The sequence below is a fragment of the Agromyces solani genome, assembly GCF_058349925.1.
Genome location: NZ_JBYRER010000004.1, coordinates 113,494 through 170,230 on the forward strand (window position 1 = coordinate 113,494; position 56,737 = coordinate 170,230).

At 71.3% G+C, this 56,737-nt stretch carries 54 protein-coding genes and 2 tRNA genes (2 of these 56 running past the window's edge); 39 read left to right on the top strand and 17 right to left on the bottom strand.

Annotation, left to right across the window (positions count from 1 at the left end; genetic code table 11):
* From leuS to holA, 5 genes are all read left to right on the top strand, one after another.
* A protein-coding gene (leuS, locus tag AC3RJ7_RS17200) for a leucine--tRNA ligase (protein WP_491457082.1) crosses the window boundary here: on the top strand, positions 1-2,470 show its 3' portion. Its footprint begins 104 nt before the window's first position; the window shows 2,470 of its 2,574 coding nt (coding positions 105-2,574); its start codon lies beyond the left edge, outside the window; it ends in the stop codon at positions 2,468-2,470.
* Positions 2,471-2,699: 229 nt separating this feature from the next.
* The gene (locus AC3RJ7_RS17205) at positions 2,700-3,560 is read left to right on the top strand and encodes a DUF3626 domain-containing protein (RefSeq protein ID WP_491457083.1); all 861 of its coding nucleotides are present in this window, start codon (positions 2,700-2,702) and stop codon (positions 3,558-3,560) included.
* Positions 3,561-3,675: 115 nt separating this feature from the next.
* Positions 3,676-4,365: a ComEA family DNA-binding protein gene (locus AC3RJ7_RS17210; RefSeq protein ID WP_491457084.1), complete on the top strand. Its 690-nt coding sequence runs from the start codon at positions 3,676-3,678 to the stop codon at positions 4,363-4,365.
* Between the two features lies 1 nt (position 4,366).
* The gene (locus tag AC3RJ7_RS17215; RefSeq protein WP_491457085.1) at positions 4,367-6,721 is read left to right on the top strand and encodes a ComEC/Rec2 family competence protein; all 2,355 of its coding nucleotides are present in this window, start codon (positions 4,367-4,369) and stop codon (positions 6,719-6,721) included.
* A 26-nt stretch (positions 6,722-6,747) separates the two neighbouring features.
* Positions 6,748-7,770, top strand: coding sequence for a DNA polymerase III subunit delta (gene holA / locus AC3RJ7_RS17220; RefSeq protein WP_491457086.1), 1,023 nt, complete (start codon positions 6,748-6,750; stop codon positions 7,768-7,770).
* Between the two features lie 73 nt (positions 7,771-7,843).
* Here the strand turns inward: holA and rpsT are convergent, their stop codons facing one another.
* The 5 genes from rpsT to AC3RJ7_RS17245 form a co-directional block, all read right to left on the bottom strand.
* On the bottom strand, positions 7,844-8,104 hold the full coding sequence (gene rpsT / locus AC3RJ7_RS17225) for a 30S ribosomal protein S20 (RefSeq protein ID WP_491457087.1): 261 nt from the start codon (positions 8,102-8,104) through the stop codon (positions 7,844-7,846).
* 190 nt (positions 8,105-8,294) lie between these two features.
* A complete protein-coding gene (gene guaD, locus AC3RJ7_RS17230; RefSeq protein ID WP_491457088.1) occupies positions 8,295-9,650 on the bottom strand; it encodes a guanine deaminase in 1,356 nt (451 codons plus the stop codon).
* A gap of 135 nt (positions 9,651-9,785) precedes the next feature.
* Positions 9,786-10,616: an alpha/beta fold hydrolase gene (locus AC3RJ7_RS17235; protein ID WP_491457089.1), complete on the bottom strand. Its 831-nt coding sequence runs from the start codon at positions 10,614-10,616 to the stop codon at positions 9,786-9,788.
* A gap of 2 nt (positions 10,617-10,618) precedes the next feature.
* Positions 10,619-11,239 (bottom strand): response regulator, encoded by a 621-nt coding sequence (locus AC3RJ7_RS17240; RefSeq protein ID WP_491457090.1) that lies wholly within the window; start codon positions 11,237-11,239, stop codon positions 10,619-10,621.
* Positions 11,236-12,489, bottom strand: coding sequence for a sensor histidine kinase (locus AC3RJ7_RS17245; protein WP_491457091.1), 1,254 nt, complete (start codon positions 12,487-12,489; stop codon positions 11,236-11,238). Before AC3RJ7_RS17245 ends, AC3RJ7_RS17240 begins: the two co-directional genes overlap by 4 nt.
* A gap of 77 nt (positions 12,490-12,566) precedes the next feature.
* Between AC3RJ7_RS17245 and lepA the strand changes: the two genes are divergently transcribed.
* From lepA to hemW, 3 genes are read left to right on the top strand one after another with little or no spacing between them, the layout of a single operon-like run.
* Entirely contained in the window at positions 12,567-14,426 is a 1,860-nt protein-coding gene (gene lepA / locus AC3RJ7_RS17250; RefSeq protein WP_491457092.1) for a translation elongation factor 4, read from the top strand.
* Positions 14,427-14,459: 33 nt separating this feature from the next.
* Positions 14,460-15,110 carry a DUF1990 domain-containing protein gene (locus AC3RJ7_RS17255; RefSeq protein WP_491457093.1) on the top strand — a complete coding sequence of 217 codons (651 nt, stop codon included), beginning with the start codon at positions 14,460-14,462 and terminating at the stop codon, positions 15,108-15,110.
* Positions 15,111-15,112: 2 nt separating this feature from the next.
* Positions 15,113-16,345, top strand: a complete 1,233-nt coding sequence (gene hemW, locus AC3RJ7_RS17260; RefSeq protein WP_491457094.1) for a radical SAM family heme chaperone HemW — start codon at positions 15,113-15,115, stop codon at positions 16,343-16,345.
* 9 nt (positions 16,346-16,354) lie between these two features.
* On the opposite strand, the gene AC3RJ7_RS17265 is transcribed toward hemW, so the two are convergent.
* Positions 16,355-16,735, bottom strand: coding sequence for a DUF4870 domain-containing protein (locus tag AC3RJ7_RS17265; protein ID WP_491457095.1), 381 nt, complete (start codon positions 16,733-16,735; stop codon positions 16,355-16,357).
* Positions 16,736-16,845: 110 nt separating this feature from the next.
* Positions 16,846-17,250: a DUF4870 domain-containing protein gene (locus AC3RJ7_RS17270; RefSeq protein ID WP_491457096.1), complete on the bottom strand. Its 405-nt coding sequence runs from the start codon at positions 17,248-17,250 to the stop codon at positions 16,846-16,848.
* A 182-nt stretch (positions 17,251-17,432) separates the two neighbouring features.
* On the opposite strand from AC3RJ7_RS17270, the gene hrcA reads away from it, so the two are divergent.
* From hrcA to leuA, 13 genes are all read left to right on the top strand, one after another.
* Positions 17,433-18,455, top strand: coding sequence for a heat-inducible transcriptional repressor HrcA (hrcA, locus tag AC3RJ7_RS17275; RefSeq protein WP_491457097.1), 1,023 nt, complete (start codon positions 17,433-17,435; stop codon positions 18,453-18,455).
* A 48-nt stretch (positions 18,456-18,503) separates the two neighbouring features.
* On the top strand, positions 18,504-19,604 hold the full coding sequence (dnaJ, locus tag AC3RJ7_RS17280) for a molecular chaperone DnaJ (RefSeq protein ID WP_491457324.1): 1,101 nt from the start codon (positions 18,504-18,506) through the stop codon (positions 19,602-19,604).
* Between the two features lie 12 nt (positions 19,605-19,616).
* Positions 19,617-20,351, top strand: a complete 735-nt coding sequence (locus AC3RJ7_RS17285; protein ID WP_491457098.1) for a 16S rRNA (uracil(1498)-N(3))-methyltransferase — start codon at positions 19,617-19,619, stop codon at positions 20,349-20,351.
* Between the two features lie 24 nt (positions 20,352-20,375).
* Positions 20,376-20,738, top strand: coding sequence for an HIT domain-containing protein (locus AC3RJ7_RS17290; protein WP_491457099.1), 363 nt, complete (start codon positions 20,376-20,378; stop codon positions 20,736-20,738).
* Positions 20,739-20,820: 82 nt separating this feature from the next.
* Entirely contained in the window at positions 20,821-21,840 is a 1,020-nt protein-coding gene (locus tag AC3RJ7_RS17295; protein ID WP_491457325.1) for a PhoH family protein, read from the top strand.
* A complete protein-coding gene (ybeY, locus tag AC3RJ7_RS17300; protein WP_491427668.1) occupies positions 21,837-22,298 on the top strand; it encodes an rRNA maturation RNase YbeY in 462 nt (153 codons plus the stop codon). Before AC3RJ7_RS17295 ends, ybeY begins: the two co-directional genes overlap by 4 nt.
* Before the next feature lie 2 nt (positions 22,299-22,300).
* Positions 22,301-23,617, top strand: coding sequence for a hemolysin family protein (locus AC3RJ7_RS17305; RefSeq protein ID WP_491457100.1), 1,317 nt, complete (start codon positions 22,301-22,303; stop codon positions 23,615-23,617).
* The gene (gene era / locus AC3RJ7_RS17310) at positions 23,610-24,503 is read left to right on the top strand and encodes a GTPase Era (protein ID WP_491457101.1); all 894 of its coding nucleotides are present in this window, start codon (positions 23,610-23,612) and stop codon (positions 24,501-24,503) included. Before AC3RJ7_RS17305 ends, era begins: the two co-directional genes overlap by 8 nt.
* Positions 24,504-24,641: 138 nt before the next feature.
* A complete protein-coding gene (locus tag AC3RJ7_RS17315; RefSeq protein WP_491457102.1) occupies positions 24,642-25,835 on the top strand; it encodes a sensor histidine kinase in 1,194 nt (397 codons plus the stop codon).
* Positions 25,832-26,506 carry a response regulator gene (locus AC3RJ7_RS17320; RefSeq protein ID WP_491457103.1) on the top strand — a complete coding sequence of 225 codons (675 nt, stop codon included), beginning with the start codon at positions 25,832-25,834 and terminating at the stop codon, positions 26,504-26,506. The genes AC3RJ7_RS17315 and AC3RJ7_RS17320 overlap by 4 nt, the downstream gene beginning before the upstream one ends.
* Positions 26,507-26,588: 82 nt before the next feature.
* Positions 26,589-27,350 (top strand): ABC transporter ATP-binding protein, encoded by a 762-nt coding sequence (locus AC3RJ7_RS17325; RefSeq protein ID WP_491457104.1) that lies wholly within the window; start codon positions 26,589-26,591, stop codon positions 27,348-27,350.
* Positions 27,350-28,747, top strand: coding sequence for an FtsX-like permease family protein (locus AC3RJ7_RS17330; protein WP_491457105.1), 1,398 nt, complete (start codon positions 27,350-27,352; stop codon positions 28,745-28,747). Before AC3RJ7_RS17325 ends, AC3RJ7_RS17330 begins: the two co-directional genes overlap by 1 nt.
* A 234-nt stretch (positions 28,748-28,981) precedes the next feature.
* Positions 28,982-30,754, top strand: a complete 1,773-nt coding sequence (leuA, locus tag AC3RJ7_RS17335; protein WP_491457106.1) for a 2-isopropylmalate synthase — start codon at positions 28,982-28,984, stop codon at positions 30,752-30,754.
* A gap of 84 nt (positions 30,755-30,838) precedes the next feature.
* Here leuA and AC3RJ7_RS17340 read toward each other — a convergent pair whose 3' ends face one another.
* Entirely contained in the window at positions 30,839-31,525 is a 687-nt protein-coding gene (locus AC3RJ7_RS17340; RefSeq protein WP_491457107.1) for a trimeric intracellular cation channel family protein, read from the bottom strand.
* A gap of 52 nt (positions 31,526-31,577) precedes the next feature.
* Here AC3RJ7_RS17340 and recO point away from each other — a divergent pair, with 52 nt between their 5' ends.
* Entirely contained in the window at positions 31,578-32,399 is an 822-nt protein-coding gene (recO, locus tag AC3RJ7_RS17345) for a DNA repair protein RecO (RefSeq protein WP_491457108.1), read from the top strand.
* The gene (locus AC3RJ7_RS17350) at positions 32,396-33,205 is read left to right on the top strand and encodes an isoprenyl transferase (RefSeq protein ID WP_491457109.1); all 810 of its coding nucleotides are present in this window, start codon (positions 32,396-32,398) and stop codon (positions 33,203-33,205) included. The genes recO and AC3RJ7_RS17350 overlap by 4 nt, the downstream gene beginning before the upstream one ends.
* 114 nt (positions 33,206-33,319) lie before the next feature.
* On the opposite strand, the gene AC3RJ7_RS17355 is transcribed toward AC3RJ7_RS17350, so the two are convergent.
* From AC3RJ7_RS17355 to AC3RJ7_RS17380, 6 genes are read right to left on the bottom strand one after another with little or no spacing between them, the layout of a single operon-like run.
* The gene (locus AC3RJ7_RS17355) at positions 33,320-35,038 is read right to left on the bottom strand and encodes an ABC1 kinase family protein (RefSeq protein ID WP_491457110.1); all 1,719 of its coding nucleotides are present in this window, start codon (positions 35,036-35,038) and stop codon (positions 33,320-33,322) included.
* 51 nt (positions 35,039-35,089) lie between these two features.
* Entirely contained in the window at positions 35,090-35,671 is a 582-nt protein-coding gene (locus AC3RJ7_RS17360; protein ID WP_491457111.1) for a PadR family transcriptional regulator, read from the bottom strand.
* A 43-nt stretch (positions 35,672-35,714) separates the two neighbouring features.
* Positions 35,715-36,263: a P-loop NTPase family protein gene (locus tag AC3RJ7_RS17365; RefSeq protein WP_491457112.1), complete on the bottom strand. Its 549-nt coding sequence runs from the start codon at positions 36,261-36,263 to the stop codon at positions 35,715-35,717.
* A 29-nt stretch (positions 36,264-36,292) separates the two neighbouring features.
* Positions 36,293-36,466, bottom strand: coding sequence for a hypothetical protein (locus AC3RJ7_RS17370; RefSeq protein ID WP_491457113.1), 174 nt, complete (start codon positions 36,464-36,466; stop codon positions 36,293-36,295).
* Positions 36,463-37,128: a DsbA family oxidoreductase gene (locus tag AC3RJ7_RS17375; RefSeq protein WP_491457114.1), complete on the bottom strand. Its 666-nt coding sequence runs from the start codon at positions 37,126-37,128 to the stop codon at positions 36,463-36,465. Before AC3RJ7_RS17375 ends, AC3RJ7_RS17370 begins: the two co-directional genes overlap by 4 nt.
* Before the next feature lie 57 nt (positions 37,129-37,185).
* Positions 37,186-37,662: an aminoacyl-tRNA deacylase gene (locus tag AC3RJ7_RS17380; protein WP_491457115.1), complete on the bottom strand. Its 477-nt coding sequence runs from the start codon at positions 37,660-37,662 to the stop codon at positions 37,186-37,188.
* A gap of 93 nt (positions 37,663-37,755) precedes the next feature.
* On the opposite strand from AC3RJ7_RS17380, the gene dusB reads away from it, so the two are divergent.
* The 12 genes from dusB (at position 37,756) to AC3RJ7_RS17440 (ending at position 50,987) form a co-directional block, all read left to right on the top strand.
* Positions 37,756-38,925 (top strand): tRNA dihydrouridine synthase DusB, encoded by a 1,170-nt coding sequence (dusB, locus tag AC3RJ7_RS17385; RefSeq protein WP_491457116.1) that lies wholly within the window; start codon positions 37,756-37,758, stop codon positions 38,923-38,925.
* 1 nt (position 38,926) lies between these two features.
* Positions 38,927-40,183 (top strand): deoxyguanosinetriphosphate triphosphohydrolase, encoded by a 1,257-nt coding sequence (locus tag AC3RJ7_RS17390; protein WP_491457117.1) that lies wholly within the window; start codon positions 38,927-38,929, stop codon positions 40,181-40,183.
* A 58-nt stretch (positions 40,184-40,241) separates the two neighbouring features.
* Positions 40,242-42,104 carry a DNA primase gene (gene dnaG / locus AC3RJ7_RS17395; protein ID WP_491457118.1) on the top strand — a complete coding sequence of 621 codons (1,863 nt, stop codon included), beginning with the start codon at positions 40,242-40,244 and terminating at the stop codon, positions 42,102-42,104.
* 188 nt (positions 42,105-42,292) lie between these two features.
* Positions 42,293-43,921, top strand: coding sequence for an ABC transporter substrate-binding protein (locus tag AC3RJ7_RS17400; RefSeq protein WP_491457119.1), 1,629 nt, complete (start codon positions 42,293-42,295; stop codon positions 43,919-43,921).
* Positions 43,922-44,021: 100 nt separating this feature from the next.
* Positions 44,022-45,113, top strand: coding sequence for an ABC transporter permease (locus AC3RJ7_RS17405; RefSeq protein WP_491457120.1), 1,092 nt, complete (start codon positions 44,022-44,024; stop codon positions 45,111-45,113).
* Between the two features lie 2 nt (positions 45,114-45,115).
* On the top strand, positions 45,116-46,204 hold the full coding sequence (locus AC3RJ7_RS17410) for an ABC transporter permease (protein ID WP_491457121.1): 1,089 nt from the start codon (positions 45,116-45,118) through the stop codon (positions 46,202-46,204).
* Positions 46,201-47,895 (top strand): ABC transporter ATP-binding protein, encoded by a 1,695-nt coding sequence (locus AC3RJ7_RS17415; RefSeq protein WP_491457122.1) that lies wholly within the window; start codon positions 46,201-46,203, stop codon positions 47,893-47,895. Before AC3RJ7_RS17410 ends, AC3RJ7_RS17415 begins: the two co-directional genes overlap by 4 nt.
* Entirely contained in the window at positions 47,895-48,749 is an 855-nt protein-coding gene (locus AC3RJ7_RS17420) for an ATP-binding cassette domain-containing protein (RefSeq protein WP_491457123.1), read from the top strand. Before AC3RJ7_RS17415 ends, AC3RJ7_RS17420 begins: the two co-directional genes overlap by 1 nt.
* Entirely contained in the window at positions 48,746-49,699 is a 954-nt protein-coding gene (locus AC3RJ7_RS17425) for an NAD(P)-dependent oxidoreductase (RefSeq protein ID WP_491457124.1), read from the top strand. The genes AC3RJ7_RS17420 and AC3RJ7_RS17425 overlap by 4 nt, the downstream gene beginning before the upstream one ends.
* An 88-nt stretch (positions 49,700-49,787) precedes the next feature.
* Positions 49,788-49,860, top strand: a tRNA-Asn gene (locus AC3RJ7_RS17430).
* A gap of 141 nt (positions 49,861-50,001) precedes the next feature.
* Positions 50,002-50,685: an AzlC family ABC transporter permease gene (locus tag AC3RJ7_RS17435; RefSeq protein ID WP_491457326.1), complete on the top strand. Its 684-nt coding sequence runs from the start codon at positions 50,002-50,004 to the stop codon at positions 50,683-50,685.
* The gene (locus AC3RJ7_RS17440) at positions 50,682-50,987 is read left to right on the top strand and encodes an AzlD domain-containing protein (RefSeq protein WP_231431127.1); all 306 of its coding nucleotides are present in this window, start codon (positions 50,682-50,684) and stop codon (positions 50,985-50,987) included. The genes AC3RJ7_RS17435 and AC3RJ7_RS17440 overlap by 4 nt, the downstream gene beginning before the upstream one ends.
* 67 nt (positions 50,988-51,054) lie before the next feature.
* On the opposite strand, the gene def is transcribed toward AC3RJ7_RS17440, so the two are convergent.
* Positions 51,055-51,621: a peptide deformylase gene (gene def / locus AC3RJ7_RS17445; RefSeq protein WP_491457125.1), complete on the bottom strand. Its 567-nt coding sequence runs from the start codon at positions 51,619-51,621 to the stop codon at positions 51,055-51,057.
* Positions 51,622-51,661: 40 nt separating this feature from the next.
* Here def and AC3RJ7_RS17450 point away from each other — a divergent pair, with 40 nt between their 5' ends.
* The 3 genes from AC3RJ7_RS17450 (at position 51,662) to AC3RJ7_RS17460 (ending at position 54,074) form a co-directional block, all read left to right on the top strand.
* Positions 51,662-52,579, top strand: a complete 918-nt coding sequence (locus AC3RJ7_RS17450) for a DMT family transporter (protein WP_491457126.1) — start codon at positions 51,662-51,664, stop codon at positions 52,577-52,579.
* A gap of 155 nt (positions 52,580-52,734) precedes the next feature.
* Positions 52,735-53,982 (top strand): glycosyltransferase, encoded by a 1,248-nt coding sequence (locus AC3RJ7_RS17455; RefSeq protein WP_491457127.1) that lies wholly within the window; start codon positions 52,735-52,737, stop codon positions 53,980-53,982.
* A gap of 18 nt (positions 53,983-54,000) precedes the next feature.
* A tRNA-Ile gene (locus AC3RJ7_RS17460) sits at positions 54,001-54,074 on the top strand.
* Between the two features lie 200 nt (positions 54,075-54,274).
* Here the strand turns inward: AC3RJ7_RS17460 and AC3RJ7_RS17465 are convergent.
* Together AC3RJ7_RS17465 and AC3RJ7_RS17470 are read right to left on the bottom strand one after the other, a co-directional pair.
* The gene (locus AC3RJ7_RS17465) at positions 54,275-55,708 is read right to left on the bottom strand and encodes an MFS transporter (protein ID WP_491457128.1); all 1,434 of its coding nucleotides are present in this window, start codon (positions 55,706-55,708) and stop codon (positions 54,275-54,277) included.
* Between the two features lie 81 nt (positions 55,709-55,789).
* The gene (locus tag AC3RJ7_RS17470; protein WP_491457129.1) at positions 55,790-56,350 is read right to left on the bottom strand and encodes a TetR/AcrR family transcriptional regulator; all 561 of its coding nucleotides are present in this window, start codon (positions 56,348-56,350) and stop codon (positions 55,790-55,792) included.
* A 145-nt stretch (positions 56,351-56,495) separates the two neighbouring features.
* Here AC3RJ7_RS17470 and AC3RJ7_RS17475 point away from each other — a divergent pair, with 145 nt between their 5' ends.
* Positions 56,496-56,737 carry the start of a molybdopterin-dependent oxidoreductase gene (locus AC3RJ7_RS17475; RefSeq protein WP_491457130.1) on the top strand. The gene runs 349 nt beyond the window's last position, so 242 of the gene's 591 nt are visible here — the first part of the coding sequence; the start codon lies at positions 56,496-56,498; its stop codon lies off the right edge, out of view.

Here is a 56,737-nt window from a genome sequence, read left to right on the forward strand (position 1 = left end):
CGCCGGGGCCGACGGCGACACGCGGCCGCGCAAGTACGTGCTCGACATGTTCCCGTACCCCTCGGGCGACCTGCACATGGGCCACGCCGAGGCGTTCGGCTTCGGCGACATCGCCGCGCGGTACTGGCGCCACCAGGGCTTCGACGTGCTGCACCCGATCGGGTGGGACTCGTTCGGCCTTCCCGCCGAGAACGCCGCGATCAAGCGCGGCGCCGACCCGCGCGAGTGGACCTACGCGAACATCGCGCAGCAGAAGGCCTCGTTCCGCCAGTACGCGCCGAGCTTCGACTGGTCGCGCGAGCTCCACACGAGCGACCCCGAGTACTACAAGTGGAACCAGTGGCTGTTCCTGAAGCTCTACGAGAAGGGCATCGCCTACCGCAAGGCGGGTCAGGTCAACTGGTGCCCGAACGACCAGACCGTGCTCGCGAACGAGCAGGTCGTCGACGGCCACTGCGAGCGCTGCGGCGCGGTCGTCACGAAGAAGGCCCTGACCCAGTGGTACTTCCGGGTCACCGACTACGCCGACCGCCTGCTCGACGACCTCAACCAGCTCGAGGGCACCTGGCCGTCGAAGGTCGTCTCGATGCAGCGCAACTGGATCGGCCGCTCGGCCGGCGCCGACGTCGAGTTCGAGATCGAGGGCCGTGAGGGCCGCATCCCGGTGTTCACGACCCGTCCCGACACCCTCTACGGCGCGACCTTCATGGTCGTGGCGGTCGACTCCGAGCTCGCGGCCGAGCTCGCCGGCGGCGCCTCGGCCGAGGTGCAGCAGCGCTTCGGCGACTACCTCGACTCGGTGCGCGCCGAGAGCGACATCGAGCGCCTCGCGACCGACCGCCCGAAGACCGGCGTGTTCCTCGAGCGCTACGCGATCAACCCGCTGAACGGCGAGCGCCTGCCGATCTGGGCGAGCGACTACGTGCTCGCCGACTACGGCCACGGCGCGATCATGGCCGTGCCCGCGCACGACCAGCGCGACCTCGACTTCGCGCGTGCGTTCGAGCTGCCGGTGCGCGTCGTGGTCGACACGAACGCCCCGGTCACGGGCGTCATCCCCGTCATCCCGCTCGACGAGCACGGCGACCCGATGCTCCCCGAGGACCTGCCGCCGCTCGATCCTGCCGGCACGGGCGTCGCCCTCACGGGGGAGGGCCGGCTCATCAACTCCGGCCCGCTCGACGGGCTCTCGAAGTCGAACGCGATCCGTCGCGCGATCGAGATCCTCGACGAGCGCGGCACGGGCCGCGCCGCGAAGAACTTCCGCCTTCGCGACTGGCTGATCTCGCGCCAGCGGTTCTGGGGCACGCCGATCCCGATCATCCACTGCGCCGAGTGCGGCGAGGTGCCCGTGCCCGAGTCGGAGCTGCCGGTGCGCCTGCCCGAGGCGGCCGGCCTCGACCTGAAGCCGAAGGGCTCGAGCCCGCTCGGCGCGGCGGAGGACTGGGTGAACGTCGCCTGCCCGAACTGCGGGGGCGCGGCCAAGCGCGACTCCGACACGATGGACACCTTCGTCGACAGCTCGTGGTACTACCTGCGCTACCTCAACGCGAACGACGACACCCAGGCGTTCGACCCGGCGCAGGCCGAGAAGTGGGCGCCGGTCGACCAGTACGTCGGCGGCGTCGAGCACGCGATCCTGCACCTGCTGTACTCGCGTTTCATCACGAAGGTGCTGTTCGACCTCGGGTACCTGAGCTTCACCGAGCCGTTCACGTCGCTGCTCAACCAGGGCATGGTGCTCATGGACGGCTCGAAGATGTCGAAGTCGAAGGGCAACCTGGTCGAGTTCGCCTCCGAGCTCGCGGCGCACGGCACCGACGCGCTGCGGGTCACGCTCGCGTTCGCCGGCCCGCCCGAGGACGACATCGACTGGGCGGATGTCTCGCCGGTGGGTTCCGCGAAGTTCCTGGCGCGCGCGTGGCGCATCGCCGGCGAGGTGACCTCGGCGCCGAGCGTCGACTGGTCGACGGGCGACCGGGCCCTGCGCCGGATCACGCACCGACTGCTCGCGGATGCGCCGGGGCTGGCCGAGTCGTACAAGTTCAACGTCATCGTGGCGCGACTCATGGAGCTCGTGAACGCAACGCGCAAGGCGATCGACTCGGGTCCCGGAGCCGGTGACGCCGCCGTGCGCGAGGCCGCCGAGGTCACCGCGATCGTGCTCGACCTGTTCGCGCCGTACACGGCCGAGGACATGTGGCAGCGGCTGGGCTACGAGCCGACCGTCGCGCTCGTGCCGTGGCGCAAGGCCGACCCGGCGCTGCTCGTCGAAGACCGGGTGACCGCGATCGTGCAGGTCGACGGCAAGGTGCGCGACCGGCTCGAGGTGTCGCCGAAGATCACCGCCGACGAGCTCGAGCAGCTGGCCCGCGGCTCGGCCGCGGTGCTGCGCACGATCGGCGAGCGCGAGATCGTGAACGTGATCGTTCGCGCGCCGAAGCTCGTCAACATCGCGACGCGGGGCTGACGCCGACGATCGCGAGGCGGCGTGGCGCGACGGCCCCGGTGACGTCACGGTCGTGCGGAGCGACGGCGTCTCGCCCACCGGCACCCCTCCGGCGTCGACACTCGCGGCGGTCCGATCGGCCCATCGGCGCCCCGAGGGGCGAAGACGTGGTCGACGAGCCGGGCGAGGAGGGCACCGGGCGTCGTGTCACACGGCATCGACCGGTCGAACCCGCTGCCAGAATGGCGGGATGGAACCGAGACCCGCACCCTGGCACGACGCCCTCGCCGCCGTCGCCGAGCGCGCGAAGCCGGGCCGGCGAGTGCCCGACGCCGCCCGCCTCGTGCTGCACTTCCACCCCGACTCCGACCTGTACGGCAAGCCGGTGCTCCGTCGGATCCTCGAGGAGGGGCGCTACACCTCGCAGTTCGTCACGGGCACGAGCAACGGCGGGCTGACCGCCGTCCCCGGCGGAGACCGCTGGAACTGGGAGAGCCGCCTCTTCGCCGGCGCGTACGACGCGCATGACGCGCGACTGCGCCCGGCCTACGGCGCCCTGCTGCTCGACGGCGACCCGTACGGCGCCGCGCCGCGGTTCGGCTCGGCCTACCTGCGCCTCCGTCCCGAGACCCTGCAGCGCGCGACGTTCACCTACCCCGACAGCGCCTTCGAGCCCGAGCTGTTCGGCGTCGCCGACCGGATGGGCCTCATCGACGACTTCTTCGCCGATGAGGTCGACGAGCTGCTCAACCGCTACATCGAGGCGCAAGTGCACGGCGGCATCTCGGTGCCCGGCGACGTCGAGGCGCTCGTAGTGGATCCGAGCTACGGCGACGATGCGACCCTCGCCCTCGCCGACGCGGCCGGACTCGCGGTCGAGCGCCATCCCGGCTATCGCCTCGAGCTCTCGATCGTCGAGGCGAACCCCGGGTACCGGGGCGAGGAAGCGGTCGAGACGGCCCGCTCGATCGCGACGGACGGGGTACTGACGCCGGCGGTGATCGGCCGTGCACGGAGTTCCGGCGACCTCGACCCGCAGCTCGTGAAATACGTCTGGCATCATCTGGCGCGCTTCGGCCGTGAATGGCCGCGGGTGGCCGAAGCGGCCTGAGAACGCACCGGACGAGCCCGGACGACCCGTCCTCGACAGTTCGATCGCCCGCCGACTCTGCACGTCGGCGGGCGATCCGGCCGCGGCGACTGCCGCTGGCCCATAGCGTGCGACCATGCCGCCCCACGCCGCACCGGATCCGTCGGACGTGCTCGACCCCTCCGCCCGTCGGGCATCGCCGCGGGTGCGCCTCGGCGTCGGCGCCGCGGTCGCCCTGTTCATCGCCGCGGTCGTGGTCGCCGCGGTGATGTCGTTCACGGCATCGGGCGGCGGCGAGCAGGGCGAGGTCGGGTTCGACGGGGGTGCGTCGGGCGCGTCGTCGGGCTCGGACACGACGGTCGCGACCGCGGCGCCCCCGGTCGTGCTCGTGCACGTGCTCGGCGCCGTCGCGGAGCCGGGGCTCGTGCAGCTCGACGAGGGCGCACGCGTCGTCGATGCGATCGCCGCGGCCGGCGGACTCGCGGCCGACGCCGACCCGGCCGGCGTGAACCTCGCGAGGGCGGTCGCCGACGGCGAGCAGCTGGTCGTGCCCGAGGTGGGCGAGGTGGCCGCCGGAGGTTCGGGCGCCACCGGCTCCGGCGGCGCGGGCGGCTCTGGCGGCGGGCCGGGCGACGGCAAGGTGCACCTGAACACCGCGGACGTGGCCGAGCTCGACACGCTGCCGCGCATCGGTCCGGCGCTCGCTCAGCGAATCATCGACTGGCGGGAGGCCAACGGGCCGTTCACGAGCACCGAGCAGCTCCTCGACGTCGCGGGCATCGGAGATGCGGTGTACTCGGGACTCGTCGACCTCGTGGCGCTCTGACATGCCGGGACTGCGACTCGCGGTACCGGCGTGCGCGGCATGGATCGCGGCCTGGCTGGTGGTGCTCGCGCCCGATGCGGGGCTCGACGCGCGCCTCATCGCCGGAGCGGCATGGGCGGTCGCGGTCGTCGCCCTCGTCATCGCGGTGGTGACGAGGCGTTCGCTCGCGGCCGTCGGCCTCGTGTGCGCCGCCGCGGTCGCACTCGTCGCATCGAGCACGGCCCTCGCCTTCGGCGCTCGCGACGGGTCGCCGCTCGCGGTCGCTGCCGAACAGCGGAAACAGGTCGCCATCGTCGTCGAATTGACGGCGGCCCCGCAGCGGCTGATGTCGATGTGGGACGCGGACGAGAGGTCCAGATCGGGGGAGGGCGACGACCCGGCCGCCGTGAAGGACTCGCTCCGCTTCGAGGGCCGGGTCGTCGAGATCGAAGGCCGTGCGACCACGCCGGTGCCCGTGCGCGGGGTCGTGGAGGCAGTGTCGGCGGAGCTGCAGCTCGGCGCGCGCGTCGCGTTCACCGCGCAGGCGACCGCATCGCCGTCGGCGGAACGAGCCGCGTTCGACCTCGACGCCGGCGGCGATGTCGCCGTCGAACCGCCGCCGCCGTGGATCGGGTGGAGCGGCGATCTGCGTGCGAGTTTCGCCGACGCCGCGAGCCGCCTCGACGGCGACGGCGGCGCGCTCGTCCCCGGTCTCGCGATCGGCGACACAAGCGCCGTCGACGCCGGGCTCGACGACGACATGAAGGCGAGCTCGCTCAGCCACCTCACGGCGGTGTCCGGTGCGAACTGCGCGATCATCACGGCGGCCGCGTTCGCGGCGGCCGCGGCGGCGGGCCTGCGCCGAGGCATCCGCGTCGTCGTCGCGCTCGTCGCCCTCGTGGCGTTCGTGGTGCTCGTGACGCCCGAGTCGAGCGTCGTGCGAGCCGCCGTCATGGCGGTCGTCGTGCTCGCGGCGATGGCGGCCGGGCGCCAGGGCGGAGGCGTCGCAGCGCTCGCTCTCGCGGTCGTCGTCCTGCTCGTCGCCGATCCCTGGTACGCCCGCGACTACGGCTTCGCGCTGTCGGTCGCCGCGACGGCCGGGTTGCTGCTGCTCGCCGCACCCCTCTCACGTGCGCTGGCGCGCATCATGCCGACGCCGCTCGCGTTCGTGCTCGGCGTGCCGCTCGCGGCCCAGCTCGCCTGCCAGCCGATCCTCGTGCTGCTCGACCCGTCGATCGCGGTGTACGGCGTGCCCGCGAACCTGCTGGCCGCACCCGCGGCGCCGGTCGGCACCGTCGTGGGCCTCATCGGGTGCCTCCTGCTGCCCGTGCTGCCGTCGGTCGGCTTCGCGGCGATGCAGCTCGCCTGGTGGCCGGCGCAGTGGATCGCGGTGGTCGCGCACACCGCGGCGTCGCTGCCGGGGGGTCGCCTGGCCTGGCTGCCGGATGCCGCGGGTGCGGCGCTGCTCGCGGTGTGCACGGCCCTCGCCCTCCGGCTCGTGCTCGGACCGCCGCTGTCACGACGGTGGCGCACGGTGACCGCAACGGTGATGGTCGCGGTCGTGGCGACGGCGGTCGGTCTCGCCGGAGGCGCGCCCCTCGTCGCCCGGGTCGTGCGACCGACGCAGTGGGACGTCGTCGCGTGCGACATCGGCCAGGGCGACGCGGTGCTCGTGCGGTCGGACGACGCGGTGGCTCTCATCGACGCCGGTCCCGACGCCGCGGCGCTGACGCGGTGCCTCGACCTCTTCGACATCGACCGCATCGACCTCGTCGTCCTCACCCACTGGGACGCCGACCACGTCGCCGGGTCGCCGGCGATCGTGGGCCGCGCCGTCACCGTGCTGCACGGCCCGCTCGACGGCGAGCGCTCGTCGCGCGTGCTCGATCCGCTCGTCGCGGCGGGCGCCCGCGCCGTCGAGGTCACCGCGGGCGTGCACGGCACCCTCGGAGCGGCGAGCTGGCGGGTGCTCTGGCCGCAGCCGGATGTGCCGCCCGGCAACGACGCCAGCGTCGTGCTCGACCTCGTGGCGCCCGGGTACCGCGGCGTGTTCCTCGGCGATCTCGGCGAGGGCGCGCAGGAGCGGATGCTGCGTTCGGCGGAGATCGGCGACGTCGACCTCGTGAAGGTCGCCCACCACGGGTCGTCCGACCAGAGCGGACGTCTCTACGAGCGGCTGCACGCCGCGGTCGGATTGATCGGGGTGGGTGCCGACAACGGCTACGGGCACCCGACCGCGCGGGTGCTCGACCTGCTCGCGGCGACCCCGACGGTGGCGCTGCGCACCGATGAGCTCGGGTCGATCGCCCTCGAGGCGAGCGGCGACGGGTTCTCGGTGTGGAGCGAGCGCGCCGACCGCGTCGGTGGGCGCCCGTAGACTGGAACGCGGAAACGGAGGCACGGGTGGCAGCACGCGGTGGCGCATCGGCGCGTTCGAAGGTCGCGATCCCGCAGCTCGCCTGGCACGCCGTGCGACCTGCGCCGATCGTGCTCGTCTCGGGCGCCGAAGACGTGCTCGCCGAGCGTGCGATCGGCCTGCTCCGCGACTTTCTCCGCGGTGAAGACCCGGCCCTCGAGGTCAGCGACCTCGAGGCCGACGGCTACCGGCGCGGCGAGCTGCTGACGCTCGCGAGCCCGTCGCTCTTCGGCGAGCCGCGGCTCATCCGCGTCAGCGCCGTCGAGAAGGCGAGCGACGACTTCCTGCTCGACGCGCTCGAGTACCTCGAGCAGCCCGCCGACTCGACGACGCTCGTGCTTCGCCACCGCAGCGGCGTGCGGGGCAAGAAGCTGCTCGACGCGATCCGTTCGGGCACGGGCGGGGGCATCGAGGTCGTCTGCGCCGAGCTCAAGAAGGACGCCGAGAAGCAGGACTTCGCGGCGGCCGAGTTCCGGGCTGCGGGCCGCAAGATCGCCCCGGGTGCGCTCCGAGCCCTCGTCGGCGCCTTCAGCGACGACCTGCGCGAGCTGTCGGCGGCGTGCCGGCAGCTCATCTCCGACGCGCCGGGCGACATCACGGAGGCGATCGTCGCCCGCTACTACGGCGGCCGCGTCGAGACCAACGCGTTCGCGGTGGCCGACGCCGCGATCGCCGGCCGCCACGGCGAGGCGCTCATCGCGCTGCGGCACGCCCTCGACAGCGGTGCCGACCCGGTGCCGATGGTCGCGGCGTTCGCGATGAAGCTGCGCACGATGGCGAAGGTCTCCGGCTCGCGCGGCAGCGGTGCGCAGCTGGCCTCGTCGCTCGGCATGGCGCCGTGGCAGGTCGACCGGGCCCGGCGCGACCTCGTCGGCTGGACCGACGAGGGGCTCGGCGTCGCGATCGAGACGCTCGCCGCAACCGACGCCGCGGTGAAGGGTGCCGAGCGCGACCCGGTGTTCGCCCTCGAGCGCCTCGTCGGCGTCATCGCCGCCCGCGGGCGGCGCTAGCCCGGCGCGCCCTCGCCACCGGATACGACGAAGGCCCCGCCGGAGCGGGGCCTTCGATCGAAACTGCTGCGACTCAGAGCGCGGCGGCCTGCTTGGCGATCGCCGACTTGCGGTTCGCGGCCTGGTTCTGGTGGATGACACCCTTCGACACGGCCTTGTCGAGCTTGCGCGAGGCGACGCGCACAGCGGCGACGGCCTTGTCCTTGTCGCCCGAGGCGATGGCCTCGCGGGCGGCGCGCACGACGGTCTTGAGCTCGCTCTTGACGGCCTTGTTGCGCTCTTCGGCCTTGCGGTTGGTGCGGATGCGCTTGATCTGCGACTTGATGTTTGCCACGTGGGATTCTTTCGTTCGTGCGGGTACGGGATGTGCCGTGAACGGTAGAGGGGCCGCCACGGCGTCTCGTGCGGGGTGGGACCCACACGGAAGCCAACACACAACAATACCAGTTCGCCCGGCGGCCCACCAAAGCGGGCCGGCCGGGCGCGTCGCGGGACACGTCTCGCGGAGGCCGGCCCGCGAACCGTCAGTCGTGCAGCGGAACCGGGTCGCTGAACGCCGACGCGCCCTCGTCGCCGAGCGCCGAGGAGCGCGCGTGCACGAGGTCGCCGCCGACCCACGTCGCCGCGACGTCGTAGGTGGTCGCGAGCGCGAACGTGCGGGCGAGCACGTCGCCGGCCGACTCCGAACGCGACAGCACGATGTCGAACGCCGAGCCGGGCGCCGGGCGAACGTGGATCGCGTCGAACTGCATGCCGACCCCGAGGTGGCCGACCCCGTCGAGTCCGAGCGCCTCGGCGCCCGCGAGCGTCGCGAGGTAGAGCAGGTGCGCGGGCTCGAGCTGCACGCCGTCGGCGCCGAGCAGCATCTGCATGAAGTACGCCTGGATGCCGTCCTTGAACAGGCTGAACCCGTTGCCCGCGCCGACGTCGGTGCCGAGCGCGACCCGCACGCCCGCGTCGAGGTGGCGACGCAGCGGGAACAGCCCGCTGCCGAGCGCCGAGTTCGAGGTGGGGCAGTGTGCGACCGAGGCGCCGACCTCGCCCATCCGTGCGAGCTCGGGCACCGTCGTGTGCACGCTGTGCGCGTACACCGACCGCCGGTTCACGAGCCCGTGGTGGTCGTACGTGTCGAGGTAGTCGCGCCGCTCGGGGAAGAGTCCCGCGACGGTCTCGACCTCGGCGAGGTTCTCGTTCAGGTGCGACGTGAACCAGAGGTCGTCGCGCGAGGCGAACGTGTCGCCGCACGCGGCGAGCAGCTCGTCGGACGCCGACAGCGAGAATCGCGGCGTGACGGCGTAGCGCAGGCGGCCCCGGTTGTGCCAAGCGTCGATGAGGGCGGCCGACTCCTCGCGCGCCCGCTCGGGCGTCGTGTAGAGCCCGTCGAGCAGCATCCGGTCGCCGACGACGAGCCCGCTCGTGATGCGGAGGCCCGACGACGCCGCGGCGCCCAAGAACTCGTGCATCGCCCCGGCGAAGTGCGAGCCGAACACGAGCGCGCTCGTCGTGCCGGCCGAGGCGAGCGCGTTCAGGAACTGCGGCGCCACCTCGCGCGCGTAGGCGTCGTCGGCGAACCGCGTCTCCTCGGGCAGGGTGTACCGGTCGAGCCAGTCGAGGAGCGGCAGCCCGAGCCCCGCCATCGAGCGCAGCTGCGGGAAGTGCACGTGCGTGTCGACGAGGCCGGGCAGCAGCACGCCGTCGCGCAGGTCGATGACCGTCGCGTCGGGGTGCTGCCGGGATGCCTCGTCGAATGCGCCGCGGAAGCGGATCACACCGCCTTCGACGACGATCGCGACGTCGGCGTCGTACCGCGCCTCGCCGCCCTCGAACGGGCTGACGGGCGTGTCGACGACGGTCGCACGGTAGAGCTGGGAGGGAACCATCGTTGGGACCACCTTCCGGCCGCGCCCGCTGATGCGTATCGTCACGCATCGGCCGGCGTTGCCTGACCGATGCATGGTTCGACACTGAATCTGCAGCGCATCGGTTATCCATGCGAACGACGCGCCGAGGCAACGCTACGTCGTGCCGGCTCCGAGGGCAAGGCCGCCGGGCGAAGCGGTCGAGCCCCGGCGTCGCCGCGCCGCCCGGCGATCGAGCTCGGCGACGGCGCCGAGCACGACGGCGGTGAAGGCGTCGGACCGGGTGAGGCTCACGAGGTGGGTGGCACCGGGTACGACGACGAGCCGGGCGTCGTGGGCGGATCGGAGCAGCCGTCGCTCCTGCAGCCGGAAGTGGTCGAACCTCCCGTTGACGAACCAGACGGGTACCCGGATGCGCTGGAGGGCCGCGACGGGGTCGAGCCCGTGGACCGCCGCGAGGGCGGGCGCCATGACGTCGAGCGCGACGCCGCCGGCCACGACGTCGGCGAGTGCGTCGGGCGCGAGGAACAGCGCGGCCGTCGCGTCGTTGAGCCGCCGGCCGCGGTCGGGCAGCCGCGCGATCGCCGCGGCGAGCCCGCGGTAGGCGGTGAGGCCGGGGCCGCGGGGGAGGGTCCCGCATGCGGCGGCCACGAGCCCGTCGAGGCGGTCGGGATGCCTCGCCGCGAACTCGATCGACAGGTAGCCCCCGAGGCTCAGCCCGACGAGCAGGCGCGGTGCGGGGTCATCCCCGCCGGTCGGCGCGGCGGTCCGCGTCCCGGGCGGGACCTCGGCCGGCGGATTCAACGCCGCGTCGATGGTCGCCATCGCCGCGTCGAGCGCGAACGGTTCGGCCATGCGCGACCCGTGCCCGGGGAGGTCGACCGCGACGACGTCGAAGCCGCGAGCGGCGAGCGCAGTGACCTGCCGCCGCCACATCGTGGCCGAGGTGCGGATGCCGTGCACGAGCACGATGCGGGCGGCGACCATGCTCAGCCCGCCCGGATCGCGCCGATCTCGCGGGCCCGCGCGACCGCGGCCGTGCGTGAGCCCACTCCGAGCTTCGTGAAGATGTGCACCAGGTGCGACTTGACGGTCGCCTCGCTGAGGAAGAGCGACTTGCCGATCTCGCGGTTCGTGCGCCCCTCGGCGACGAGACCCAGCACTTCGGCCTCGCGGGTGGTCAGGCGCTCGCCCGAGGCGAGCGAGGCGTCGAGCTTCGCGGACAGCTCGGCGGCGAGCGCGTGCTCGCCCTCGGCTGCGGCCCGTACCGCCGCGATCAGCGCCTCCGGCGGTGCGTCCTTCAGGAGGTAGCCGCTCGCACCCGCCTCGATCGCACCGAGGATGTCGGCATCGGTGTCGTAGTTCGTGAGCACGAGCACGCGCGGTCCGCCGGTCTCGGCCCGGAGCCGTCGGGTCGCCTCGGCGCCCTGCATCGACCCCGGGAACTGCAGGTCCATGAGCACGAGGTCGACGCCGGACCGGCCGAGCCGCACCGCGTCCTCGGCGGTCGCGGCCTCGGCGACGACGGCGAGGTCGGACTCCCGCTCGAGCATCGCGCGGATGCCCGCCCGCACCACGGGGTGGTCGTCAGCGAGGAGCAGCCGGATCATGCGCGCACCACCGGGATGCGGATCGAGAGCGCGGTGCCCTCGCCCGGGGCGGACTCGATGTCGAACCGGCCGCCGAGCTCCTCGGCGCGGCGGCGGATCGAGCGCAGGCCGTACTCGCCCGGGTCGCTCCCGGCGCCGACGCCGGTGGCATCGGCGCCCGCGCGCCGGGCGACGGCGGCGACATCGAAGCCGACGCCGTCGTCCACGACGTCGAGCGCGACCTCGTCGCCGAGGTAGCTGAGCGTGAGCGAGCAGGCGCGCGCATCGGCGTGCTTCACGACGTTCGCGAGCGAACCCTGCGCGATCCGCAGGAGCGCCGCGTCGACCGCCATCGGCAGCACGACGGGGTCGCCGCTCGTGGTGAACTCGACGCGCGTCTCGGTGCCCGACTGCCGGACGCGGTCGTCGACGGCTTCGGCGAGGCGCCGGAGCGCCGCCGGCAGCGTCTGCTCGTCGAGCGACGGCGGGGTGAGCTCTCGGATGAAGCGTCGTGCCTCGCCGAGGTTCTCGGCGGCGGTCTCGCGGGCGAGCACGAGCTTCTGCCGCACCGCCTCGTCGTCGACGTCGCGTTCTGCGGCGTGCAGCAGCATCTGGATGCTCGAGAGCCCCTGCGCGAGCGTGTCGTGGATCTCGCGGGCGAGCCGCTCGCGTTCGGCGAGCGTGCCGGCCTCGCGACTCGCGGTCGCGAGCTCCTCCCGGGTGGCGATGAGGTCGAGGATGAGCGACTGGCGCTCCCTCGTCTCCTCGGCCATCGCGCGGTAGCCGAGCCCGATCACGATCGCGACGCCGGCGCTGATGAGCGGGCCGAGGATCGAGCCGACCTCGTAGCCGAGGTGGCTGGCCGTTCCCCACACCGAGATGCCGAACGTGACGACGACGAGCGGCACGGCGATCGGCGCGGCGAGCACGTGCAGCTCGAGGAAGAAGAGCGGGAAGGCGAGGAAGGCGGCATCGGGGGTCAGCGCCGACATCGCGACCCAGAGCGCGAGCAGCATCAGGAGCCAGAGCACGCGCGCCCAGGTCGGCAGGTGCCGGTGCGCGGCCGCGACGCCGGCGCCGTAGCACGCGAGGAACGCGACGGCGAGCACCGTGATCGGCACTTCGGCCGCGTCGTCGGCGAGGAGCGCCCGCACGACGACGAAGAGCGTGAGCCCGACGACGAGGAGATGGAGGCCCAGCCGGAGGGCGACGAACACCGGGCGCAGCGCCGAATCGGCCCCGCGCGACGGGTTCGTGAGAGTCGCGCTCATGCTGCGAGCGTAGCCGCGGCGCCCGCCACGAGGCATCCGTCGAAAGTCTGAACCGAAGTCGTGGGAGAATCGACAGGATGTCTCCGAGAGCTGTGAACCCGCCGGTGCCCGCCGCCACCGACCCGTCCGCGATCCGCAACTTCTGCATCATCGCGCACATCGACCACGGCAAGTCGACCCTTGCCGACCGCATGCTGCAGATCACGGGCATCGTGTCCGACCGCGATATGCGCGCGCAGTACCTCGACCGCATGGACATCGAGCGCGAGCGCGGCATCACGATCAAGAGCCAGGCCGTGCGAATGCCGTGGCAGGTCGAGGGCGCCGCCTACGCGCTCAACATGATCGACACGCCGGGCCACGTCGACTTCTCGTACGAGGTGTCGCGCTCGCTCGCGGCGTGCGAGGGCGCGATCCTGCTCGTCGACGCCGCCCAGGGCATCGAGGCGCAGACGCTCGCGAACCTCTACCTCGCACTCGAGAACGACCTCGAGATCATCCCGGTCCTGAACAAGATCGACCTTCCGGCCGCCGAGCCCGAGAAGTACGCCCGCGAGCTCGCCGACCTCATCGGCGGCTCGCCCGACGACGTGCTCAAGGTCTCGGGCAAGACGGGCGTCGGTGTCGAGGAACTGCTCGACCGCGTCGTCGAGCGCATCCCCGCTCCGGTCGGCAACGCCGACGCCGCTCCCCGCGCGATGATCTTCGACTCCGTCTACGACAGCTACCGCGGCGTCGTGACCTACGTGCGCATGGTCGACGGCCAGCTGAATCCGCGCGAGCGCATCCAGATGATGTCGACGAAGGCGACGCACGAGATCCTCGAGATCGGCGTGAGCGCGCCCGAGCCGCAGCCGACGAAGGGGCTCGGCGTGGGCGAGGTCGGCTACCTCATCACCGGTGTGAAGGACGTGCGCCAGTCGAAGGTCGGCGACACGGTCACGACCGCGGTGAAGCCCGCGACCGAGGCGCTGCCGGGCTACACCGAGCCGCTGCCGATGGTCTTCTCGGGGCTCTACCCGATCGACGGCAGCGACTACCCCGAGCTGCGCGAGGCGCTCGACAAGCTGAAGCTCTCCGACGCGGCGCTCGTGTACGAGCCCGAGACCTCGGTCGCGCTCGGCTTCGGCTTCCGTTGCGGGTTCCTGGGCCTCCTCCACCTCGAGATCGTGAACGAACGGCTTCGTCGCGAGTTCGGGCTCGACATCATCACGACGGCGCCGAGCGTCGTCTACGAGGTCACGACCGAAGACAAGAAGACGGTGACGGTCACGAACCCGAGCGAGTTCCCGACCGGCGCGAAGATCGCCGAGGTGCGGGAGCCCATGGTGAAGGCCGCGATCCTCGCCCCGAAGGACTACGTCGGCACGATCATGGAGCTCTGCCAGTCGCGCCGCGGCACCCTGCTCGGCATGGAGTACCTCGGCGAGGACCGGGTCGAGATCCGCTACAACATGCCGCTCGGCGAGATCGTCTTCGACTTCTTCGACCAGCTGAAGTCGAAGACGGCCGGTTACGCGTCGCTCGACTACGAGCCCTCGGGCGACCAGGCGGCCGACCTCGTGAAGGTCGACATCCTGCTCCAGGGCGAGCAGGTCGACGCGTTCAGCGCGATCGTGCACCGCGACAAGGCGTACGCCTACGGCGTGCTGATGACGGGCCGCCTGCGCGAGCTCATTCCCCGGCAGCAGTTCGAGGTGCCGATCCAGGCCGCGATCGGCGCCCGCATCATCGCGCGCGAGTCGATCCGCGCGATGCGCAAGGACGTCCTGGCGAAGTGCTACGGCGGTGACATCAGCCGCAAGCGCAAGCTCCTCGAGAAGCAGAAGGAGGGCAAGAAGCGCATGAAGATGGTGGGCCGCGTCGAGGTGCCGCAGGAGGCCTTCATCGCCGCGCTGTCGGGTGACACCGAGACCAAGAAGGACGCCAAGAAGTAGCGCCCGCCCCCGGGGCGCGAAGGACGACACAGGATGACTCGCAGAAGCACGTTCACCGACCAGTCGGTCACCTACGGCGCCATCGGCGCGACCCTCGACCCCGACTTCCTCCGCTACCCGCCGACGGGTCTCCGCCCGGCCGAGGACTCGGTGCGGCTCGGCTCCGGCAAGGAGCGGTTCGACCGGTCGGCGGAGGCGCTCATGACCTGGGGCATCCAGCGCGGCGCCGGGTTCACGATCGCCGACGTCTCGGCGGGCACGGGCGCCCAGTACCCCGGCATCGTCTTCGACGCGACCGGCGCCCCCCTCACCGACCAGCCCGCACCGCGGACGGAGGACCGGTTCGGCGCCGACGGCACCCCCTACATCGCCGCGGGCATGACGGCGACCCTCGAGCGCAAGCGCCGGTTCGGCACGGCGAAGACGCCCGTGCTCGTCGTCTACGTGATCGACGAGCCGAACCGCATCGGCTTCGCCTACGGAACGACCGCGCACGGGGCCGAGACCGGTGAGGAGTCGTTCATCCTCGAGCACCGGGACGACGACACGGTGTGGCTCACGATCCGGTCCATCCTCGCGACCGCGGGCGGCGCCCGCGCCGTGCTCTCGCCGTTCACGCGTCGTCGTCGTCGGGAGCTCACCCGACGCGAACTGCGGGCGCTCCACCCCGCCGGCGGCGCGTAGGCGTGGGCTCGGCGCTGCCGCTCGGCGATCCAGCCCCGGCCGACGGCCTGCTGCCGGCCCAGGCGGCGGCCGGTGCCGCCGACCGGGCGTTCGGCGTCTACGTGCATGTGCCGTTCTGCCGCGTGCGCTGCGGCTACTGCGACTTCAACACCTACACGTCCGACGAGCTGCGCGGCGCCCGGCAGGCGGACTACGCGGCCCAGGCGATCGACGAGATCAGGATGTCGCGGCGCGTGCTGGAGGCATCCGGGGTCCCTCCGCGTCGAGCCGAGACCGTCTTCTTCGGGGGCGGAACGCCCACCCTCCTGCCCGCGGGCGACCTCGTCGCGATGCTCGGCGCGGTGCGCCACGAGTACGGCCTCGCGCCCGGGGCCGAGGTCACCACCGAGGCCAATCCCGACTCGGTCGGCCGCCGGGAGCTCGACGAACTCGCCGCCGGCGGGTTCACGCGCGTGTCGTTCGGCATGCAGTCGGCGGTGCCGCACGTGCTCGCCGCGCTCGATCGCACGCACGACCCCGAGCGCGTGCCGCAGGTCGTGGCCTGGGCGCGCGAGGCGGGGCTCGATGTCAGCCTCGACCTCATCTACGGCACGCCCGGGGAGTCGCTCGACGACTGGCGGCGGAGCCTCGAGCACGCGATCGCCCAGCGGCCCGACCATCTCAGCGCGTACGCGCTCATCGTGGAGGACGGCACGAAGCTCGCCCGGCAGATCCGCCGGGGCGAGCTCGAGACCCCCTCCGACGACCTCGAGGCCGACATGTACGAACTGGCCGACGAGTCGCTCGTCGCGGCCGGGTACGAGTGGTACGAGGTGAGCAACTGGGCGCGCGGCGCCGAGCACCGTTCGCGGCACAACCTCGGCTACTGGCGCAGCGACGACTGGTGGGGCGTCGGCCCCGGCGCGCACAGCCACGTCGGCGGCGTGCGCTGGTGGAACGCGAAGCACCCGTCGGCGTACGCCGAGCGGCTGGCCTCGGGCGTCTCGCCCGCCGTCGGGCGCGAGGTGCTCGACGGGCGCACCCGCGAGACCGAACGCGTGCTGCTCGCGACGCGCATCCGTGAGGGACTCGCGATCGCGTCCCTGCACACGGGCGGCCGTCACGCCGTGGCGGGGCTCATCGCCGACGGCCTCGTCGACGCGAGAGCCGCCCTCTCCGGTGCGCTGACGCTCACGCGGAAGGGGCGGCTCCTGGCCGACGCGGTGGTGCGCCGGCTGCTCGACGGGGTCGAGTAGCGGTCGGTCCTAGCTGACGAACTTGATCGCGATGGGGTAGACGTACGGCTCGCCCTTGTTCGCCGCGATCGCGGCGATGATGCCGAACACGATCGAGCAGATCCACGCCGCGGCGAGGATGAGGAAGCCGATGAAGATGAACGCGGTGACCCAGCCGACGACGTAGGCGATCAGCAGCGTGATCTGGAAGTTCAGCGCGGTCGCCGCGTGGCCGCGGACGAACGGCCCCTTGTCCTTCAGCACGAGGTAGCCGATCAGCGACGGCAGGACGCCGAAGATGATGCCGCCGATCTGGATCAGCGTCGCCCAGAGCTTCTCGTCGGACGGGCTCAGCGGCTGGTTCTGCTGATAGGGGTTCGGGGGCGGGGGAGGCGGGGTGCCCTCAGACATGGTCTCTCCTTGGTCGGGCCGCCGGACGGCGGGTCGCTGTCATGCTGGCACAGACGAGCGCGCCGGGGAAGTGTTCCCGCGGCGCGCTCGGCGATGCCTTCGGATTCCCGCTACTTGATGAGGCGGATCGCGAAGGGGTAGCGGTAGTGCGTGCCGTCCTTCGCCTTCAGGTACGCGAGGATCGAGAACACCACGACGGCGATCCAGAGCGCGGTCGGCAGCAGCCACGCGACGTAGCCCCACACGCCGAAGGTCACGAGGACGAGGACGGTGTTCACGATCACGATCGCGACGTACGCGATGACGGCCGTGATCTGGAAGTTCAGGCCCTCCTTCGCCTCGACGTTCGTGAAGGGGCCGCGGTCCTTGAACACGAGCCAGATGATGAGGGCGGGCAGGGGGCCGAGGATGCCGCCGAGCTGGGCGAGCGAACCCCACAGCACATCCTGGTCGTGGGGGAGGGCGCCGGCGGGCTGGGGCGCTGGTGCAGGGGGCGGCGGGGCGGAGTCGCTCATGGGCGTGCCTTTCGGGCGTCGGGACTGGGTGGTCGCGGGCCGCGGAGGTCGGGGGCGGCGCGCGGAACATCCATACGGTAGCGCCCGCCACCGGGTGCGGCAACGGCCGAGTCCCGGGATGTCGCGATATGATTGGCAGTCCGGTCGATCGAGTGCTAAACCGTGCAGAGGAAGCGAGGACCATGGTCTCCGAACGCAGTCTCGCGGTGCTCCGTGCGATCGTGCAGGACTACGTGGCCTCGCGCGAGCCGGTCGGGTCGAAGACCATCGTCGAGCGGCACGCCTTCGGCGTGTCGGCGGCGACGATCCGCAACGACATGGCACTCCTCGAAGAAGAGGAACTGATCGCGGCGCCGCACACGTCGTCGGGTCGCATCCCGACCGACAAGGGCTATCGCGTCTTCGTCGACCAGCTGACCGACGTGCGACCGCTGACTCCGGCGCAGCGCCAGGCCATCGAGACCTTCCTCGGCGAATCGAGCGACCTCGACGAGCTGCTCGCCCGCACCGTGCGCCTCATCTCGCAGCTGACCAAGCAGCTCGCGGTCGTGCAGTACCCGAGCTTCGCCAGCGCTCGGGTGCGTCACGTCGAGCTCGTCGGCCTCGCGCCGACGCGCGTGCTCTGCATCCTCATCGCCGACTCCGGCCAGGTCGAGCAGCGGCTCGCCGAGCTCGCCGAGCCGGTCGACGACGAGACGCTCGCGTCGCTCAGGCACCGGTTGAACGAGCTCGTCGCGGGCACCACCATGGCGGACGCCTCGGAGCTGCTGTCCGGTGAGATCGACGTGATCGATCGGCGACATGCCGCGGTGCTGCACACGCTCGCGGCGACGCTCGCCGACCAGGCCCGGCAGCAGCGCAACGACCGGCTGGTCGTCGCCGGCGCCGCGAACCTCGTGCGCACCGAGCAGGATTTCGCGGGGTCGATCCTCGGCGTCATCGAGGCGATCGAGGAGCAGGTCGTGCTCTTGAGGCTCTTCGGCGAGATGGCGACCGACGAGCACGCGGTCGCCGTGCGCATCGGCCGTGAGAACGCGTCGTTCGGGCTCGGCGAGACCTCGATCGTGTCGAGCGCCTTCGAGATCCCCGGCCGCGACATCTCGCGCCTCGGCGTCGTCGGGCCGACCCGCATGGACTACTCGAACAGCATGGCCGCGGTCCGCGCGGTCGCCAGATACCTCTCCCGCACGCTCGGCGAGAACTGACCAGCCGCCGTCGATCTTCGACGGCGCAACCGAAAGGACATGCCCTCCGTGGCCGACCACTACGAGGTCCTCGGCGTCTCCCGCGACGCCACCCCCGACGAGATCAAGAAGGCCTACCGCCGCCTCGCGCGAGAGCTCCACCCCGACGTGAACCCCGGGGCCGAGGCATCCGAGCGCTTCAAAGAGGTGACCCACGCCTACGACGTGCTGAGCGACCCGAAGCAGCGGCAGCAGTACGACCTCGGCGGCGGCCAGGGCGGCTTCGGCGGCCAGAACTTCGGCGGCTTCGGCGACATCTTCGAGACGTTCTTCGGGGCGACCCAGCAGAGCCGGGGGCCGCGGTCGCGGCGCGAACGCGGGCAGGACGCCCTGATCCGCGTCGAGGTCGGCCTCGACGAGGTGATCTTCGGCACGCACCGCGACATCGAGGTCGACACGGCCGTGCGCTGCGAGACCTGCCAGGGGTCGTGCTGCCAGCCGGGCACGTCGCCCGTGACGTGCGACATCTGCCACGGCTCGGGCCAGATCCAGCGCCAGGTCCGGTCGCTCCTCGGCAACGTGATGACGTCGAGCCCGTGCGGCACCTGCCGCGGGTACGGCACGATCATCGCCACCCCCTGCGTGACGTGCCAGGGACAGGGGCGGGTGCGCGCGCGCCGTACGGTGCCCGTCGACATCCCCGCCGGCGTCGACACGGGCGTGCGACTGCAGATGCCGGGCTCGGGCGAGGCCGGCCCCGCCGGCGGCCCGAACGGCGACCTCTACCTCGAGATCAAGGTGAAGAACCACGAGGTGTTCAGCCGGAACGGCGACGACCTGCTCGCGACGCTCGAGGTCGCGATGACGGACGCGATCCTCGGCACGAACGCGACCATCCCGGGGCTCGACGGCGATGTCGAGCTCGAGGTGAAGGCGGGCACGCAGAGCGGCGAGATCCTGACGGTGAAGGACCGAGGGGTCACGAAGCTGCGCGGCAACGGCCGCGGCGACCTCAAGATCGGCGTGCAGGTGCTGACCCCGACGAAGCTCTCGTCGAAGGAGCGCGACCTGATCGCCCAGTTCGCGAAGTCCAGGCGTTCGCCCGCGCCCGAACTGAGCCACTTCCAGCAGGGGCTGTTCGCGCGACTGCGCGACCGGTTCCTCGGCTGACCGGGGCCGTCCATGAGCAGCCTCTACCTCGATGAATCGCTCGATCTCCGCACCCTGGCGCCCGGCGCCGAGGTGCGGCTGTCGGGCGATGAGGCACGGCACGCGGTCACCGTCGCGCGGGTCCGCACCGGGGAGCGCATCGCGATCGGAGACGGCCGCGGCGTGATCGTGCGCGGGTCGGTCGTCTCGATCGAGTCCCGTGAGCTCGTGCTCGTCGCCGAGGAGGTCGTCGTCGAGGAGCGCCCGACCCCCGCGATCACGCTCGTCCAGGCCCTCGCGAAGGGCGACCGCGACGAGATGGCCGTGCAGGCGGCGACCGAGCTCGGGGTCGACGGCGTCGTGCCGTGGGCCGCGACCCGGTCGGTGTCGCGCTGGGAGGGACCGAAGGCCGAGAAGGGGCGGCGCCGGTGGGCGACCATCGTGCGCGAAGCCGTCAAGCAGTCGATCCGCGCCTGGCAGCCCGAGGTGGCCGAGGTCACGACGACCGCCGGCCTGGCCGAACGCCTGGCCGGATGTCGCGTGCTCGTGCTCGAACCGACCGCACGGGTCGCGCTCACCGAACTCGAACCCGACGGCCGCGACGTGGCCCTCGTCGTCGGCCCCGAGGGCGGCATCGCCCCCGCCGAGCTCGAACGGCTCGTCGAGGCCGGCGCAGAGCCCGTGCGCCTCGGCGCCTCGGTGCTGCGCACGTCGACGGCGGGTCCCGCGGCGATCGCGGTGCTCAGCGTCGCGCTCGGGCGGTGGTGACCCATCCGTCGCTACGATGGTGGAATGACCGATTCGCGCGCTGGAACGTCCGTCTTCGAACGCATCGTCGCGCGTGAGATCCCCGCGCGCATCGTCGCAGAGACCGCGCGCGTCATCGCGTTCCACGACATCGCCCCGCAGGCGCCCGTCCACGTCGTCGTGACGACGAAGTCCGGCGACTACCGCGACGTCGTCGAGCTGGCCGCCGCCGACCCCGACCTCCTCGCCGAGCTCGTGGGCGTCGCGCGCGACGTCGCCGGCGACCTCGCCGACGGCGAGTTCCGCCTCGTGTTCAACACCGGCGCCTCGGCCGGCCAGACCGTGTTCCACGTGCACGCGCACGTCCTCGCGGGCGGGCTCGAGGAGGGCACGCTTGCGGGAGCCTGAGCCGATCGAGCCCGCAGTGCCGACGACCGAGGGGTCGGCGACCGGCGTCGACGAGGAGCGCCTGAGCATCGACGGCGTGCAGATGGTGCGCCTGCTCGGCCCGCAGGATCGCCTGCTCACCTCGATCCAGCGCGAGTACCCGGGGGTCGAGGTGCACGTGCGCGGCAACGAGATCGCGATTCGCGGCGCATCCGACGAGCGTCGTCGCGTGCGACGCCTCATCGAGGAACTGCTCGAGCTCGTGCGCCGCGACCAGGACCCGACCCCGACCGAAGTGAGGAGCTCAGCGCGCATGCTCGACGCCGACCCCGACGCGAAGCCGTCCGAACTGCTCGGGCAGGTCATCGTCTCCAGCCGGGGCAAGACGATCCGCCCGAAGACCGAGGGCCAGCGCGCCTACGTCGACGCGATCGACGAGAACACGATCGTGTTCGGCATCGGACCCGCGGGCACTGGCAAGACCTATCTCGCCATGGCGAAGGCCGTGCAGGCGCTGCAGCGCAAGGAGGTGAGCCGCATCATCCTCACCAGGCCCGCCGTCGAGGCGGGGGAGCGGCTCGGATTCCTCCCGGGCACCCTCACCGACAAGATCGACCCGTACCTGCGCCCGCTGTACGACGCGCTCAACGAGATGATGGACCCCGAGCTCGTGCCGAAGCTCCTCGCCTCCGGCACGGTCGAGGTCGCCCCGCTCGCGTACATGCGCGGACGGACGCTGAACGACTCGTTCGTCGTGCTCGACGAGGCGCAGAACACGACGCCCGAGCAGATGAAGATGTTCCTCACCCGTCTCGGCTTCGGCTCGAAGATGGTCGTCACGGGCGACATCACCCAGGTCGACCTGCCCGGCGGCGCCTCTGGGCTGCGGCTCGTGACGCGCATCCTCGACCGCATCGACGACATCCACTTCGTGCGGCTCACGAGCGACGACGTCGTGCGGCACACGCTCGTCGGGCGCATCGTCGACGCCTACACCGAGTACGACCAGCGGCAGCAGGCGCAGCGATTCGAACGCGCCGAGGCGCGCGAGTTCGCGAACCGCGCCGAACGGCGCGGCCACGCCGGCCCTCGCGACCACCTGCCGAGAAAGGGCAAGTCTTGAGCATCGAGATCAACAACGAATCCGCGATCGAGGTCGACGAGGCCGCGATCCAGCGGCTCGCGGTGTACGCGCTCGACGCCATGCACGTCCACCAGGACGCCGAGCTCGCGATCGTGCTCGTCGACGAGGGCGCCATGGAGCAGCTGCACGTGCAGTGGATGGACGAGCCCGGACCGACCGACGTGCTGAGCTTCCCGATGGACGAGCTGCGCCCCGGCACCGAGGACGCGCCGACCCCGCCCGGCCTGCTCGGCGACGTCGTGCTGTGCCCGCAGGTGGCCGAGTCGCAGGCGCGCACCGCCGGCCACTCGCTCCTCGACGAGCTGCTGCTGCTCACGACGCACGGCATCCTGCACCTGCTCGGCTTCGACCACGCCGAGCCCGACGAGGAGAAGGAGATGTTCGGCATCCAGCGCGACATCCTCGTCGGATTCTCGATGCAGGAGCGCCGCCGCTGACCATGCTGCCCTGGCTCTTCCTCGGCGCCGCGTTCATGCTGGTCGCCTTCGGCGGCCTCATGGCGGCGGTCGACGCCGCGGTCGGCGTGTCGAGCCGGGCCGATCTCACCGACCTCGCGCTCGGCGCTCGCGCGCGACGCTCGCTGCTCGCGATCGCCGACGACACGGGCGCGCACGTCAACACGGTCAACTTCGTCCGCATCGTGTCCGAGACGACGGCCGCGGTGCTCGTGACGCTCGCGTTCACCTTCTTCACCGACGACATCTGGCTCGTGCTGCTGTGCGCGGCGCTCATCATGACCGCCGCCTCCTTCGTGCTCGTCGGCGCCAGCCCCCGCAGCGTCGGGCGCGCGCACGCGCCGGTGGTCCTGCGCCTCACCGCGCCGCTCGTGCACTTCCTCCGCGTGCTGATCGGCCCGCTCGCCGGCGCCCTCGTGTCGCTCGGCAACCGCGTGACGCCCGGCCGGCTCCGCTTCGCCGGCGTCTCGAGCGAGGAGCAACTGCTCAGCATGGTCGACGAGGCGGCCGAGCTCGACGTGCTCGAGGAGGGCGACCGAGAGCTCATCCACTCGATCTTCGAGTTCAACGACACCGTCGTGCGCGAGGTCATGGTGCCCCGCACCGACATGGTGACGATCGACGCCACGGCGCACCTGGCGAACGCGATGTCGCTCTTCCTGAAGGCGGGCTACTCCCGCATCCCCGTGATCGCGCGCGACGCCGACGACGTCATCGGCATCCTGTACCTGCGCGACCTCGCGAGGCTGGGCTTCGAGCGCCCGCTCGATGCGGAGGGACTCACGGTCGGCGAACTCGCCCGGCCGGCGACGTTCGTGCCCGACTCGATGAAGGCCGACGCGCTGCTCCGGCAGATGCAGCTCGAATCGACCCACCTCGCGATGGTCGTCGACGAGTACGGCGGCATCGCCGGGCTCGTCACCCTGGAGGACCTCATCGAAGAGCTCGTCGGCGACATCTCCGACGAGTACGACCGCGAGGCCGCGCAGGTCGAGGACCTCGGCGACGGACGCTACCGGGTGAACGCGCGGCTGCCGATCGACGAGCTGGGCGAGCTGTTCGGGCTCGAGCTCGACGACGAGGACGTCGACTCGGCGGGCGGGCTGCTCGCGAAGGAACTCGGCCGCCTGCCGCAGCCCGGCGAGCGGGCGAGCGTCTCGGGGCTCATCCTCGAAGCCGAGCGCACCGAGGGCCGCCGGAAGCGCATCTCGACGATCCTCGTCGAGGCCGACCAGGCCCTGATCGACGCCCACACCGCGTTCGACGGGGGCGAGACCGTGGAGAGGAACCACCGTGACTGAGTACCGCGCCGGATTCGTGTCGTTCGTCGGACGCCCGAACGTCGGCAAGTCGACGCTCACCAACGCGCTCGTCGGCGAGAAGGTCGCGATCACGAGCTCGAAGCCGCAGACGACGAGACGCGCCATCCGCGGCATCGTGCACCGCGAGCACGGGCAGCTCATCCTCGTCGACACGCCGGGCCTGCACCGGCCCCGCACGCTCCTCGGCGAGCGCCTCAACACGCTCGTGCAGTCGACCCTCGGCGACGTCGACGTCATCGCGTTCTGCGTGCCGGCGAACGAGGCGATCGGCCCGGGCGACCGGTTCATCATCGAGCAGCTCGACCAGTACCCGCACGCGAAGAAGGTCGCGATCGTCACGAAGACCGATGCCACGTCGAAGGCGAAGGTCGCCGAGCAGCTGCTGGCCGTCTCCGAGCTGCGCGACTGGGCGGCGATCATCCCGGTGTCGGCGCCGCGCGGCGAACAGCTCGACGTGCTCGTGGCCGAGCTGCTCTCGCTCATGCCCGAGTCGGGCCAGCCGCTGTACCCGGCCGAGGCGCTCACCGACGAGGACGTGACCGACCGCATCGCCGAGTTCGTGCGCGAGGCGGCGCTCGAGGGCGTCTCCGACGAGCTGCCGCACTCGATCGCGGTGACCGTCGACGACATGGTGGAGCGCGAGGACCGCGATCTCGTCGAGATCTACGCGAACCTCTTCGTCGAGCGCGACAGCCAGAAGGGCATCATCATCGGCAAGGGCGGCGCCCGGCTCAAGGAGGTCGGCGCGACCGCGCGTGCGCAGATCGAGCACCTGCTCGGTCGGAAGGTCTACCTCGCCCTGCACGTGAAGGTCGCGAAGGACTGGCAGCGGGACCCGAAGCAGCTCGGCCGCCTCGGGTTCTGAGCCGCCTGCCGCGGTCGCGGGTCGGCGCGCCGATCACGGATGCCTCGGCGCGCGCCGGTCGCGGCAGCGCGTACCACTCGAGGATGATTCCGCGCCGCTGGGCGCCCCGAGGCCCGGTGGAGCGCGTACGGTGGATCGGTGCCCACCAGGATCAGCCGCGCGAAGCTCACGACCGACATCGTGCTCGCCGGCGTGTTCGCACTCATGTGCCTGCCGTTCGCGCTGCTCGGGGGCATCTCGGACGTCCTGATCCTCGTGGGGTTCGCGGGCGCGCTCGCGGTGCGCCGCTACGACCCGGGCTGGTCGCTCGGGATCGCGTGGGTCGCCGCTCTTTCGCAGATGCTGCTGCTGCGCGACCTGCAGCTCTACGACGCGGCCGTGCTCGGCGTGCTGTACTCGACCGCCGCGCACGGCGGCCGCGTCGTGAAGTGGCTGGGCCTCGGGTCGGCCGGGGTCGGCGCCGTGCTCGCGACGGTCTACCTCGCGCTCGTGAAGCCCCTCATCGACGGGGCGACGTTCGCGGCGCCGTCCGACGCGATCGGCACGCTCGTCCTGACCGGTGTGCTGTTCGTCGCCTCCATCGCGGTGCTCGTGCTCGCGTGGACCTCCGGTCTCCTCGTGCGCGCCGTTCGCGACACCCGCGAGGTGCGACGGCGCGAGGAGCTCGCGAACCGCGAACGCGAGCTCGCCGAGTACCGCTACGTCGTCGAGCAGGAGCGGAACCGTATCGCTCGCGACATGCACGACGTCGTCGCCCACTCGCTCGCCGTGGTCATCGCGCAGGCCGACGGGGCGCGCTTCGCCGCCCGCACGAAGCCGGAGGCGGCCGTCGACGCGCTCGGAACGATCGCGGGCGTCGCTCGCGGAGCGCTGGGCGACGTGCGCCTGCTGCTCGCGGAGCTCCGCCACCACGAGGCGGAGTCGCCCCAGCCCGTGCTCGACGACCTCGGCGTCCTGCTCGACCAGGTCCGTGCCGCCGGCCTCGACGTGCGCCTCAACGAGCACGGCATTCGTCCCGAGCTGGGTACCGGGCAGCAGATCGCGGTCTACCGGATCGTGCAGGAGGGGCTCACGAACGCGCTCCGGCACGGCGACGTGTCGCAGCCCGTCCGACTCGGCCTCCATTGGGACGACTCGGGCGTCACCGTCGAACTCGTGAACGTCCGCCGGGCCGAGGTGCCGCCGCCCGATTCGCACGCGTTCCGCCACGGCATCCCCGGCATGCGCGAACGCGCGCAGCTCGCCGGCGGTACCCTGCAGGCGGTGGCCGGCGACGACGGCCTGTTCCGCCTCACCGCCCGAATCCCCGTCCGAACCGGAAGGACCGCATGAGCATCCGCGTCGCCCTCGTCGACGACCAGGCCCTCTTCCGCGCGGGCGTGCGCATGCTCGTCGAGTCGCAGCCCGACCTCGAGGTCGCGGGCGAGGCCGGCGACGGTGTCGCCGCCGTGGCGCTCGCGGCCGACGTGAGGCCCGACGTCGTGCTCATGGACGTGCGGATGCCGCTCGCCGACGGCATCACCGCGACCGAGCGCATCCTCGCCGAGGCCGACCGCGACGGCCGGGCGGCGCCCCGCATCCTCGTGCTCACGACCTTCGATCTCGACGAGAACGCGGCCAGGGCGATCCGGGCCGGCGCGAGCGGATTCGTGCTGAAGGACGCGGATCCCGAGTTCCTGCTCGCGGCGATCCGCACCGTGCACCAGGGCAACCAGGTGATCGCGGCCTCCGCGACCCGCGCGCTGTTCGCCCACGTCGGTGCCGGCTCGGGCCTTCGCCCGGCGCCCGCGGCATGGAACGAGCTCACTCCTCGCGAGCGGGAGATCTTCGCGCTGGCCGCGCGGGGCCTCTCGAACGGCGAGATCGCCGCGAGCGAGTTCCTCTCGGAGGCGACCGTGAAGACGCACGTGAGCCGCATCCTCGCGAAGCTGGGCCTGCGCGACCGGGTGCAGCTCGTCGTCTTCGCCTACGAGCACGACCTCGGCGACCCCGCGGCAGGCTGACGCGAACGTCATCCTCGAGGATGACGCGAGCCCTTCCTCAGCCGGACGCGACGGACCCCGAGGCATCCGTAGCGTCGAAGACATGCAGATCCAACCCTCCGACCTCGGACTCATCGCCCGCGTCGCCGGCCTCGTCAAGCGCTACGGGCAGGGCGCCGGAACCGTCACCGCCCTCGACGACGTCTCGCTCGGCCTCCGCCGTGGCGAGTTCACCGCCATCATGGGGCCGAGCGGCTCCGGCAAGTCGACCCTCATGCACATCATGGCCGGGCTCGACTCGCCGAGCGCGGGCCGCGTGTGGCTCGGGGACACCGACATCACGGGGCTCGGCGACTCCGCGCTCACGGTGCTGCGCCGCCGCCGCATCGGGTTCATCTTCCAGTCGTTCAACCTCGTGCCGACGCTCGACGTGCGCGGCAACGTGATGCTCCCGTTCGAGCTCGACGGCCGCCGCCCGACGAAGGACGAGCAGTCGTGGACCGAGGAGCTCTTCGCGACGCTCGGGCTCCGCGAGCGGCTGACGCACCGTCCCCACGAGCTCTCCGGCGGTCAGCAGCAGCGCGTCGCGATCGCCCGTGCGCTCGCGACGCGCCCCGACCTCGTGTTCGCCGACGAGCCCACCGGCAACCTCGACTCGCGCACGGGCCGCGAGGTGCTCGGCCTGCTCGCGGCGGCGAGCGCGAGCTACGGGCAGTCGATCGCGATGGTGACCCACGACCCGGTCGCCGCGAGCCATGCCGACCGCATCCTCTTCCTCGCCGACGGCCGCATCGTGCGCGACGCCGGGCGTTCGACGCCCGAGGAGATCTCGGCGTACATGCTCTCGATGGAACTGGCGTCCTGATGCGCACGCGGTTCAGGGACCAGTGGCCGACGCTCGTCGTCGCGACGATCGCGGGCACGTTCGGCGTGCTGCTCCTCCAGGTGACGGGCCTGCTCGCCGCGGCGATCCGCGCCGACGACGTGACGGGCGAGAGCGACACGGTCGCGCTCATGCTCGGCTTCGTCGCGACCGTCTTCATCGTGATCGCGGTCTACGTGAGTGCGATCGTCACCGCGAACACGGTGGCGACGGTCGTCGCCGGCCGCACTCGCGTCATCGCGCTGCTGCGCCTCATCGGGTCGAGCGCGCGGGCCCAGCGCGCCCAGATCGCAAAGGAGGGGCTCGTCATCGGCTTCGCCGGCGCCGCCCTCGGCGTCGTGCTCGGCACCGCGGCGGCCGTCGGCCTCGCCGGATACGCCGTGGCCAACGGGATGCTTCCCGCGACGGACTACGACTACGTCAACGCGTCGATCGCGCTGCCGGCCGTCGCGGTCGTGCTCACGACCTGGCTCGCCTCATGGGTCGGCTCCCGCCGGGTGCTGAAGGTGCGCCCCGCCGAGGCGATCGGCAACGCGAACCCGCAGAGCCACGAGGCCGTCGGCCGCCGTCGCGGCCGCAACATCACGGCGGCCGTGCTCGTCGTCGTCGGCACGGCACTGCTCGTGGTCGGCGTGGTCGTGGGGCTCACGCAGCCGGAGGGCGTGCTCATCGGCATGGTCGGCGGCATCGTCTCGTTCACGGGCGTCGTGCTCGGGGCCGATGTGGTCATGCCGCCCGTGCTGCGACTCGTGGGGCGCCTGTTCGGGCGGTCGCCCGCTGCGCGCCTCGCGGCGGAGAACGCCGTGCGCAACCCCGAGCGCAGCTCGCGCATGACGATCGGCCTCGTCATCGGCGTCACGCTCGTCACGACGTTCTCGGTCACGATGGAGTCGTACCGCGCGATGCTGCTCGCCGCGCAGCAGGCCCAGCCCGAGGTCTTCGCCGGCATCGAGCCGATGCTCAATGCGACGGTCGCGGTGTTCACCGTGCTCATCGGGTTCAGCGCGCTCATCGCCGCGATCGGCATGGTCAACACGCTGTCGCTGAGCGTGCTGCAGCGCACTCGCGAGCTCGGCCTGCTGCGGGCGCTCGGCTTCGACCGACGGCAGCTCCGCCGCATGATCGTCGTCGAGAGCGCGGCGCTCACGGTCGCCGCCACGCTCACCGGGCTCGTGCTGGGCTTCGGATACGGCTGGGCCGGCGCCCAGGCCCTGCTCGGCGGGGCGCAGGGCGAGCCGGTGTTCGTCTTCCCCGGCATCCCGTGGGTGATGATCGGGGTCCTCATCGTCGCAGCGGGCGTGCTCACGCTCGCTGCGTCCATCGCTCCGGCCCGGCGCGCGATGCGCGTCTCGCCGGTCGCAGCCCTCGCGGTCGACTAGGGGCGTCGCGAGGAGGGGAAGGGCGGGCGGATGCCTCGGGGGAGGCATCCGCCCGCTTCGCCGCGCCCTCGTCACGTCACACGCGTGCACGCCCGGCGTGCGGGTGTTAGCCTTGTCCCGTGCTTCACGGCCTGCTTCTCCTTAGCTGCCGCAGCGAGTCCTAGTTTCAAGGCCTCCCTCGCTGCGGAGTTCGTCGTCGGCTGAATCGAACCGAAAAGCGAGAAGAGCACCCAAATGCAGAACACCCAGAAGCCCTCGGCGATGCCCGTCCATCGGTACCGCCCCTTCCACGAGCAGATCGCGGTCGACCTGCCCGACCGGACCTGGCCGTCGAAGCGCATCGAGGTCGCGCCGCGCTGGTGCGCCGTCGACCTGCGCGACGGCAACCAGGCGCTCATCGATCCGATGAGCCCCGAGCGCAAGCGCATCATGTTCGAGCTCCTCGTGAAGATGGGCTACAAGGAGATCGAGGTCGGCTTCCCGAGCGCGAGCCAGACCGACTTCGACTTCGTGCGCCAGCTCATCGACGAGGGCGCCATTCCCGACGACGTCACCATCCAGGTGCTGACGCAGGCGCGCGACCACCTCATCGAGCGCACGTACGAGGCGATCGCGGGCGCGAAGCAGGCGATCGTGCACCTCTACAACTCGACGAGCGTGCTGCAGCGCGAGGTCGTGTTCCGCACCGACAAGCAGGGCATCATCGACATCGCCCTGCACGGCGCCCGCAAGTGCCGCGAGATGGAGCGCACCATCCCCGGCACGACGGTCTACTACGAGTACTCGCCCGAGAGCTACACGGGCACCGAGCTCGAGTTCGCCGTCGACGTCTGCAACCAGGTGCTCGACGTCTTCGAGCCGACCCCCGAGCGCAACGTCATCATCAACCTGCCGGCCACCGTCGAGATGGCCACGCCGAACGTCTACGCCGACTCGATCGAGTGGATGAGCCGGCACCTGAAGTACCGCGAGAACGTGATCCTCTCGCTGCACCCCCACAACGACCGCGGCACGGCGATCGCGGCGGCCGAGCTCGGCTACATGGCGGGCGCCGACCGCATCGAGGGCTGCCTGTTCGGCAACGGCGAGCGTACGGGCAACGTCGACCTCGTCGCCCTCGGCATCAACCTGTTCACGCAGGGCGTCGACCCGCAGATCGACTTCAGCGACCTCGACGAGATCAAGCGCACGGCCGAGTACTGCAATCAGCTCCGGGTGCACGAGCGCAGCCCGTGGGCGGGCGACCTCGTCTACACGGCGTTCTCCGGATCGCACCAGGACGCGATCAAGAAGGGCTTCGAGTCGATGGAGGCCCGGGCCGACGAGACCGGCGTCGCGGTCGACGACCTCGAGTGGGCCGTGCCGTACCTGCCCGTCGACCCGAAGGACCTGGGTCGCAGCTACGAGGCCGTCATCCGCGTCAACTCGCAGTCGGGCAAGGGCGGCGTCGCCTACCTGCTGAAGACCGATCACGCGCTCGACCTGCCGCGCCGGCTGCAGATCGAGTTCTCGGGCGTCGTGCAGGCGAAGACCGACGCCGAGGGCGGCGAGGTGTCGAGCGACGACATCTGGCGCATCTTCAACGACGAGTACCTCCCGGCTCCGGCCGACCGCCCGGATGAGAAGTGGGGCCGCTTCGAACTGCTGGGCCTGCGCACCGAGAGCGCCCTCGACGGCGTCGTGAACGTGCGCGTGGGCCTGCGCGACGGCGACGAGCGCGTCGACGCCGACGCGAGCGGCAACGGCCCGATCTCGGCGTTCCTCAACGTGCTGGGTGCCGAGGGGGTCGACGTCAAGCTCCGCGACTACGTCGAGCACACGCTCTCGGCCGGCGGCGACGCCCAGGCGGCCGCGTACGTCGAGCTCGAGGTCGCCGGTCGGGTCCTGTGGGGCGTCGGCATCGACGCCGACATCTCGACGGCGTCGCTCAAGGCCGTCGTCTCGGCCGTGAACCGCGCGCTGCGCACGACGGTCGTCGAGGCCGAGCCGGAGCTCGCGGCGGTCTGATCGCATCGGTCGACGGCCCGCCTCTCGCGTGAGAGGCGGGCCGGTCGCCGTCGGTGCCAGGCATCGGCGCTGACGCCGGCCTCGTCAGCGGCGGATGACCGGCAGCACGCCCGTCTCGGTCGCGACCTTGCGACGGTAGAGCATGCGCTGCTCGGGCAGCGAGAGGTCGAAGATCACCGCGAGCCAGCGGATCACGCTCGTGACGACGACGCACACGATGCCGCCGATGAAGAGCGGCACCCCGAAGAGGTCGAGGACGGCGAGCACGAGGCACCCGGCCGCGGCGGCGACCGCGTAGAGCGAGCCGACGTGCATGATCGCGACCGGCAGGCTCATGAGCATGTCGCGCAGGATGCCGCCGCCGACGGCGGCCGCGACGCCGACGAACACCGCCGGCAGGATCGGCAGGCCGAGCCCGAGCGCCTTCGACGTGCCGAATGCGCCGAACATGCCGATCACGATGGCGTCGAGCCCGACGATGGCGCCGTTCAGCCGCTGCAGCGGTCCCGCGAGCAGCATGCCGACGAGCGACGCCCCGACGGCGGTGACGAGGTACCAGTTGTTCTGGAAGGCGCCGATCGGCACGTTGAGGAGCAGGTCGCGGATGGCTCCGCCGCCGAGTCCCATGACGATGCCGACGATCGCCACGCCGAGCAGGTCGAGCCGCCGTTCGCCGCGGAAGCCCGATGCGAACAGGGCGCCCTGTACGCCGCCGAGCCCGACCGCGGTGAGGTCGAGCCAGAGGGGAATGGTGAACTGGGCGGTTTCCACGCTCACAGTGAATCACGGATGTCGCGCCCCGCAGTGATGGGAGAATCGAAGGGTGCCCGTGTACCGAGATGAAGCCGTCGTGCTGCGCACCCACAAGCTGGGCGAGGCCGACCGCATCGTCACCCTGCTGACGCGACAGCACGGCAAGGTGCGCGCCGTCGCGAAGGGCGTGCGCCGCACGGGCTCGAAGTTCGGGGCGCGGCTCGAGCCGTTCATGGTCGCCGACCTGCAGCTCTACGAGGGCCGCAGCCTCGACGTCGTGACGCAGGCCGAGTCGCTCGGCTCGTACGGCGCCGACATCTCGCAGGACTACGCCGCCTACACCGCCGCGAACGCGATGGTCGAGACCGCCGACAAGCTCACGGAGGCCGAGGGGTCGCTGCAGCAGTACCTGCTGCTCGTCGGCGCGCTCCGCTCGCTCGCGCGCCGCGAGCACGGTCCCGCGCTCACGCTCGACTCGTACCTGCTGCGGGCGCTCGCCCTCGCGGGATGGGCGCCGAGCTTCGGCGACTGCTCGCGCTGCGGACGGCCGGGGGAGCACACCGCCGTCGTCGTGCAGCTCGGCGGCGTCGTCTGCGACGACGAGTGCGCCCCTCCCGGCACGCCGCGCATCGCCCGTTCGACGGTCGAGCTCCTGGGCGCGCTGCTCTCCGGCGACTGGGCGATGGCCGAGGCGGCACCCGAGCGCGACCGCAACCAGGCGTCGGGCATCGTCGCCGCGTACACGCAGTGGCATCTCGAGCGAGGTCTCCGCTCGCTGCCGCACGTCAGCCGCGAGGCATCCGCCCCGGCACCCGCTGTCGCACCGCCCGACGCGACCGAGCCGCACGAGCCGCCCACCCGACCCGCCGAACCAGGAATGGCCACCACGTGAGTCCCAAGCCCTACACCCACCGCGACGCCGTGCCGTACCGGCCGATCGACTGGACGGGCATCCACCCGCCGGCATTCCCCAAGGGAGCCGTGCCGGGCCACGTCGCGATCGTGATGGACGGCAACGGGCGATGGGCGAACCAGCGGGGGCTCACGCGCATCGAAGGCCACAAGGCCGGCGAGGCAGCGCTCCTCGACGTCGTCGCCGGCGCCATCCAGGCGGGCGTGAAGCACCTCTCGGTGTACGCGTTCTCGACCGAGAACTGGAAGCGCTCGCCCGACGAGGTGCGCTTCCTCATGGGCTACAACCGCGACGTGCTGCACCGCCGTCGCGACCAGCTCAACGAGTGGGGCGTCCGCATCCGGTGGGCCGGACGCAAGCCCCGCCTCTGGAAGTCGGTGATCGAGGAGCTGCAGTTCGCCGAGCGGCTGACGGCGGGCAACGACGTGCTCACCCTCACGATGTGCGTGAACTACGGCGGGCGCAACGAGCTCACCGACGCCGTGCGGCAGATCGCCGACGACGTCGCGGCCGGTCGGTTGCGCCCGTCGGCGGTGAGCGAGAAGCAGATCGCGAAGCGGCTGTACCAACCCGACATGCCCGACGTCGACCTCTTCGTGCGGTCGTCCGGCGAGCAGCGCACCTCGAACTTCCTGCTCTGGCAGTCGGCCTACGCCGAGATGGTGTTCCTCGACACGCTGTGGCCCGACTTCAGCAGGACCGAGCTGTGGCAGGCGATCGAGATCTACGCCCGGCGCAACCGCCGGTTCGGCGGCGCGGTCGACGCGCCGAGCGCCACGGGCTGACGGATCGAAGGAGCAGGTCGGCGAAACGTCGTTCGGGCGGGGCCGTGCGTCGGGCTGCTCCTGCGACTCGACGAGCGTTGCGGGCGGAGCCGCTGACGGCGAGGGTTCGAGCCCTCAGCGCGATCGCCGGCGCATGCGGTTGACGACGCCCGCGAAGAGCGCGTGCAGCAGCGGCAGCGCCGAGAGCACCATGAGCGTCGTGCCGAGCGCGGGGTTCGATGAGACGAGCAGCGCGCCGCCGATGAGGAGGGCGGCGAACAGCACGGCCGACACCACCCGGCGCGCGACGCCCTCGAGCCGGTCGAGGCGCCGCTCCAGTCGGGAGGTGTCGAACGACATCCGCCCCTGGTCGGCCTTCGTGATGAGCGCATCGACCCGCTGCGGCATGCCCCACAGGATCCCGGCGCTCGTCATCGCCTGACCGAGTAGGTCTTGCGCGAGGTCGCCGCCCTCCTCGTTCAGCAGCTGCGTCGCGTACGGCTCGACCGCGTCCCACACGTTGAACTCGGGATCGAGCCCGCTGCACATGCCCGAGGTGAGGGCCATCGCACGGATGAGGAGCAGCAGGTGCTCGGGGAGCTGCAGCGGCAACGACCGCACGACGTCGCCGAACTCCGTCCCGAAGTCGCGGAACTCGCGAGGGTCGACCTTCTTGAGCTGGGCGAAGCCCATGCCGCCGAATCGCTCGAACAGCTGCGTGAGCGCGCGTTCGAGCTCCGCCGTGTCGGCCGAGGGCATGAGCACCCCGATCTCGTGCGCGGCCTCGATCATGCCGCGGCCGTCGCGCGAAGCGACGGCGATGACGAGCGTTCGCAGCCCCGCACGGAGCTCCGTCGGCACCTCGGCCATCATGCCGAAGTCGACGAACGTCAGGCGCCAGGGGATGCCTCGGCCTGCGCCGTCGCCGGGGCGGTCGCCCGGGTGGGGGAGCGGCGTGACGAAGATGTTGCCGGGGTGCGGGTCGGCATGCACGAAGCCGTGCGTGAAGACCTGGTCGAACATGATCTCGGCGAAGACGTGGGCGACGTCGGCGGGGGCGATGCCCGCAGCCCGCAGCGCGTCGGTGTCGTTGATCTTGATCGCGGTGACGTCTTCGAGCGTCAAGACCCGCCTGGTCGTGCGCTCCCAGACCACCGCCGGGGCGCCCACGCGGGGTTCGCCCGCGAACGACTCCGCGAATCGCTCGGCGTTCTGCGCCTCGTGCAGGTAGTCGATCTCCTCGTGGCTCGTCTGCGCGAACTCCTCGACGAGTGCGGGCGCGTCGACGTGGTCGGAGACGACCCGCACCCGTTTCAGCCAGCCGGCGACGCGCCGGAGCGCCGCGAGGTCGACGGCGACGATCTGCTCGATCCCCGGGCGCTGCACCTTGACGACGACCTCGTCGAGACCGGTGTCGGCCGCGTCGCCGGGGGCGAGCCTGGCACGGTGGGCCTGGCCGAGCGAGGCGGCCGCGACGGGCGTCTCGTCGAACCGGGCGTAGACGCGATCGAGCGGCGACCCGAGCTCGGCCTCCGCCAGCGCGCGGATCGCGGGGAACGGCACCGCCGGGACCTCGTCCTGGAGGCCCGCGAGCTCCGAGGTGATCTCGGGCGGCAGCACGTCGAGGCGCGACGAGAGGAACTGCCCGACCTTGATCATGAGCCCGCCGAGCTCGACCGCGAGGATGCGGAACCGCTCGGCGAGGCGACGCATCCGCTGCTCGCGCGTACGTTCGGCGACTCCGGAGAAACCGACCTTCGGCAGCACGAGCTCGTACCACCAGAGCTGCACGAGCTGTCGCGCCGCGAACGAGAGGATGCGTCGCGATCGGGCGCGGTGGGCACCGTCGGTCATGCCGTCATCCTCTCGCGTCGCGACGGATGAGGCACCCCGCGCGGCACCCGATCAGCCTTCGGCCAGGATCGCGTAGAGGCGGCGCCGTGCGTCGTCGAGCACGTTCACGGCCTCCTGCAGCTGCTCGGGCGTCCCGTTGCGTCCGACCTGTGCGGCGGCCGCGGCGAGCTCGACGCCCGCCTTGGAGAGCGCGCGATGCACCCCGCCCTGCATCGCGGGCGAAGCCCAGGGCGCGGGACGGTCGGCCGCGGCCGCCGCCTCCTCGCGGCCGGCCTCGGTCAGCGAGTAGGTCTTGCGCCCCTGCAGTTCGTCGGCGACGATGAGCCCCTCGTCGGCGAGCAGCTGCAGGGTCGGGTAGACCGACCCGGCGCTCGGCTTCCACGAGCCGCCGCTGCGCTCCTCGATCTCCTGGATGATCTGGTAGCCGTGCATCGGCTGCTCCGCGAGCAGTGCCAGCACGGCCGCACGCACGTCGCCGCGCGCCATCCGCTTCGCGCCGGGGCGCTGCTCGAAGGAGGAGCGCAACTGCTCCATCGCCTCCCACAGGGCCGCACCCGGGGTGCCGGGGCCCGTGAAGCCCTGGCCGCCGAATCCCTGGCCGCCGAATCCGCCGGTCGAGCGATTGCCGTTCATGATGACCTCCCGCGATCTGCGAACGATACTCAACGATATATCGCTAGCGTCGGGAACGGAAGGTCTGCGCGAGCCATGCGTCCGCCTCCCGGGGGTGCCGGAAGCGGACCACCTCGAGTCCGGGATTCCGGGCCGCGGCGTCCGCGACGAGCGCCGCGCGGGTGCCGTGCGTTCGCCACGCCCATCTGATGATGTGCTCGGGGTCGGAGAAGATCGTGTGCAGCGGCGCTTCGATGTTGCCGTTCCACAGTTCTTCCCGACGCAGCCGCCGACGCACGGTGCGACGCGTCACCTGCCGCATCACCCGCCAGCGCGGATAGTCGAGGAAGACGAGCACCTGCGCCCGTTCGGCGAGGAGCGGCTGCGCCTCGCCGTACTGCCACTCGATGACCCAGCCGACCTGCGCCGTGAAGCGGTCGACGTCGGCCAGGAAGCTCGCCCTCGGCGTCCAGTCGGGTCCGTGGAACAGCGCATCGATCTCCTGGAACGGGAGGCCCGACGCCTCGGAGATCCGACGCGCGAACGTCGTCTTGCCCGCACCGCTCGCCCCGGCGACGAGGACGCGGCGCGGCGTCGCGGGGGAGTCGGGCATCCGACCACTCTAGGCCCGACGTCCGCGGGTTACTCCGCCGAGAGGCCCGGGATATAGCAGACGTCGCCCTCGCAGACCATGGCGCCCGCGGCGCCCGGCAGCATCGTGAACGGCGACGGGGATGCCTCGGCGACGGCGCCGTCGGACGTCGTCGCCGCGATCGGCGCCGTCACCGAGGCATCCGCCTCGAGCTCGACGCTCACGCGGCGGCGCCGTCGCGCTCGCCCGCGACCTGGGTGAGCACCTGGCCGAACACCTCGGCGGGCTGCGCACCCGAGACGCCGTACTTGCCCTCGAACACGAAGAACGGCACGCCGTTGATGCCGTAGGCGCCCGCCTGGGCGATGTCGGCCTGCACGTCGGCGGCGTAGCGACCCGACTCGAGCGCCTCGCGGGCGGCATCGGCGTCGAGGCCGGCCTCGGCGGCGAGCTCGACGAGCTCGTCGATGCGGCCGACGTGGCGACCGTCGGTGAAGTAGGCCTTGAAGAGGACCTCGGAGAGCTCGAGCTGCCGGCCCTGCGACTTCGCGAAGTGCAGGAGCTCGTGCGCCTTCAGCGTCTTCGTGTGCTTGAGCGCGTCGAAGTCGTAGTCGAGGCCCGCGTTCGCGGCGACGCCCGTGACGTGCTGCAGCATCTGCTCGACCCGGTCGGCGGGCAGGCCCTTGTGCTTCGCGAGGAAGTCGACCTCGCTGCCCTCGAAGTCGACGGGCGTGTCGGGGGCGAGCTCGAAGGAGTGGTACTCGATCTCGACGTCGGGGGCCTCGTCCCCGAGCGAGGCGAGCCCCGCCTCGAGGTGGCGCTTGCCGATGTAGCACCAGGGGCAGGCGATGTCGGACCAGATGTCGATCTTGATGGGAGTACTCACGATGGATGCGAACGCATCGGGTACGCGGGGCATTCCCGAAACGCCCGGTCCCCTCCGCTACTCGGGGTCGCTGAGGTCGGCGACCGTCGCATCGAACGCCGCGATGAGCGCGTCGGCGTCGACGAAGAGGCTGCGTCCGTGCTCGCCCGCGCCCATCGACACCCGCCGGCCGGCGACCGACTCGTCGACGTACACGGGCCAGGGGGTGGTCGACCCGAGCGGCGTGATCGTGCCCCGCTCGTAGCCGGTCGCGGCGAGCGCGAGTTTCGCGTCGGGCAGCTGCAGCTTGTTGACGCCGACGAGGGCGCGCAGCTTCGGCCAGCTGATCTTGCGCCCGCCCGGCACGAGCGCGAACAGGTAGGTGTCGTCGCTGCGCTTGACGACGAGCGACTTCACGATGTCGCCGGGGGAGATGCCCATGAGCTCGGCCGCCTCCTCGAGGCTGCGTGCGGCCGGCCGTTCGATGATCTCGACCTCGAGGCCCCGCGCCTCCGCGTCCGCCCGCACCCGCTCGGCCCCCGTGAGTTCCGTCATCTCGTCCTCCCCATCGGCTCGTCTGCTCGAAATCCTAGGCTCGCACGGACGCGACGGGCGAGGCGCCGCAGAACTCTGGGAGAATCGTCGGTGATGTCTTCCACCACCCTCACCCGCGGTCCGCTCGCGATCGGCGACCTCGAGCTCGACGTGCCCGTCGTGCTCGCGCCGATGGCGGGCATCACGAACACCGCCTTCCGGCGGCTCTGCCGCGAGTTCGGCGCCGGCCTCTACGTCTCCGAGATGATCACGTCGCGCGCGCTCGTCGAGCGCACGCCCGAGTCGATGCGGCTCATCACGCACCACGAGTCCGAGACGCCCCGCTCGATCCAGCTCTACGGGGTCGACCCGAAGACGGTCGCCGAGGCGGTGACCATGCTCGTGGCCGAAGACCGCGCCGACCACATCGACCTCAACTTCGGTTGCCCCGTGCCGAAGGTCACCCGCAAGGGCGGCGGCGCGGCGCTGCCGTGGAAGAGCGGTCTCTTCCGCGACATCGTCGAGGGCGCGGTGAAGGCCGCGGGCGACATCCCGCTCACGGTGAAGATGCGCAAGGGCATCGACTCCGATCACCTCACCTATCTCGAGGCAGGCCGCATCGCGGAGGGCGCGGGCGTCGCCGCCGTCGCGCTGCACGCGCGCACCGCGGCCGAGTTCTACTCGGGTCAGGCCGACTGGTCGGCCATCACGAAGCTCAAGGAGACGGTCACGAGCGTGCCCGTGCTGGGCAACGGCGACATCTGGTCGGCCGACGACGCCCTGCGCATGGTCGACGAGACCGGGTGCGACGGCGTCGTCGTCGGGCGCGGATGCCTCGGGCGCCCGTGGCTCTTCGGCGATCTCGCAGCGGGCTTCCGCGGCGAGCTCGCCGACGGCGACGAGGCGCTCTTCCGACCGACCCTCGGGCAGGTCGCGCAGACGTTCCGGCGGCACGCCGAACTCCTCACCGACTTCTTCGACAGCGAAGAGCGCGGCTGCCGAGACATCCGCAAGCACGTCGCCTGGTACTTCAAGGGGTACCCGGTCGGCGGCGACCTGCGCGCCCGGCTCGCGACCGTCGAGTCGCTCGCGATGCTCGACGACCTGCTCGGCACCCTCGACTGGTCGATGCCGTACCCGGGCGAGGGTGCCGAGGGACCGCGCGGCCGCGCCGGCACGCCGAAGAACCCGTCGCTGCCCGACGGCTGGCTCGCCTCGCAGGAGCTCGAGGGTCACGACCGGGTGACGCTCGTCGACGCCGAGCTCGACACGAGCGGCGGCTGAGGTGGCGGCGCGACTCTTCGGCGGCTACGAAGCCGCCGACACCGAGCGACTGCTGCCGGAGGAGCACTACTCCCGGCGCAGCGACTTCGCGCGCGACCGCGCTCGCCTGCTGCACTCGAGTGCGCTGCGGCGGCTCGCCGCGAAGACGCAGGTGCTGAGCCCGACGGCGGGCCTCGACTTCGCCCGCAACCGGCTGACGCACTCGCTCGAGGTCGCGCAGATCGGTCGCGAGCTCGCCGACAACCTCGACCTCGACCCCGACGTCGTCGACACGGCGTGCCTCGCGCACGACCTCGGCCACCCGCCGTTCGGCCACAACGGCGAGAAGGCGCTCAACACGTGGGCCGCCGAGATCGGCGGCTTCGAGGGCAACGCGCAGACCCTGCGCCTGCTGACCCGGCTCGAGCCGAAGGTGTTCGGCGCCGACGGGCGCAGCTACGGGCTCAACCTCACCCGGGCGAGCCTCGACGCGAGCTGCAAGTACCCGTGGCCCGAGGCCTCCGGCGTCGCCGACCCGTCGGGCCGGCAGAAGTTCGGCTTCTACCACGACGACGTCGCCGTGTTCGAGTGGCTGCGCGCCGGCGCGCCCGAGCGGCGCCTCTGCATCGAGGCCCAGGTCATGGACCTCTCCGACGACATCGCCTACTCGGTGCACGACTTCGAGGACGCGATCGTCAACGGCTACATCGACGTCGCCGCGCTCGGCGCGCGGGTCGACCACGACGAGCTCGTCACGTCGATGTACGAGTGGATCGGCGGGGCGATCCCGCACGACGAGCTCATCGCGGCGTTCGACCGGCTCGACTCGCTCGACGTGTGGCTCGACGAATGGTCGGGGAGCCGACGCGACCAGGCGCGTCTCAAGAACCTGACGAGCCAGCTCATCGGCCGGTTCGCGCACGCCGCCACGGAGGCGACGCGGTCGGCCTTCCCGCTCGCGAGTCTCATCCGCTTCGACGCCGACGTCGTCGTGCCGCGCGAGATCCAGGCCGAGATCGCCGTGCTCAAGGGCATCGTCGCGGCGTTCGTGATGTCGCGAAACACGCGCCAGCCGATCTACCGGCAGCAGCGCGAGGTGCTCGCCTCCCTCGCCGACGTGCTCTACGAGACCGGCGAACGGCACCTCGATCCCGGCTTCGCCGAGGACTGGGCGGGCGCCGCCGACGATGCGGCGCGCAAGCGCGTCGTCGTCGACCAGGTCGCGAGCCTCACCGACCAGTCGGCCCTCAGCTGGCACGAACGGCTCGTGCAGCACTGACCTGCGCTTCGCGCCCGCCCCCCCCCCCCCGACGACCGACGACGAATAGGATGTGAACATGGCGGGCCGGATTCGACAGAGCGATGTCGAAGAGGTGAAGGCCCGCACGAACATCGCCGACATCATCGGCGAGCACGTGAGTCTGAAATCGGCGGGCGTCGGTTCGCTCAAGGGGCTGTGCCCCTTCCACGACGAGCGGAGCCCGAGCTTCAACGTGCGGCCCGGCGTCGGGTACTACCACTGCTTCGGCTGCGGCGAGTCGGGCGACGTCTACAGCTTCCTCCAGAAGATGGACCACGTCTCGTTCACCGAGGCGGTCGAGCGCCTCGCCGGTCGGATCGGCTACGAGCTGCACTACGAAGACGGCGGCGGCCCCGCGGCCGACCACGGCAACCGCGCGCGCCTGCTCGCCGCCAACCAGGCGGCGGCCGAGTTCTTCGTCGAGCAACTGGTGCAGCCCGCCGCCGACATCGGGCGGCGGTTCCTCGGCGAGCGCGGCTTCGACGCAGACGCCGCCAGGCGGTTCGGCGTCGGCTTCGCCCCGAAGAGCTGGGACGCATTGACGAACCACCTGCGCGGCCGCGGGTACACGCCAGAGGAGCTCGCCGCGGCGGGGCTCGTCTCGCAGGGCGACCGCGGCGTGTACGACCGGTTCCGCGGGCGGCTGGTGTGGCCGATCCGCGACGTCACCGGCCAGACCGTCGGTTTCGGGGCCAGGCGTCTGCTCGACGACGACAAGGGCCCGAAGTACCTCAACACCCCCGAGACCGCGGTCTACCACAAGGCCCAGGTCCTCTACGGCCTCGACCTCGCCAAGCGCGACATCTCGCGGTCGCAGCGCGTGGTGGTCGTCGAGGGATACACCGATGTGATGGCCTGCCACCTCGCGGGCGTGACGACGGCGATCGCGACCTGCGGCACGTCGTTCGGGGTCGACCACATCAAGGTGCTGCGCCGGGTGCTCGACGACTCGGGGGTCGGCGAGGTCGTCTTCACGTTCGACGGTGACGAGGCCGGCCAGAAGGCCGCGATGCGAGCCTTCGCCGAAGAGCAGCGGTTCGCGGCGCAGACGTTCGTCGCGGTCGCTCCAGACGGGCTCGACCCGTGCGACCTCCGGCTCGCCCGGGGCGACGGCGCCGTGCGCGCGCTCATCGACACCAAGGTGCCGATGTTCGAGTTCGTGATCCGGCACACGCTCGCGCGCTACGACCTCGAGACGGTGGAGGGTCGCGTCTCGGCGCTGCGCGCCGCGGCGCCCGTCGTCGCCGACATCCGCGACGCATCGATCCGGCCCGGCTACACGCGCGAGCTCGCGCGCATGCTCGGCATGGAGCTCGGCGAGGTGACGCGCGCCGTGCGCGGGGCCGCCGGCCGCGACCGCGGTGCGAACACCCGGGCCGAGGCATCCACCGCGGCGCCGGCCGTCGCAACGGACGGCGCCGATCGGCCGTTCTCGATCGCCGCGCTCCCGCGCGACCCGTCGACCCGGCTCGAGCGCGACGCCCTGCAGGCGATGCTGCAGTTCCCCGAGCGCGTGGGCGACGACCTCCTGCGTCACGCGGTCGACTCGCGATTCGGCGATGCCACGCTCGCGGTCGTGCGCGACGGCATCGCGTCCGTGCTCGGCTCGACCGATCCCGTCGTGCGCGTCGACCGCGTCGTGGCCGAGGTTCCGCAGCCGTTCGCGGGCGTCGTGCAGCAACTCGCCGTCCTGCCCGTCCCGCAACGCAGCGACGCCGAGCTCGAGACCTACGTCCGAGGGGTCGTGAGCGCACTCGTCGACCGGGAGCTGCTGCGGCAGAAGTCCGAACTGCTGGGCCGCCTGCAACGACTCGATCGCGCCGACCAGGCGACGTTCGCCGCACTGCAGCGCGCCCTCGTCGAGCTCGAGCAGGAGCGGCGGGCCCTTCGGGCCGAATGACGGAATCCGTCGCCGGATGTCGCGATGCGGCGATCCGTTGCGTCGAAGATTGCAGATCAATAAACATTCCGGCAGATCGGTGCACGTCCCTGCAACGTCGTGGGTCCGTGTGCTACCTCTGGGGAATACGAGAACGCGCCGTGGAAGCCGCGGCGTGCTTCAGTCCTGACAGGAAGAGGTAGACGGATATGACATCCGCATCCAAGAACGGCCGCCGCGTGCTCATCGCGACGGCCGGGCTCTCGGTCGCCGCGCTCGCCCTCGCGGGCTGCTCCGCCGGCAACGGCGGCGACAACGAGGCCTCGGGCTCGACGATCACGGTCGGCACCACCGACAAGGTCACGACGCTCGACCCGGCCGGCTCGTACGACAACGGCTCGCTCGCGGTGCAGACGCAGGTGTTCCCGTACCTGCTGAACACCGACTACAACAGCACCGACGTCGTCCCCGACCTCGCCGAGACCGCCGAGTTCACGGGACCGACCGAGTACACGGTCACCCTTCCGGCCGGCCTCAAGTGGGCCAACGGCAACGACCTGACCTCGTCCGACGTGAAGTTCTCGTTCGACCGTCAGCTCAAGATCGCCGACCCCAACGGTGCGTCGAGCCTGCTCTACAACCTCGACAGCGTCGACGCCCCCGACGACACGACCGTCGTCTTCAACCTCAAGGCCGAGAACGACCAGGTCTTCCCGCTCATCCTCACGAGCTTCCCCGGCGCCATCGTCGACGACGAGGTGTTCTCCGCCGACGAGCTCACGAGCGATCAGGACATCGTCGACGCGAACGCGTTCGGCGGCCCGTACACGATCGCGAGCTACGACTTCAACAACCTGATCCAGTTCAAGAAGAACGCCGAGTACCAGGGCCTGCTCGACCCGGCCGCGACCGACACGGTCAACCTGAAGTACTACGCCGACTCGTCGAACATGAAGCTCGACGTGCAGGAGGGCGGCATCGACGTCGCCTACCGCAGCCTCTCGGCGACCGACATCGACGACCTCAAGGGCAACGACGAGGTCAACGTCATCGACGGCCCCGGTGGCGAGATCCGCTACATCGTCTTCAACTTCGACACCCAGCCGTACGGCGCGAAGACCCCCGAGGCCGACCCGGCCAAGGCGCTCGCGGTCCGTCAGGCCGTCGCCGACCTCATCAACCGCGAGGAGCTCGGCGAGCAGGTCTACAAGGGCACCTACACGCCGCTCTACTCGTACGTCCCGGCGGGCCTCGCCGGCGCGGTCGAGCCGCTGAAGGACCTCTACGGCGACGGCGCGGGCGCTCCCGACGCCGAGAAGGCGAAGGCCACCCTCGAGGCGGCCGGCGTCGAGACCCCCGTCGAGCTGAACCTGCAGTACTCGAACGACCACTACGGGCCCAGCTCGGCCGACGAGTACGCCCTCATCAAGGATCAGCTCGAGGCCGACGGCCTGTTCACCGTGAACCTGCAGACCACCGAGTGGGTGCAGTACTCGGAGGACCGCGTCGCCGACGTCTACCCGGCGTACCAGCTCGGCTGGTTCCCCGACTACTCGGACGCCGACAACTACCTGACGCCGTTCTTCCTCAAGGAGAACTTCCTCAGCAACCACTACGACAACCCCGAGGTCAACGACCTCATCCTCGAGCAGGCCGTGACCGCCGACCCGGCGGCCCGCAAGGCGCTCATCGAGGAGATCCAGAACAAGGTCGCCGAAGACCTGTCGACCGTGCCGTACCTCCAGGGTGCGCAGGTCGTCGTGACCGGCACCGACATCGACGGGGCGATCCTCGACGGTTCCTTCAAGTTCCGTTTCGCCCCGCTGACGAAGGGCTGAGCCGCCTGAACGGCTAGAGTCGCTTCTACACCGGAACGGGTGGCCCGCTCAGTGCGAGCGGGCCACCCGCGTTCCCAGCCCCACCCCCGATTGGCGAACATTGACCTCAACGACGACGGCCGCCGCCACCGGCGCTGATCCTGTCCGACGGCGATCCACAAGATCCTCGGGCTCCAGCCTCGGCCGCTACATCCTCATCCGCGCCCTGCTCATCATCCCGACCGTGGTCATCCTCGTGAGCGTGGTGTTCCTGCTCATGCGCTCCACGGGCGATCCGATCACCGCGAAGCTCGGCGGCCAGCTGCCGCCCGATCAGCTCGCCGAGCGCATCCACGCGGCCGGCTACGACCGCCCGCTGATCGTGCAGTACCTCGAGTACATGGGGGGAATCCTCACCGGCGACTTCGGCTCGACCATCAGCGACAACCGGCCGGTCACCGAGGTGCTCTTCACCTACGGCGGCGCGACCGCGGAGCTCGCGTTCTACTCGCTGCTCGTCGCCTTCGCCGTCGGCATCCCCTTCGGCCTCATCGCGGCCTACTTCCGCGACAAGGGACAGGATGCCTCCCTCCGGGTGTTCGCGATCCTCTGCTACGCCACCCCGGTCTTCTTCTCCGGACTCCTGCTGAAGCTCGTCTTCTCCGTCTGGCTCGGGTGGCTGCCCGTGGCCGGCCGGGCATCGACCGGCGCGACGATCCAGATGGAGATGCTGCCGAACAAGACGGGCTTCTACACGATCGACGCCATCATGACGGGCGACCCCGCGGTCCTCGGCGACGTGCTCGCGCACGCCATCCTGCCCGCCATCGCGCTGGGACTGCTCACCGCGGGCGTCTTCCTCCGTCTGGTGCGCACGAACGTCATCGGCACGCTCTCGACCGACTACGTCGACGCGGCCCGCTCGCGGGGCGTCGCGGAGTCGCGCCTGCTCCGCAAGCACGCCTACCGACCTGCGCTCATCCCGATCATCACGGTCATCGGCCTGCAGATCGCGCTCCTGCTCGGCGGAGCGGTGCTCACCGAGACGACCTTCGAGTGGAAGGGCCTCGGATTCCAGCTCGTCGAGTACATCCAGGCCCGTGACTTCGTCGCCGTGCAGGGCATGGTCGCCCTGCTGGCCGTGATCGTCGCGCTCACCAACTTCATCGTCGACATCATCGCGGCGTTCATCGACCCGAGGGTGAGGTACTGACCATGTCGGCAACGACCCCCACCGCCGCCGCTCCCGCTCCCGCGCGCAAGCGACTCTGGCGCGACCGGCTGCCGGTCGTGCACCAGCTCCGCCAGAGCGTCGGACTCCAGCGCGGCATGCTCGTCACCGGCCTCGTCATCACCGCGGCGTTCGTCTTCGTGGCGGTGTTCGCGCCGCTCATCGCGCCCTACGGCTTCGCCCAGCTCCGCGACGCGAGCGGCGCGTTCGGCAGCCAGCAGGAGCCCTCGGCCGCGCACCCGTTCGGCACCACCGTCGGCGGGTACGACGTGCTGTCGCGCGTGCTCTGGGGCGCGCAGACGGCCATCCTCGTGATCATCTTCGCGGTCACCCTGTCGCTCTTCATCGGCGTCCTGCTCGGCCTCCTGTCGGGCTACTTCGGCGGTTGGCTCGACAAGACGCTCGTCGTCATCTGCGATGCGATCTACGCCTTCCCCTCCCTGCTGCTCGCCATCGTGGTGGCGATCGCGATCACCGGCGGGCAGTCGAACCTCTGGGGCGGGGTGCTCGCCGCGGCGATCTCGATCACCGTGGTGTTCATCCCGCAGTACTTCCGCGTCATCCGGGCCGAGACAGTCCGCATCAAGGCCGAGGCCTTCGTCGAGTCCGCCAAGGTCCTCGGCGCCTCGAACAGCCGCATCATGTTCCGCCACGTGCTGCGGAACGCGACGCGCACGCTGCCGCTGATCGTCACGCTGAACGCCTCCGAGGCGATCCTGACCCTGGCCGGCCTCGGCTTCCTCGGGTTCGGCATCGAGCCGACGGCGGCCGCCGAGTGGGGCTACGACCTCAACAAGGCCCTGTCCGACGTCACGAGCGGCATCTGGTGGACCGCGCTCTACCCGGGTCTCGCGATCGTCCTCGTCGTGCTCGGCATCACGCTCGTCGGCGAGAGCCTCAACGACCTCGCCGACCCCCGCCTGCGTGGGCGTCGGCGCGTCGCGCAGTCGGCCGGCGAGGTCGCCGAGACCTCGGTCGTGCCCGGCGGCACCCTCACGGCGGGCCCGGGCGGGCTCGCGGGCCTCGAAGACGAGGCGACGTTCGACGAGCACGGAATCGAGGTCCAGCGATGAGCACGAACACAGTGGTCAACATCGAGGGACTCGGCGTCTCGTTCTCGACCGACGCCGGTGCCGTCAAGGCGGTCGACGGCGTCTCGCTCTCCGTCGAGCGGGGCGAGGTCCTCGCGATCGTCGGCGAGTCGGGCAGCGGCAAGACCGTCACCGCGAAGACGATCCTCGGGCTCCTGCCCGAGACGGCGACCGCGAGCGGTGCGGTGATCCTGTCGAACAAGGCGGGCACGGGCAGCCACGACGTCGTCTCGGTGTCGAAGCGCAAGCTCCGCGACATCCGCGGCACCGACGTCGCCATGGTCTTCCAGGAGCCGTCGACCGCGCTGAACCCGGTGTACACCGTCGGGTGGCAGATCATCGAGGGGCTGCGCGCCCACTCGGACATCTCGAAGGCCGAGGCGCGGGCGAAGGCGATCGACGTGCTGCGACGGGTCGGCATCCCCGACCCCGAGACGCGCATCGACCACTACCCGCACCAGTTCTCGGGCGGGCAGAAACAGCGCATCGTCATCGCGATGGCCCTCGTGCTCGATCCCGGCCTCATCGTGGCCGACGAGCCGACCACGGCCCTCGACGTCACGGTGCAGGCCGAGATCCTCGACCTGCTGCGCCGCTGCCGCGACGAGTTCGACATGGGGATCGTCCTCATCACGCACAACATGGGCGTCGTCGCCGACCTCGCCGACCGCGTGGCCGTCATGTACCAGGGCAAGGTGGTGGAGCAGGCGACCGCCGAGACGCTGTTCGCCGCACCGCAGGCCGAATACACGAAGGCGCTGCTCGCCGCAGTGCCGTACGTCGGCACGGGCACGGCGAAGGCCGAGGCCCGCGCGGCGGCGAGGCCCGAGGGCTGGGCCGAGCAGGCGCCCGTCGTCGAGGCGAAGGGCCTCGAGATCGTGTACCCGGGCCGGTTCGGACGTCCGGGGTTCCGTGCCGTCAGCGGGGTCGACTTCGCGATCCGTCCCGGCGAGGTGCTCGGCCTCGTCGGCGAGTCGGGGTCGGGCAAGACGACCATCGGCCGTGCGATCGCCGGCCTCACGAAGGTCACCGGCGGCTCCCTGAAGGTGCTCGGTCACGAGATGAACGGCATCCGGGAGCGCGAGTTCCGCCAGGTGCGCAGTCGCATCGGCTTCGTCTTCCAGGACCCGGCCTCGAGCTTCAACCCGCTGCTCACGATCGCCGAGTGCGTCGCGGAGCCGCTCATCGTGCACGGGCGCGCCGCGAACGCGATCGAGGCGCGCAAGCGCGTCGACGAGCTCCTCGAGGCGGTGCAGCTGCCCCGTGCCTACGGCGACCGCTATCCGCACGAGCTCTCGGGCGGCCAGCGCCAGCGGGCGAGCCTCGCCCGGTCGCTCGCGCTCGAGCCCGAGCTGCTCATCGCCGACGAGCCGACGAGCGCGCTCGACGTCTCCGTGCAGGCGCGCGTGCTCGAGCTGTTCGACGAGCTGCAGCGCGAATTCGGCTTCGCCTCCCTGTTCATCAGCCACGATCTCGCCGTCGTCGACCTGCTCGCCGATCGCATCGCCGTGCTCTATCGTGGTGAACTCGTCGAAGAGGGCACGGGCGCCGAGGTGCTCGGTGCCCCGCGCGATCCCTACACGCAGCGGTTGCTCGCCTCCCTGCCCGTGCCCGACCCCAGGGCGCAGGCCGAACGTCGAGAGGAACTGCGCCGGCTCCGGGAGGCTGAGTGATGCACCGCACCGCCCACGGCTATCCGGTCGTGCTCAACGACCTGTCGATCGAGTACCCGCCGCACGGCGCGAGTCCCGCGCACGTCGCGGTGCACGGGCTCTCGCTCACGGTCGCGCCCGGGGAGGTGCTCGGCCTTCTCGGCAGCGCGGGCAGCGGCAAGTCGACGCTCGCGAAGGTGATCTCGGGCGTCGCGTTCGAGCCCCGCTCGGCCGAGGTGCGCCCCGTGATCACCGGTGGCGAGGCGACCGTGCTCGGCCGGGGGCTGCGTCGCCTGCCCAAGCGAAGGGTGTCGGAGTTCCGCTTCCACGTGGGATATCTCGCCCAGGACGCCGCATCGACGCTGCCCGCGGATCGGAGCGTCGCCGAGATCATCGGCGCGCCGATCCTCGAGCGGGATCACCGCTACAACAGCAAGGCGCTCGCCACGCGCGTGGCGACGATGCTCGACGGCGTCCGCCTGCCGCTCGGCATGCTCGAGAAGTATCCCTTCGAGCTGTCGAGCGGCCAGCGGCAGCGGGTCGCCCTCGCACGGGCGCTCGTCCTCGGGCCGTCGCTGCTGATCGCCGACGAGCCGACGGCGGGCATCGACCTCAGCGTGCGCGACGCGGTGGCGCAGCTCCTCGTCGACCTCCGCGACCATCACACGTTCTCGGCGATCATCATCAGCCACGACCTTCCCGTCCTCCGCAGCACGGCCGATCGCATCGCGGTGCTCGATCGGGGCGAGCTCGTCGCGCTCGGCACGATCGACGACGTGTTCGACGACCCGCGGCATCCCTACGTGAAGGCGCTGGCCGGCGCGCTCGACGACGGGCACGCGATCATCGACGACCTCGCCGAGCCGCTGGCATGACGGATGCCTCGGGCGGTCCCGGTGCGGACGCCCCGATCGCCGTCGTTCCCGATGCGGCGCCCGAGCTCGTCGAGGCGGTCGAACGTGCGGGCGGCGTCGTGGCGCCGCTCGACGAGCGGACGCGAGGCATCGTCTGGACCGCTTCGACGGGCGGTGCCGACCTCGTCGAGGCGCTGCGCCGCGCACCGGCAGCCGAGTGGGTGCAGCTCCCGTGGGCGGGCGTCGACGGTTTCGCGGAGGTGCTCGCGGGTGTTCGCGACGACGGACGGGTGTGGACGAGCGGCAAGGGCGTCTATGCCCGGCCCGTCGCCGAGCATGCGCTCGCGCTGACGCTCGCGCTCCTCCGGCGCCTGCCGCGCAGGGCCCGTGCGACGGAATGGCGAGGCGACGAGGAGAGTCGGAGCCTCTTCGGCGCGCGCGTCGTGGTCGTCGGGGCGGGCGGCATCGCCGAGGTGCTGCTCCGCCTGCTCGAGCCGTTCGGCGCCCGGGTGTCGGTCGTGCGCCGTCGTGCCGGCGAGCTCGCGGATGCTGAGCGCACCGTGACCGCCGACCGCCTCGCCGAGGTCTCCGCCGGCGCAGACGTGCTCATCGTCGCAGCGGCCCTGACCGACCGCACGCGCGGCCTCGTCGACGAGACGGTGCTCGCGGCACTCGCGCCCGGTGCGGTCGTCGTCAACGTCGGCCGCGGACCGATCGTCGACTCCGGGGCGCTCGTGGCCGCGCTCGACTCCGGTCGCCTGGGCGGGGCGGGCCTCGACGTGACCGACCCCGAGCCGCTGCCCGCCGGCCATCCGTTGTGGAGCCGGCCCGACTGCCTCATCACGCCGCACGTGGCCGACGCGCTCGCGACGACGCCGGCCCTCCTCGCGGAACGGGTCGAGCAGAACGTGCGCGCGTTCCTCGGCGAGGGGGAGTTCACGGGCCTGATCGACCTGGAGGCGGGTTACTGACCCCGTGGACGAGGGCGCTCGGTGCGAGGCATCCTCGGATTGGGAGTCTGGCGAACGGTTTGCTAGAGTAACGGTGCTGAACAAGCGATCCTCCATAGCTCAATTGGCAGAGCAATCGGCTGTTAACCGATAGGTTCTTGGTTCGAGTCCAAGTGGGGGAGCAAGCGAAGGCCGTCCGGTTGATCCGGGCGGCCTTCCTCTCTTCGGGAGGCGTGGTGGACGAGCGGGCGGATGCGTCGGCGGCCGAGCCCGCCGCGGCGTCGAGGCCTCCCGCGGCGCCCGACACGGCGCGGCGCGCCGCGATCCGCGACGGATTCGCGGTCGGCATCGCGACGGCCGTCTACGGCATCTCGTTCGGGGCGCTCGCGGTCGCCGCGGGCCTCGACATCTGGCAGACCTGCTTCCTCAGCCTCGTGATGTTCACCGGCGGCTCGCAGTTCGCGCTCGTCGGCGTGCTGGCCTCGGGCGGCGTGGCCGCCGGCTGGTCGGCGATCGCGACGGCCGCGATGCTCGGGATCCGCAACGTGGTCTACGGCATGCGCATGAAGCCCGTCGTCGATGCGCCGCACGACGGGGGCCGCTCGAGCATCTGGCGCACGGTCGCTGCAGCCTGGATCACGATCGACGAGTCGACGGCGGTCGCGCTCGCGCAGACCGACGATCGTGCCGCCCGGGTCGGATTCTGGGTCACCGGGGTCGTCATCTTCATCGGCTGGAACCTCACGACGTTCCTCGGCGCGCTCATCGGCGACGCCCTCGGCGACACGAGCGCGTACGGCCTCGACGCGGCCGCCGCGGCCGCGTTCCTCGGCCTGCTCTGGCCGCGACTGAAGCGCGTGCAGGCCGGCGCCGTCGCGGTCGGCGCCGCGGTGGTCGCGACGATCGCGACCCCGGTGCTCATGCCGGGCCTGCCCGTGCTCGTCGCCGCGCTGGTCGCGGTCGTCGTCGGCTGGTTCGACCTGTTCTCGAGGAAGCGCACGGCATGACGACCTGGCACATCATCCTCATCGCCTCGGCCGCGACCCTCGCCCTGAAGCTCTCCGGGCATCTCGTGCCCGCCGGCTTCCTCGAGCGCGAGCGTCCGGCGCGGATCGCCGACCTGCTCACGGTGGCGCTGCTCGCCGCGCTCATCGCGGTACAGACGCTCGGGGCGGGCCAGCAGATCGTCGTCGACGCCCGGGTGCCGGCGCTCATCGTCGCCGCCGCGCTCTACGCGCTCCGGGTTCCGTTCGTGATCGTGGTCTTCGTCGCCGCGGCGGTCGCAGCGGGCATCCGCGCGTTCACCTGACCGGGATGCCTCGGGCTCGCGCCCGCTCGTTCGCGATGCATGCCGTACGCGGCATCCACGCCGATGATCACCCCTCGAGGTCGTCGACTCCCGGCATCCAGGACACGCCCGGGCGGCCCCACCCGAGCTTCTTCGTGATCTTGGCCACGATCTTGCGGTCGGGGTACGACAGCCGGTCGATGTAGAGCGTGCCGTCGAGGTGGTCGTACTCGTGCTGGAAGATCCGGGCGAGCCATCCGTGCGCGTCGATCTCGAACTCGTTGCCGTCGAGGTCGGTCGCGCGCAGGAGAGCGCGCTCGGCGCGGCGCAGTCCGAATCGCTCGCCGGGGAACGAGAGGCAGCCCTCCGACTCGTCGTCGAGGTCGGGGTCGCCCGGCGGGGGCGGCGAGATGAGCAGCTCGGGGTTGATCGCGACGCCGCGCCACCGCGTGCCCTCCTCGTCGACCCAGCCGTAGGTGAAGAGGCGCAGGCCGACGCCGACCTGCGGTGCGGCGAGGCCGACCCCGGGTGCCTTGTCCATCGTCTCGAACATGTCGGCGACGAGGGTGCGCAGTTCATCGTCGATCGTCTCGACAGGTTTCGCGGGGGAGTGGAGCACCGGATCGCCGGAGATTCGAATGGGGAGCACGGCCATTCGGCAAGGATATCGGGCGGCGAGCAGGTAGGGTCGTTGCGTGAATCCCGACCTGAGCGAACTCGCGGAGCAGATCCCGCTCGACCCGCAGACGTTCATCGGCATCCCCCTCGCCCTCGTCGGCGCGATCTTCCTCTCGATCGGCGCGCAGCTGCAGCACCGCGGGGTCGTCAAGGTCGAGAAGCACACGACCGACACGCTCGGCAAGGGCCTCGACCTGCGTCAGCTGGGACTGCTGCTCGCCCGACCCTCGTGGGTGCTCGGCACGCTCATGCTCGGGCTCGCCATCGTGTTCCAGCTCGCGAGCCTCAAGTTCGCGCCGATCATCGTGGTGCAGCCGCTCGGTGCGATCGGGCTCGTGATCACCTCGATCATCAACTCCCGTGTCAACCACGTGCGGCTCAACCACAAGTCGATCATCGCGATCATCATGTGCGTCGGCGGCGTCTTCCTGTTCGTCGGCGTCGCGGCGTTCACGGCGGTCGACAAGCCCGTGACCGACGCGCAGCTCATCATCATCCTCGCGATCCTGCTCGTCGTGCTCCTCATCGCGCTCGTCACGTTCCTCTGGTTCCGCAAGCGCATCCGCGCGATCTACTACGTGATCATGGCCGGCGTGCTCTACGGCTTCGTCGCCACCCTCGCCAAGGTGGTCCTCGGTGCGATCGAGCAGGGCGACTTCGGGTGGCTCAGTATCCTCTGCATCATCGGGCTGCTCTCGGCCACCGCGATCGGCGCGTACTTCGTGCAGAACGCCTACGCCTCGGGCCCGCCCGATCTCGTGATCGCCGGCCTGACCGTCGTCGACCCCCTGGTCGCGGTCGTCATCGGCATCACGATCCTGGGCGAGGCGTCGCAGGCGCCGCCGTGGGCGATGGTCGTCTACGGCCTGTCCGGGGCGGTCGCGGTGTGGGGCGTCTTCCGGCTCGCGAAGAACCACCCGCAGACCCGGCTCTGAGGGGCCGATCCCGACCTTCCGGCTCGCCGTCCGGCATCCGTTCGGATGCGCTGCGTAGACTATGGTCGGATTCGTTCCGCCGCGCTCATCTTCCGCGCCGCGGTGCACGACGGGACCACCCGTCCCGCCCAAGAAACTGTGAGGAACCACGACCCGTGTCTGACACCCCCGGTGCGAGTACGCCCGCAGGCGCCACGCCCGACCGCCCCCTCAAGATCCTGATCGGCGCCGACACGTTCGCCCCCGACGTCAACGGCGCGGCGCGCTTCGCCGAGCGCCTCGCTGCGGGGCTCGTCGAACGAGGACACGAGGTGCACGTCATGGCACCGGCCGCGAGCCGCAAGCACGGCACGTGGAAGGAGGTGCACGAGGGTCAGGAGATCACCGCGCACCGCTTGTACAGCTGGCGCTGGTACCCGCACGACTGGCTGCGGTTCGCGCTGCCCTGGCGCATCAAGCAGAACAGCGCCCGCGTGATCGACGAGGTGAAGCCCGACGTCGTGCACTTCCAGTCGCACATCGTCGTGGGCCGCGGGCTCTCGGTCGAGGCCGAGAAGCGCGGCATCCGCATCATCGGCACGAACCACTTCATGCCCGAGAACATGCTCGAGTTCACCATGCTGCCGAAGGCCTGGCAGGAGTGGGCGACGGGCCTCGCGTGGAGGGCGGCACGCCGCTCGTTCGGCCGTGCCGAGGCCGTGACGACGCCGACCCGCAAGGCGGCGCGATTCCTCGAGGAGCACACCGGGCTCGAGGGCGTGCACGCGATCTCGTGCGGCATCGACGCGCACAAGTACTCGCCCAGCTGGGAGCCGCGGACCGAGAACCGCATCCTGTTCGTCGGCCGGGTCACCGGCGAGAAGCAGATCGACGTGCTGCTGCGGGCGGCCAAGCTGCTGCCGGCCGAGCTCGACGCGAAGATCGAGATCGTGGGCGGTGGCGACCAGCTGAAGCACCTGCAGCACCTCGCCGTCGAGCTCGGGATCGCCGACCGGGTCACGTTCACCGGCCGGGTGACCGACGAGCAACTGCGCGACGCGTACCACCGGGCCTCGGTGCTCGCGATGCCGTCGATCGCGGAGCTGCAGTCGATCGTGACGATGGAGGCGATGGCCTCGGCGCTGCCGGTCGTCGCCGCGAACGCGATGGCGCTGCCCCATCTCGTGCACGACGGCGAGAACGGCTACCTCTTCGAGCCGTCGAACCCCGAAGACCTGGCCGCCAAGCTGCGACAAGTGCTCGAGGCCCCCGAGGCCGAGTACCGCGCGCTCAAGGAGGGGTCGATCCGGCTCATCGCCGCGCACGACATCCAACGCACGCTGTCGACGTTCGAGAGCCTGTATCGTGGGAGGCCGGTGACCGACCCGGTCACCGACGTCGCGCCGGCGGCCACCTCGGAGTGACCGCTCGCTGAGCGGCGCGGGGCGGTAGCTCAGCTGGTCAGAGCAGTGGACTCATAATCCATCGGTCACGGGTTCAAGTCCCGTCCGCCCTACCGTGAAATCGACATGATCGAGGTTTCTCGCCTCGAACCGAGGGGCGGAGACTCCTGTCCGACGGTCAAACGAGGTCTGGCTGCGGTTCCTCGAGGACCCAGGGTCGGCTGCAGGGGAGCGGCGCCCCGGCCCCGGCCGGCATCGATGCGGCCGGGCTCGTGCGCCGCACGGGCCCGGCCCCCTTGCTGCGTTGTTCGTGTCAGCGCTGCCGATCGCGACTGAAGGCCGCAACGATCGCGGCGATGACCGCGATGGTCGCGGTGCCGAGGAAGAGCCAGGAGAAGCCGCCCGTCAGCGCCACCGGTGCCGTGGCGCCCGCGTCCGCCAGCGCCTCCGTGCGAAGCGCGGCGATGGTCGCGAGTACGGCGAGGCCGAGCGCTCCGCCGATCTGCTGGCTCGTGTTCACGAGTCCGCCGGCCAGGCCGGCCTCACCGCCGTCGACACCGTCGACCGAGAGCTGGGTGGCCGTCACGAACGCACCGCCCATGCCGACGCCGATGAGCAGGCTCGGACCCAGGAGGTGGACTGCGAAGTCGGCGTCGGCGGGTGACGTGGACAGCCAGACGAGCCCGCCGGCGAGCACGAGGAGCGAGCCGATCAGGGTGGCGCGCGCCCCGCGCCGCGCGATGACGGCAGGGACGACGCCGGCCACGATCACGAGTGCGCCCGCGAGGGGGAGCTGCGTGAGTCCCGTCACGAGCGCGTCGTAACCGAGCACTGCCTGCATGTACACGGAGAGCGCGAAGAACAGGGCGACCATCGCCGCTCCGATCAGCAGCATGACGAGGTTGCCGACCGTCAGATTGCGGTTGCGGAAGACGCCGAGCGGCACGAGAGGTGCGGTCGAGCGTCGCTCGATGAGGACGAAGGCCACGCCGAGCGAGCCGGCGCCGACCGCGAGTCCGAGCGTCACCGGGTGCGCGAAACCGAGCAGTTCGACTGCGCTCAGCGCGCCCACCGCTGAGACGAGCGCCGCGGTGATGGTCGCGGCGCCCGGGACGTCGAGCCTTCCACGTGCGGTCGCGGTGTCGCGTGTGACGAGCAGCGGGATCGCCGTGAGCACGACGATCGCGATGGGCACGTTGACGAAGAAGACCGACTGCCAGCCGAAGGTCGCGGTGAGGATGCCGCCGAGCAGCACGCCGGCCGCTGAGCCGATGCCGGCCACGCCGCCCCACACCCCGAGCGCCTTGCTGCGGTCGTTCGCGTCGGGGAAGAGCTGCGTGAGCAGGGCGAGCGCCGCCGGCGCGAGCAGTGCGGCCGACGCACCCTGGAGCGCGCGAGCGGCGAGCAGCATCCCGCCGTCGGCGGAGAAGCCCGCAAGGGCGGATGCCGCGGCGAAACCCGCGGTTCCGACGAGGAACACGCGCCGGTGGCCATAACGGTCGGCCAAGCGGCCGCCGAGCAACAGGAGTCCACCGAACGCGAGGACGTAGGCGGTGATCACCCACGCGAGTGCGGTGGTGTCCATGTGCAGTCGGGCGCCGAGCACGGGCAGGGCGATGTTGACGATGGAGGCGTCGAGCACGACGAGGAACTGTGCGAGCGCGAGGACGCCCAGCGCGGTCCAGCGACGCGTGCTGCGGAGGGGCGGATCCGCGACCACGGCGCGGGCTTCGGCGAAGGTGGACATCGATTGCTTCCTTTCGGTAGAGAGTGACTGATCACTCACTCTTTGCGGCAGAGAAATGCCGGAGGCGTGGGCCTCCGGCGGTCAGTCGGGGTGGCGGATTCCGCGGGTCAGGATGTCGGCCCACTCGTCGGTCGACTCGTCGAGCTTCGCGGTGACGATGAGATGGCAGAGCTGGCCGTAGGCGACGAACCGCTGCACCTGGTCGGCGTCGCCACCCGATCGCGAGGCGGCGAAACGGGTCACCCGCGCGAGACCTGCGCGGAGGGCGGTGCCGATCTCCTCGATGTCCGCCACCGACTGGGCGTGCACCTGGATCATCAGGAGCGTGCGGTCTCGGATGAGCTCGGCGTAGGCGCCGCCCATCGCATCGAGCACGCCTTCGGGGGATCGGTCCGTGCTGTCGTCGGCCCCCGCGGCGAGCGCTTCGAGGACTTCGGTGAAACAGGCGTCGAGCGCGGCGACGAACAGCGCCTCCTTTCCGGGGAAGAGCTTGAAGACGTAGGCCGGCGAGATCTTCGCCTCGCGGGCGATGTCGGCCACGGTCGTGCCGTGGAACCCGCCACGGGCGAATTCGCGGAGTGCGGCCGCGGCGACGAGCGGTCGGCGCGTCTCCGCCGTCGAGAGGGTCGAGGTGCCGGTCATGTGAGTGACTGTACACTCACTCTCTGTGATCGGCAAGCGTCGATCCGACGCATCCGCTGATCTGTGGCGCTGCACGCCGGGGAGTGGCAGGCTGTGCCTGTGCGCGGCCGTCGCGTCGGCGGCCGCACCCGTGAAGGGGGTCGCGATGTCGTTCGTCACCAGGGGCTTCAGCGGACGTGGTCGCGACCGCGACGATCGGCTCCCGCCCGGCCAGACGCTCGTGCACGACTTCCCGGTGCTGTCGGCAGGCCCGACGCCCGAGGTCGACACGGCCGACTGGGAGTTCGCGATCCGCACCGAGCACGGGGGCCGGCGCTGGAACTGGGACGAGTTCATGCAGCTCGAGATCGAGGACGTGACGACCGACATCCACTGCGTCACGCACTG

Excerpts from the sequence above, each read along its gene's own strand:
- AC3RJ7_RS17205 (WP_491457083.1), top strand. The coding sequence starts at position 2,700 with ATGGAACCGAGACCCGCACCCTGGCACGACGCCCTCGCCGCCGTCGCC.
- AC3RJ7_RS17210 (WP_491457084.1), top strand. The coding sequence starts at position 3,676 with ATGCCGCCCCACGCCGCACCGGATCCGTCGGACGTGCTCGACCCCTCC.
- AC3RJ7_RS17215 (WP_491457085.1), top strand. The coding sequence starts at position 4,367 with ATGCCGGGACTGCGACTCGCGGTACCGGCGTGCGCGGCATGGATCGCG.
- guaD (WP_491457088.1), bottom strand. The coding sequence starts at position 9,650 with ATGGTTCCCTCCCAGCTCTACCGTGCGACCGTCGTCGACACGCCCGTC.
- AC3RJ7_RS17235 (WP_491457089.1), bottom strand. The coding sequence starts at position 10,616 with ATGGTCGCCGCCCGCATCGTGCTCGTGCACGGCATCCGCACCTCGGCC.
- AC3RJ7_RS17240 (WP_491457090.1), bottom strand. The coding sequence starts at position 11,239 with ATGATCCGGCTGCTCCTCGCTGACGACCACCCCGTGGTGCGGGCGGGC.
- AC3RJ7_RS17245 (WP_491457091.1), bottom strand. The coding sequence starts at position 12,489 with ATGAGCGCGACTCTCACGAACCCGTCGCGCGGGGCCGATTCGGCGCTG.
- lepA (WP_491457092.1), top strand. The coding sequence starts at position 12,567 with ATGTCTCCGAGAGCTGTGAACCCGCCGGTGCCCGCCGCCACCGACCCG.
- AC3RJ7_RS17255 (WP_491457093.1), top strand. The coding sequence starts at position 14,460 with ATGACTCGCAGAAGCACGTTCACCGACCAGTCGGTCACCTACGGCGCC.
- AC3RJ7_RS17265 (WP_491457095.1), bottom strand. The coding sequence starts at position 16,735 with ATGTCTGAGGGCACCCCGCCTCCCCCGCCCCCGAACCCCTATCAGCAG.
- AC3RJ7_RS17270 (WP_491457096.1), bottom strand. The coding sequence starts at position 17,250 with ATGAGCGACTCCGCCCCGCCGCCCCCTGCACCAGCGCCCCAGCCCGCC.
- hrcA (WP_491457097.1), top strand. The coding sequence starts at position 17,433 with ATGGTCTCCGAACGCAGTCTCGCGGTGCTCCGTGCGATCGTGCAGGAC.
- AC3RJ7_RS17285 (WP_491457098.1), top strand. The coding sequence starts at position 19,617 with ATGAGCAGCCTCTACCTCGATGAATCGCTCGATCTCCGCACCCTGGCG.
- AC3RJ7_RS17290 (WP_491457099.1), top strand. The coding sequence starts at position 20,376 with ATGACCGATTCGCGCGCTGGAACGTCCGTCTTCGAACGCATCGTCGCG.
- AC3RJ7_RS17295 (WP_491457325.1), top strand. The coding sequence starts at position 20,821 with ATGGTGCGCCTGCTCGGCCCGCAGGATCGCCTGCTCACCTCGATCCAG.
- AC3RJ7_RS17305 (WP_491457100.1), top strand. The coding sequence starts at position 22,301 with ATGCTGCCCTGGCTCTTCCTCGGCGCCGCGTTCATGCTGGTCGCCTTC.
- AC3RJ7_RS17320 (WP_491457103.1), top strand. The coding sequence starts at position 25,832 with ATGAGCATCCGCGTCGCCCTCGTCGACGACCAGGCCCTCTTCCGCGCG.
- AC3RJ7_RS17325 (WP_491457104.1), top strand. The coding sequence starts at position 26,589 with ATGCAGATCCAACCCTCCGACCTCGGACTCATCGCCCGCGTCGCCGGC.
- AC3RJ7_RS17330 (WP_491457105.1), top strand. The coding sequence starts at position 27,350 with ATGCGCACGCGGTTCAGGGACCAGTGGCCGACGCTCGTCGTCGCGACG.
- leuA (WP_491457106.1), top strand. The coding sequence starts at position 28,982 with ATGCAGAACACCCAGAAGCCCTCGGCGATGCCCGTCCATCGGTACCGC.
- AC3RJ7_RS17355 (WP_491457110.1), bottom strand. The coding sequence starts at position 35,038 with ATGACCGACGGTGCCCACCGCGCCCGATCGCGACGCATCCTCTCGTTC.
- AC3RJ7_RS17360 (WP_491457111.1), bottom strand. The coding sequence starts at position 35,671 with ATGAACGGCAATCGCTCGACCGGCGGATTCGGCGGCCAGGGATTCGGC.
- AC3RJ7_RS17365 (WP_491457112.1), bottom strand. The coding sequence starts at position 36,263 with ATGCCCGACTCCCCCGCGACGCCGCGCCGCGTCCTCGTCGCCGGGGCG.
- AC3RJ7_RS17380 (WP_491457115.1), bottom strand. The coding sequence starts at position 37,662 with ATGACGGAACTCACGGGGGCCGAGCGGGTGCGGGCGGACGCGGAGGCG.
- dusB (WP_491457116.1), top strand. The coding sequence starts at position 37,756 with ATGTCTTCCACCACCCTCACCCGCGGTCCGCTCGCGATCGGCGACCTC.
- dnaG (WP_491457118.1), top strand. The coding sequence starts at position 40,242 with ATGGCGGGCCGGATTCGACAGAGCGATGTCGAAGAGGTGAAGGCCCGC.
- AC3RJ7_RS17400 (WP_491457119.1), top strand. The coding sequence starts at position 42,293 with ATGACATCCGCATCCAAGAACGGCCGCCGCGTGCTCATCGCGACGGCC.
- AC3RJ7_RS17410 (WP_491457121.1), top strand. The coding sequence starts at position 45,116 with ATGTCGGCAACGACCCCCACCGCCGCCGCTCCCGCTCCCGCGCGCAAG.
- AC3RJ7_RS17415 (WP_491457122.1), top strand. The coding sequence starts at position 46,201 with ATGAGCACGAACACAGTGGTCAACATCGAGGGACTCGGCGTCTCGTTC.
- AC3RJ7_RS17420 (WP_491457123.1), top strand. The coding sequence starts at position 47,895 with ATGCACCGCACCGCCCACGGCTATCCGGTCGTGCTCAACGACCTGTCG.
- AC3RJ7_RS17425 (WP_491457124.1), top strand. The coding sequence starts at position 48,746 with ATGACGGATGCCTCGGGCGGTCCCGGTGCGGACGCCCCGATCGCCGTC.
- AC3RJ7_RS17440 (WP_231431127.1), top strand. The coding sequence starts at position 50,682 with ATGACGACCTGGCACATCATCCTCATCGCCTCGGCCGCGACCCTCGCC.
- def (WP_491457125.1), bottom strand. The coding sequence starts at position 51,621 with ATGGCCGTGCTCCCCATTCGAATCTCCGGCGATCCGGTGCTCCACTCC.
- AC3RJ7_RS17465 (WP_491457128.1), bottom strand. The coding sequence starts at position 55,708 with ATGTCCACCTTCGCCGAAGCCCGCGCCGTGGTCGCGGATCCGCCCCTC.
- AC3RJ7_RS17470 (WP_491457129.1), bottom strand. The coding sequence starts at position 56,350 with ATGACCGGCACCTCGACCCTCTCGACGGCGGAGACGCGCCGACCGCTC.